Genomic DNA, 54,550 nt, shown 5'->3' with positions numbered 1-54,550 from the left:
CACCGCTACACGCCGGCCGGCGGCCTGCCCGAGCTGAAGGCCGCGATCGCCGCCAAGACGCTCCGCGACTCCGGCTACGAGGTCGACGCCTCCCAGGTGCTGGTGACCAACGGCGGCAAGCAGGCGATCTACGAGGCGTTCGCCGCGATCCTGGATCCGGGCGACGAGGTCATCGTCCCGGCCCCGTACTGGACGACGTACCCGGAGTCGATCCGCCTCGCGGGCGGCGTCCCGGTGGAGGTCGTGGCCGACGAGACCACCGGCTACCGGGTCTCGGTCGAGCAGCTGGAGGCGGCGCGCACGGAGCGGACCAAGGTCGTCCTCTTCGTCTCCCCCTCGAACCCGACCGGCGCGGTCTACAGCGAGGCCGACGCCGAGGCGATCGGCCGCTGGGCCGTCGAGCACGGCCTGTGGGTCCTCACCGACGAGATCTACGAGCACCTGGTCTACGGCGACGCGAAGTTCACCTCGCTGCCGGCGATCCTGCCCGAGCTGCGCGACAAGTGCATCGTGGTCAACGGCGTCGCCAAGACGTACGCGATGACCGGCTGGCGGGTCGGGTGGATCGTCGGCCCGAAGGACGTCGTGAAGGCCGCGACCAACCTGCAGTCGCACGCCACCTCCAACGTGAGCAACGTGGCCCAGGCCGCCGCGCTGGCCGCCGTCTCCGGGAACCTGGACGCGGTCGCCGAGATGCGCGCCGCCTTCGACCGCCGCCGCCAGACCATCGTGCGGATGCTCAACGAGATCGAGGGCGTCTACTGCCCGACCCCCGAGGGCGCGTTCTACGCGTACCCGTCGGTCAAGGAGCTGCTCGGCAAGGAGATCCGCGGCAAGCGTCCGCAGAGCTCGGTCGAGCTGGCGGCGCTGATCCTGGACGAGGCCGAGGTCGCGGTCGTGCCCGGCGAGGCGTTCGGCACCCCGGGCTACCTGCGCCTGTCGTACGCGCTCGGCGACGAGGACCTGGTGGAGGGCGTGTCCCGGCTCCAGAAGCTGCTGGCCGAGGCCACCGACTGAGCAGAGGCCCGGCATCGGGCGGCGGGCCCCCGGTTCTTCGGAACCGGGGGCCCGTTTTTGCGTTCTAGCAAGGTCCCGATCGGGGAAAGGGACTGTCCTCGTCCATTCGGGTGCGGCAAGATCAGTCGATGGAGCACGTTCACCGCGATCTCGCCACCCTGCCGAAGGCCCATCTGCACCTGCACTTCACGGGCTCGATGCGGCCCGCGACCCTGATCGAACTGGCCGACAAGTACGGGGTGCACCTCCCCGAGGCGCTCAAGAGCGGGACGCCGCCGAAGCTGCGGGCCACCGACGAGCGCGGCTGGTTCCGCTTCCAGCGGCTCTACGACCTCGCCCGCTCCTGCCTGCGCGAGCCCGAGGACATCCGGCGCCTGGTCCGCGAGGCGGCCCTGGAGGACGTCCGGGACGGCTCGGGCTGGCTGGAGATCCAGGTCGACCCCACCTCGTACGCCCCGCTGCTCGGCGGGCTGATCCCGGCCCTGGAGATCATCCTGGACGCGGTGGACGCAGCCGCGCGGGAGACCGGTCTCGGAATGCGGGTGCTGGTCGCCGCGAACCGCATGAAGCACCCCCTGGAGGCGCGCACGCTGGCCCGGCTGGCCGTGCGGTACGCGGACCGGGGCGTGGTCGGCTTCGGGCTCTCCAACGACGAGCGCCGGGGCATGGCCCGCGACTTCGACCGGGCCTTCGCCATCGCGCGCGAGGGCGGGCTGCTGGCGGCCCCGCACGGGGGCGAGCTGACCGGCCCCGCGTCCGTACGGGACTGCCTGGACGATCTGCGGGCGTCCCGGGTCGGGCACGGCGTCCGGGCGGCGGAGGACCCGCGGCTGCTGCGGAAGCTGGCCGAGCGCGGGGTGACCTGCGAGGTGTGCCCGGCGTCCAACGTGGCGCTCGGGGTGTACGAGAAGCCGGAGGACGTGCCGCTGCGGACGCTCTTCGACGCGGGGGTGCCGATGGCGCTCGGCGCCGACGACCCGCTGCTGTTCGGCTCGCGGCTGGCGGCGCAGTACGAGATCGCCCGCGTCCACCACGGCTTCACCGACGAGGAGCTGGCGGAGCTGGCCCGCCAGTCCGTCCGGGCCTCGGCGGCCCCGGAGCCGGAGCGGGGCCGCCTGCTCGCCGGCATCGACGCCTGGCTGGCGGCACCGGCCGCCCAGGGCCTCGCCTAGAGGGCCACGCCGACGGTCACGGGCTCGTTGACGAGGGTGATCCCGAAGGCGTCCCGGACCCCGGCGACGACCTCGCGGGCGAGGGCCAGCAGGTCCTCGGTGGTGGCCTCGCCGCGGTTGGTGAGGGCGAGGGTGTGCTTGGTGGAGATCCGGGCGGGCCCGGAGCCGTAGCCCTTCACGAAGCCGGCCTTGTCGATCAGCCAGGCGGCCGAGGTCTTCACGGCGCCGTCCGGGCCCGCGGGATAGGCGGGCGGGACGGTGTCGGGGCCGAGCCGGCCGGCGGCCCGGGTGACGAAGGTCTCGTACTGCTCCGCCGTCAGGATCGGGTTGGTGAAGAAGGAGCCCGCCGACCAGGTGTCGTGGTCGGCCGGGTCCAGCACCATGCCCTTGCCCGCGCGCAGCCGCAGCACGGTCTCGCGGGCCTTCGCGAGCGGCACCCGGTCGCCGGCCCCGACACCGAGGGCGCGGGCGGTCTCCGGGTAGGCGATCGGCGCGGACATCCCGTCGGCGTCCTCCAGCGCGAAGCGGACCCGGAGCACGACGTACCGGTCGGGCTGCTCCTTGAAGCGGCTGTGGCGGTACGAGAAGGCGCACTCGGCGTTGGTGAGGGTGACCGTCTCCCCGGCCCGCCGGTCGTACGCGACGACCTCGGTGACGGTGGCGGAGACGTCCTGGCCGTAGGCGCCGACGTTCTGGATGGGGGTGGCGCCCGCGGAGCCGGGGATCCCGGCGAGGCACTCGATCCCGGCGAGCCCGGCCTCCACGGTCCGCGCGACGGCGTCCGTCCACACCTCTCCGGCGGCGAGCTCCAGGCGGGTGCCGTCGAGGGCGAAGCCGGTGGTGGCGATGTGCAGGGCGGTGCCGTCGAAGCCCTTGTCGCCGATGACCAGGTTGGAGCCGCCGCCGATGACGAGGAGCGGGGTGCCCGAGTCGTCGGCCGCGCGGACCGCGGCGATCACCTCGTCGTCCGTGGTCGCGGTGACGAGCCGGGTGGCGGGCCCGCCGAGCCGGAAGGTGGTCAGGGGCGCGAGGGGGGCGTCGTTGAGCTGCTGCACGGGCTCAAGGGTACGAGAAAGCCCATAACCCATTGCGCGGACAATGGGTTATGGGCTTCGCGTCGTCAGGCGAGCCGGACCACGGCCCGGCTCATGCCCAGGACCTTCTGGCCGGCCGAGGTCGCGGTGAGGTCCACGCGGACCAGGCCGTCCTCCAGCTTGGCGGCCACCTTGGCGGAGACCTCGACGAGGGCGCCGTCGGCGTCGTTGGGGACGACGACGGGCTTGGTGAAGCGGACGCCGTACTCGACGACGGCGGCGGGGTCGCCGGCCCAGTCGGTGACGACGCGGATCGCCTCGGCCATGGTGAACATGCCGTGGGCGATGACGTCGGGGAGGCCGACCTCCTTGGCGAACTTCTCGTTCCAGTGGATCGGGTTGAAGTCGCCGGAGGCGCCCGCGTACCGGACGAGTGTGGCGCGGGTCACCGGGAAGCTCTGCGCGGGCAGCTCGGTGCCGGTCTCGACCTCGTCGTAAGCGATCTTCGCGGTCACGGCCGGGCCTCCTCGGGCGCGCGGGACACCAGCTTGGTCCAGGCGGTCACGACGTGCTCGCCGGTCTCGTCGTGGACCTCGCCGCGGATGTCCAGGATGTCGTTGCCGGCCAGCGACTTGATCGCCTCGATGGTCGAGGTGACCGAGAGGCGGTCGCCGGCGCGCACGGGGCGCGTGTAGGCGAACTTCTGGTCGCCGTGCACCACGCGGCTGTAGTCCAGGCCCAGCTGCGGATCCTCGATGACCTGGCCGGCGGCCTTGAAGGTGATCGCGAAGACGAAGGTCGGCGGGGCGATCACGTCCGGGTGGCCGAGCGCTTTGGCGGCCTCCTGGTCGGTGTACGCGGAATTCGCGTCGCCGATCGCCTCCGCGAACTCGCGGATCTTCTCGCGGCCGACTTCGTACGGCGCGGTGGGCGGATAGGTCCGGCCCACGAAGGACTGGTCGAGCGCCATGGGCTCGCTACCTCCTGGTGTGTTGCCTGTACAAACGACACGAGGCCGCCCCCAGAGGGGACGGCCTCGTGTACGAGCCTGATTAACGCGTCTCGCGGTGCGCGGTGTGCGAGTTGCAGCGAGGGCAGTGCTTCTTCATCTCAAGACGGTCCGGGTTGTTACGCCGGTTCTTCTTGGTGATGTAGTTCCGCTCCTTGCACTCCACGCAGGCCAGCGTGATCTTCGGGCGGACGTCGGTGGCAGCCACGTGAGTGCTCCTTGACGGACGGATAGACGGATTGAACGCAGAAAATAGTAGCCGATCGTAGGACCGACCCCACAATCGGCTACTGCGTGTAGCGGTGACCGGACTTGAACCGGTGACACAGCGATTATGAGCCGCTTGCTCTACCGACTGAGCTACACCGCTTTGATGATCTGGATCCCGCCCGAGGGCGGGATCCTTCTCACCAGAGCCCCAATACGGAATCGAACCGTAGACCTTCTCCTTACCATGGAGACGCTCTACCGACTGAGCTATTGGGGCGAGCGAGGAAGACATTACACGGTCCCCGGCCCATCACCCAAATCCGTTTCCCCGGCCCTCCGCGCGGCCTGTTCCCGGGCGCCTCCTAGGCCACACGTGCCCTCATCAGTACGACTATTGCGCTCCTCCTCGAAGGCTGCGGCGGGCGCCCCTAGGCTCGGGCCCACGCTGAGTGATCTTGATCTTGGCCAGCGGTGGCCGGAGCCCGGAGGAGCCCGATTGTCAGCCGACAGCAAGCAGCCCCAGCCGTCGCCCGAGGACCGGGCCGCGGCCACCGCCGACACCACGTCGCTGCTGCTCTGCAACGCGCGGCTGACCGACGGGCGCACGGTCGACGTACGGCTCGGCGGCGGCCGGATCGAGGCGGTCGGCACGGCGGGCAGCCTCCCCGTCGTCGGCGCCCGGGTCGACCTCGCCGGCTATCTGCTGCTGCCCGCCCCCGCCGAGCCCCACGCGCACGCCGACACCGCCCTCACCGCCGACTCCCCCGGCCCCGTCTCGTACGCCCCGGAGGAGGTCCAGCGCAGGGCCACCGAGGCGGCGCTGTTCCAGCTCGGGCACGGGGCCACCGCGCAGCGCGCCCAGGTGCGGATCGGGGACGTGCACGGCCTCGGGCCGCTGGAGGCCGTGCTCCAGGCCCGGCGCTCGCTGCGCGGCCTGGTCGACCTGACGGCCGTGGCGGTGCCCCGGCTGCTCACCGGGGCGGCCGGGGCGGACGGGCTCGCGATGCTGCGGGACGCGGTGAAGATGGGCGCCGGGGTGGTCGGCGGCTGCCCGGACCTGGACCCGGACCCGACCGGGTACGTGGAGGCGGTGCTGGAGGTGGCCGCCGAGCACGGCTGCCCGGTGGACCTGCACACGGACGGCGAGGACCCGGCGCGCCTCGCCCGGCTCGCCGCGATGGCCGGGGGGCTGCGGCCCGGGGTGACGATCGGGCCCTGCGCGGGGCTCGGCCGGCTGGCCCCGGAGGCGGCCCGGCGGGCGGCGGACCGGCTCGCGGCGGCCGGGGTGACGGTGGTCACGCTCCCCCAGGGCGGCTGCGGCGAGACCGAGCGGCGCGGCACCGCCCCGGTGCGGCTGCTGCGGGCGGCCGGGGTGCGGGTCGCGGCGGGCAGCGGGGCGCTGCGGGACGTCTCGAACCCGGTGGGGCGCGGGGACCCGCTGGAGGCCGCCTATCTGCTGGCCTCGCTGGGCGGGCTGCCGCCCGGGGTGGCGTACGCGGCGGTGAGCGCGGACGCGCGGGCGGCGATGGGGCTGCCGGAGGTGCGGGTGGAGGCGGGCTTCCCGGCGGAGCTGCTGGCGGTGCGGGGCGAGCGGCTGGCGGGCGTGCTGTCCCTCGCGTACAGCCGGATCGTGGTGCACCGGGGGCGGGTGGTGGCGCGGACCAGCGCGGTGCGCGAGTACTGCGACTCGGCGGCGGCGCTGGACCTGCCGAGGCAGACACGCCCTGAGCGGCCCGATCCGGGCGGCGGCGCGGCCCGCTGAGCCGTACGGTCGGGAGTATGCGCGTAGTCATCGCTGGTGGACACGGACAGATCGCCCTGCGGCTGGAGCGGCTGCTGGCCGCGGGCGGGCACGAACCGGTGGGCCTCATCCGCCGCCCGGAACAGGGCGAGGCCCTGCGGGAGGCGGGCGCCGAACCGGTGCTCATGGACCTGGAGTCGGCCTCCTCGGCCGAGCTCGCCGGGGTCCTGACGGGCGCGGACGCGGCCGTCTTCGCGGCGGGCGCGGGACCGGGCAGCGGGGCCGACCGCAAGGACACGGTGGACCGCGCGGCGGCGGTCCTCTTCGCGGACGCGGCCGAACGGGCGGGGGTGCGCCGCTTCGTCGTGGTGTCGTCGATGGGCGCGGACGCGGCCCACGAGGGCGAGGAGGTCTTCGACGCGTATCTGCGGGCGAAGGGCGCCGCCGACGACGCCGTGCGCTCCCGCGCGGGGCTCGACTGGACGGTCCTGCGGCCCGGGATGCTCACGAACGACGCCGGGACGGGCCTGGTCCGGCTGGAGGCCAGGACGGGCCGCGGGCCGGTCCCGCGCGACGACGTGGCCGCGGTGCTGGCCGAGCTCCTGGAGACCCCGGCGACGGCGGGCCTGACCCTGGAGCTGATCTCGGGCTCCGTGCCGGTGACGGTCGCGGTGAAGGACATCGCGGGCAACTGACCGGCGGCGGGCTTAAGTTGGACCCTCCACGCCGTACCGGGGGGTCCCGCCCATGCGCGTCCTGTTCTACTACCCGCTCGTCTCGCCGCCCTCGGAGGTGGTCCACGAGGCGCTGCTGTACTGGGACGGCCTCGCGTCCGTCGTCCCGCGCGACCGCGAGGTGGCGCGGGCGGCGACGGGCCCGGAGCTGCGCGAGCTGCGGGAGCGGGGGCTGTACCTGCCGATGAGCCCGTACGGCTCCTCCGCGCCCGACCTGTTCGATCCGGGGCTGCGGGAGCGGATCGCGGAGGAGCTGGACCGGCTGGCGGCCCGTCAGGCGGTCGCCCCTGAGCCGTTCGACGCCTACATCAACTCCACGAAGTGGTCGTGGCGCCTGGAGGAGCACGTGCTCTCCCTGGGGCTCGGCACCCGGCTGCCGGGGCGCTGGTCGCTCGCCGTGACGTCGGCGACCGCGCACACCGTCATCGGGGCGGCGGCGCGGATCATGGCGGCGCGCGAGAGCCGGGGCACCACGGCGTACATCCCGTACACCGACCGGCCGCTCGCGCACCGGGCCGCGCGGGAGCTGGCCGCCGGCGAGCCGGGGCGCGGCTACGAGGCCGAGCTGGGCCGCCTGCTGCCCCTCCCGGCCCCCGGCACCCCGCTCCCGGCGCTGCTGGCCTTCCGGGAGCGCCACGCGGACGAGCGGCACCGGCTGGTGCGCGCGGTCCACCGGCTGCTGGGCGAGCTGCGGCGCGACTACGCGCACCCGGCCGAGGTGCTGGCGGAGCTGGAGCGCGAGCTGACCGTGGCGGCGGCGGACTACCGGGCGGCGGGCACGGCGCTGCGGCTGGCCTGGCGGACCCGGCTGGTGACGGTGGCGGTGGCCCTGGCGGGCGCGGCGGGCGGCGCGGCGGCGCTCCCGGGCTGGGCGACGGTGGTGGCGGCGACGGCGGGCGCGTACGCGATCAACGTGGCCACGTCCCCGGTCCGCCCGCTGCGGGCCCGCCGCGACGAGCACGACTTCGCGTATCTGCACCGGGTCCGCGCGGAGCTGGGCTGAGCCGGGCCGCGCTGAACCGGGCCGGGCCGGGGCCTTTCGGGCGGTGGGGACGCGAAACGGCCCCGATCCGCGTTTCCGCTGATCGGGGCCGTCTCTTCCATGTGGCGGCGCCAGGATTCGAACCTGGGTAGGCTAAGCCGACGGATTTACAGTCCGCTCCCATTGGCCACTCGGGCACACCGCCATGGGATCGCTGCTTCGGATGGCCGCTTTTCGGCGGTGTTCCTTGGCAACGACGTAAACAATACCCGATCCCCAGGGGTGCTTCGCCACCGGATTGATCACGGCTTCACGGCGGTCCGGGTGGCTACGCTTTGCGCTGTACCCGAACGCATCCGAGCAAGGAGCCTCACGTCATGGCCGACTCCAGTTTCGACATCGTCTCCAAGGTCGATCGGCAGGAGGTCGACAACGCCCTCAACCAGGCTGCCAAGGAGATCCAGCAGCGCTACGACTTCAAGGGGACCAACGCCTCGATCAAGTGGTCGGGCGAGAAGATCCTCATGGAGGCGAACGGCGAGGAGCGGGTCAAGGCGATCCTCGACATCCTCCAGACCAAGCTGATCAAGCGCGGCATCTCGCTGAAGTCGCTGGACGTGGAGGGCGAGCCGCAGCTGTCCGGCAAGGAGTACAAGCTCTTCGCCTCGATCGTGGAGGGCATCTCCCAGGAGAACGCCAAGAAGGTCTCCAAGGTCATCCGCGACGAGGGCCCCAAGGGCGTCAAGGCGCAGGTCCAGGGCGAGGAGCTGCGCGTCAGCTCCAAGAGCCGGGACGACCTCCAGGAGATCATCGCGCTGCTCAAGGGCAAGGACTTCGACTTCGCCCTGCAGTTCGTGAACTACCGGTAAGCCGCGGACGCACCCGGTGGACGCGCACCCCGACGGCCCCCTGGGCGAATCGCCCCCGGGGGCCCCGGCGTGAGCGAGGGCCTGTTCCCGCGCGAGCGGGCCGAGCCGGCGCCCGGGGCGGTGCACGTGCCCGGGTGGCTGCCGTTCGCGCGGCAGCGGGAACTGGTGGCCGCCTGCCGGGAGTTCGGGCGGGCCGCCCCGTACCGGCACACCGTGCTGCCCGGCGGCGGCGTGATGTCGGTGCGCTCGCTGTGCCTGGGGCGGCGCTGGGAGCCGTACCGCTATCTGGACGGCGTCGCCGTCGAACTGCCCGGCTGGCTGGCCTCGCTGGGGCGGGCGGCGCTGGTCGAGGCGTACGGCGGGCACGGCGGGTTCGCGCCGGACACCGCGCTGGTCAACCACTACGCGCACGGGGCGCGCATGGGGATGCACCAGGACCGGGAGGAGCGCTCCGGCGCGCCGGTGGTGTCGCTGAGCCTCGGCGACACGTGCGTGTTCCGGCTGGGGAACGCCGAGGACCGCGGCCGGCCCTGGACCGACGTGGAGCTGGTCTCCGGGGACCTGTTCGTCTTCGGCGGGCCGTCCCGGCTCGCCTACCACGGGGTCCCCAAGGTGTACGCGGGGACGGCCGAGCCCGGTCTCGGGCTCACCGGGCGGCTGAACATCACCCTGCGCGAGACCGGGCTCTGACCCTGGTTCAGCGCTGCCGTGAGTGGCCGAAGAGGACCCGGTAGGCGATCAGCAGGACCAGCGAGCCGCCGATCGCCGAGAGCCAGGTCGCGCCGTCGTAGAAGTCCGCGTCGATCGGGCGGTCCAGGAAGCGGGCCGACAGCCAGCCGCCGAGGAACGCGCCCACGATGCCGATCAGCGTCGTGCCGATCAGGCCGCCCGGGTCGCGTCCGGGCAGCAGGATCTTGGCGATGACGCCGGCGAGCAGGCCGAGAACGATCCAACTGATGATGCTCATGCCACGAAAGACGCCCTGTCGGCCCCGGCGGTTGCCGCCCTGGCTAGGGTGCGGCCCATGACACAGGAACTGCGCCGCACCCTCGGGGTGTTCGACGCCGTCGTCATCGGGCTCGGCTCGATGCTCGGCGCCGGGATCTTCGCGGCGCTCGGCCCGGCGGCCCGCGCGGCCGGCACCGGGCTCCTGCCTGCCCTCGCGGCGGCGGCCCTCGTCGCGTACTGCAACGCCCTCTCCTCGGCCCGGCTCGCCGCCCGCCACCCCGAGTCCGGCGGCGCCTACGTCTACGGGCGGGAGCGGCTCGGCCCGTTCTGGGGCTATCTGGCGGGCTGGGCCTTCATCGCCGGGAAGACCGCCTCCTGCGCGGCGATGGCGCTCACCGCGGGCGCCTACCTGTGGCCGGAGCGGGCGCACGCGGTCGCCGTCGCCGCCGTCGTCGCGCTCACCGCCGTGAACTACCGGGGCGTGCGCACGTCCGCGCTGCTCACCCGGGTGATCGTCGCCGCCGTCCTCGCCGTCCTCGCCGCCGTCGTGACCGTGTCCTTCGGCGCCGGGCGCGCCGAGCTGCTCGGGCTCGACCAGGACGTGCGCAGCGGCGGGGTGCTCCAGGCCGCCGGGCTGCTCTTCTTCGCCTTCGCCGGGTACGCGCGGATCGCGACGCTCGGCGAGGAGGTCCGCGACCCGGCCCGGACCATCCCGCGCGCGGTGCCGGTCGCGCTGGGCATCGCCCTCGCCGTCTACGCGGCCGTCGCCGTCGGCGCCCTCGCCGTCCTCGGCTCCCCCGGGCTCGCCGACTCCGCCGCCCCGCTCGCCGACGTCGCCCGCGCGGCGGGCGCTCCTGCGCTGGTGCCGTTCGTGGCCGTCGGCGCGGCGCTCGCCGCCCTGGGCGCGCTGCTCTCGCTGATCCTCGGGGTCTCCCGGACGACCCTCGCCATGGCCAGGGACGGCTATCTGCCGGCCCCGCTCGCCGCCGTGCACCCCCGCTTCGGGGTGCCGCACCACGCGGAGCTCGCGGTGGGCGCCGTGGTGGCCGCGGTGGCGGCGACGGGTGACGTGCGGGCCGCGATCGGCTTCTCGTCGTTCGCGGTCCTCGCGTACTACGGCGTCGCCAACGCCGCCGCCTGGACGCTGGGCCCGCGCGAGCGCCCGCTGGCCGCCCTCGGGCTGCTCGGCTGCGGGGTGCTGGCCTTCGCGCTGCCCATGGGCGCGGTGCTGGCCGGGGTCGGCCTGCTGGCGGCGGGGACGGTCGCGTACGCCGTGGTGGGCGCCGTCAGGCGAACTCGACCGTGACACCGGAGCAGGCCAGCGCGACGACGATCTCCTCGAAGGTCGGCGGCCGGTCCCGCGCGCGCGGGACGACGCCGAGGCAGGTGCGGGCGACCTCGGCGTCGTGCCAGACCAGGGTGGTGCCCGGCTCGAACGGCGGGTGCAGCTGGTCCAGGTCCTCCGCGAGATAGCCGCCGGGGCCCAGGAACGCCTCGCCCAGCGCGCACCAGAAGGAGTCCGCGTCCACGACGTGGGCGCCGTCGAGGTGGTACGTGTCGGCCGGCGGGTCCGGCACCTCGGAGCGGCGCCTGGCCTGCTCCAGCCACGCGCCGCGGGTCCCGGAGGGGAAGCGGGCCCAGGTGCCGGGCTCCTCGGGCCGGTCCCGCCACCACAGCTCCCAGATGTCGGCGACGGCCGGCGGGCGCAGGTCGCGGCGGTCGACGAGGACGGTCACGTCGAGCAGCCCGGCGTCGGCGTCCCCTGCCGCCGTGGCCCCGGCGTCCGTCTCCCGCGCGGAGGGGGCCCAGCCGGTGATCCGGGCGCCCCGGGCGCCGAAGGCGGCCGTGCCGGCCTGGGCGAGGCGCTGGAAGGTGACGGGGGCGGTGAGGGTCCGGTCCCGCGCCACGGCCTCGCGCAGCGCCCCGCGCGGGGCGCAGCCGAGGAAGGTGACCTCGGTGTGCGTGGCCTCCTCCGGCTGCTCGGGGGAGATCCGTATCAGGTGGGCGCAGTCCACCGCGTCCCGCCGGTCGCGCTCGCGCGCGGGCGGGGTGCGGGCCTCGACGGTGACGACGTCGCCGCGGATGCCGAGGACGCGGACGTCCTGGAGGCCGAGGACACCGTCGGAGGTGCGCACGTAGAGCTCGCCCTGGGGTGCGGTGCCCTCGACGACGGCCTGGGTGACGGCCCGCCCGAGGGGGCCGCGCGGCTCGCAGCCGCGCAGCTCGTAGCGGGCGCGGGCGGGCGGCGCGGGCTCGGCGAAGAGGCCCTCCACGTCGGCGCAGAGGGCGAGCAGGTCGGCGCCGGCGAGCAGCGCGTACTTCGGGTTCGGCGGTCTGCGCACTAGCGGGCCGGGTAGCCGTAGCCGGCCTGGTCCGTGGGGACGATCTCCTTGCCGAGCGGCAGCAGCGAGACCGGCACCATCTTGAAGTTCGCGATGCCGAGCGGGATGCCGATGATCGTGAGGCAGAGGGCGATGCCGGTGGTGATGTGGCCGAGGGCCAGCCACCAGCCGGCGAGGACCAGCCAGAGCACGTTGCCCACGCAGGAGGGGGCGCCGGCGTCGCGGCGGTCGACGACCGTCTGGCCGAAGGGCCACAGGGCGTAGAGGCCGATCCGGAAGGCGGCGAGGCCGAAGGGGATGCCGATGATCGTGATGCAGAGCAGGACGCCGGCCAGCATGTAGCCGAGGAACATCCAGAATCCGCAGAGGACCAGCCAGATGACGTTCAGGATTGTCTTCACGGGCGGGGACCTGCCATCTGTTCGAGCCGGGCGATGCGCTCGGCCATCGGCGGGTGGGTGGAGAACATCTTCGAGAGTCCCTGCCCCGGGCGGAAGGGGTTCGCGATCATCATGTGGCTCGCGGTCTCGATCTTCGGCTCGGGGGGCAGCGGGAGCTGTTTGGTGCCCGCCTCCAGCTTGCGCAGGGCGCTGGCGAGGGCGAGCGGGTCGCCGGTGAGCTGGGCGCCGGAGGCGTCGGCCTCGTACTCGCGGGAGCGGGAGATGGCGAGCTGGATCACGGAGGCGGCGATCGGGCCCAGGATCATGATCAGCAACATGCCGAGCAGGCCGGGGCCGTCGTCGTCGTTGGAGCGGCCGATGGGGATCAGCCAGGCGAAGTTCACCAGGAACATGATCACGGAGGCGAGCGCCCCGGCGACCGAGGAGATCAGGATGTCCCGGTTGTAGACGTGGCTGAGCTCGTGGCCGATGACCCCGCGCAGCTCGCGCTCGTCGAGGATGGCGAGGATGCCCTCGGTGCAGCACACGGCCGCGTTGCGCGGGTTGCGGCCGGTGGCGAAGGCGTTCGGCGCCTGGGTGGGCGAGATGTAGAGCCGTGGCATGGGCTGGCGCGCCTGGGTGGAGAGCTCCCGGACCATCTTGTAGAGGGCCGGGGCCTCGAACTCGCTCACGGGGCGGGCGCGCATGGCCCGCAGCGCCAGCTTGTCGCTGTTCCAGTACGCGTACGCGTTGGTGCCGATCGCCACGAAGAGCGCGACGATCAGGCCCGTACGCCCGAAGAAGCTGCCGATGACGATGATGAGGGCCGAGAGCCCTCCGAGGAGTACGGCGGTCCTCAGCCCGTTGTGCCGGCGGTGCACGGTACGCCCTCCAAATGGTGCGGCAGGGGAACCCTTTGCTCTATGGGGATCCACCGTCCAGTGGACCCTCCCCTCCTGGTCAACGCCAGGCGGGAGGCTCGGGTTCCCCGGGCCGCACGGGGGGCCGTGTGGGCCGTACGGGTGACTGGGCCCTGTCGTCTAGCGGGGCAGCGGGACGCCGAGCTTCTCCAGCGAGCCTGCGATCGGCTCGACCTCGCTGGTGCAGTGGGCGCAGCGGGAGGCGACGGCCGGGATCTCGGTGAAGCAGCGGGGGCAGTCGCGCTTGGCGGACTTCGGGTCGGCGGCCTCCGCCTTGGCGAACCTCTCCTGGATCTTCGCCATGGGGACGACGATCAGGAAGTAGAGGACGGCGGCGGTGATCACGAACGCTATGGCGGCGGCGATCGCCAGGCCGTACGGGAAGACGGTCTTGCCGACGGTGAAGCTGGCCTCGCTGAAGTCGCCGACCGAGCCGGTGGCGAGGCCGATGAGCGGGGTGATGAACGCCTTGCTGAAGCCGGTGACGACGGCGGTGAACGCGGAGCCGACGGCGAGACCGATGGCCATCGAGACGACGTTCCCGCGAAGTATGAAGTCCTTGAAACCGTTCAGCACGGGGTACTGCTCCTTGGGTTTGTTCCGTGGGGGGATCAGAAGAGGCTGTTCGCCGCGTAGCGGAGGGCGAGCTGCGGGTAGCCCGACAGCACGACACCCGCGGCGGCGGTCAGCGCGATCGCCAGGGTGACGGGGGTGGGGGCCCCGAGCCGCGTGACGGCTCCCCTGGGCGCGCGGAAGACCAGCGCGGTCCACCGCAGGTAGTAGTAGAGCGCGATCACGACGTTCACGGCCATGATCACGGCGAGCCAGCCGAGACCGGCGTCGACGGCTGCCGAGAACACGGTCACCTTGGCGAAGAGGCCGATGATACCGGGGGGCAGTCCGGCCAGATTCAGCAGGAAGAACCCGAGCGCGAGGGCGGCGCCGGGGCGCTCGGCGTACAGCCCGCGGAAGTCGGAGATCCGGGCCTTGGGGCGGCTGCGGGCGACGAGCACGACGACGGCGAAGGCGCCGAGGTTCACGGCGGCGTACATGAGGGCGTACGCGACGGTGGCGCCGATCTGGTCGTCGGTGGAGTACGCGGCGGCGGCGATCGGCACCAGGAGGTAGCCGGCCTGGGCGACGGAGGACCAGGCCAGCAGCCGTACCGCGCTCCACGCGCGGGTGGACGCCTGGCGCAGCGCGGCCACGTTCCCGACGGTCATGGTGAGGGCGGCGAGCACGGCGAGCGCCGGGCCCCAGACGTCCGCGTAGGAGGGGAAGGCGACGACGGTCACCAGGATGAGCCCGGTGAAGCCGACGGCCTTGCCGACCACGGAGAGGTAGGCGGCGACGGGGAGCGGGGCGCCGACGTAGGTGTCGGGGACCCAGAAGTGGAAGGGCACCACGGCGGTCTTGAACGCGAAGCCGACCAGGGTGAGGATCACGCCCGCCTGGGCGAGCGTGTGGAGCTGGCCCGGGACCGCGCCGAGCCGCGCGGCGATCTCGGTGAGGTGGAGGGTGCCGGTCGCCGCGTAGACGAAGCTCACGCCGAGCAGGGTGACGGCGGTCGCGGTCACCGAGGAGAGGAAGAACTTGAGTGACGCCTCGCTGGACATCCGGTCGCCGCGGCGCATCCCGACGAGCGCGAAGGCGGGCAGCGAGGCCACTTCGAGGGCGACGACGAGGGTGGCGAGGTCCCGGGAGGCGGGCAGCAGGGCGGCGCCGGCGGCGGAGGCCAGCAGCAGGAACCAGTACTCGCCCGCGGGCAGCCTGTCGTCGCGGGTGTCGGCGACCGAGAGGAGCGCGGTGACGAGGGCGCCCGCGAGCACCAGGAGCTGGATGACGACGGTGAAGTCGTCGGCGCTGTAGCTGCACGCCCGCAGGCCGGTGTCCGGGACGAGGCAGAACGTGGAGCGGTCGCCGGCGCGCAGCGGGACGAGCAGCGCGAGGGCGGCGGCCAGGCCGCCGATCGCGGTCCAGCCGAGCAGCGCCTTGCGCGCGGGCGGGACGAAGAGGTCGGCGACGAGGATCCCGACGCCGACCACGGCGGTGAGGGTGGGCGGCGCGATCGTGAGCCAGTCGACGGACTGGACGAGGGACATCACGGCTTTCCTCCGGCGAGCAGCTGCTGGACGGCCGGGTCGGTGAGGCCGAGGAGGACCGCGGGCCACAGTCCGGCGAGGACGGTGAGGGCGACGAGCGGGCTCCAGGCGGCGAGCTCGTATCCCCGGACGTCGGCGATGGGGGTCTCGCCGGCCGGGCGGGGGCCGCCCATGCAGACGCGGCGGACGACGAGGAGCAGGTAGGCGGCGGTGAGGAGGGTGCCGAAGCCGCCGATCGCCATGTAGGTGAGGAAGGCGGGGCGGCTGAGGCCCTCGGCCGGGTCGAAGGCGCCGAAGAGGGCGAGCATCTCGCCCCAGAAGCCGGCGAGCCCGGGCAGGCCGAGCGAGGCGACGGCGGCGAAGGCGAGCAGGGCGCCGAGGCGGGGGGCGCGGCCGTAGAGGGCGGCGCCGGTGGCCCCGGCGAGGGTGTCGAGGTCGGCGGTGCCGTAGCGGTCCTTGAGGGCGCCGACCAGGAAGAAGAGGAGGCCGGTGATGAGGCCGTGGGCGATGTTGGCGAAGAGGGCGCCGTTGACCCCGGTGGGGGTCATGGTGGCGATGCCGAGCAGGACGAAGCCCATGTGGCCGACGGAGGAGTACGCGATCAGGCGCTTGAGGTCGCCCTTGTTGCCGGGTCGGACCAGGGCCAGGCAGGCGAGCGAGCCGTAGACGATCCCGGCGACGGCGAAGCCGCCGAGGTACGGGGCGAGGGCGTGCATCCCGTCGGGGGCGACGGGCAGCGCGATCCGGACGAAGCCGTACGTGCCCATCTTCAGCATGACGCCGGCGAGGAGCACCGAGCCGACGGTCGGGGCGGCGGTGTGGGCGTCCGGGAGCCAGCTGTGCAGCGGCCACATCGGGGTCTTCACGGCGAGCCCGACGCCGATCGCCAGAACGGCGATGACCTGCACGAACGTGGTGAGGCCGCGGCCGTTGTCAGTGGCCAGTGCCACCATGTCGAACGTGCCCGCCTTGATGCCGACGAGGAGGAGGCCGAGCAGCATCACGACCGAGCCGAGCAGCGTGTAGAGGACGAACTTCCAGGAGGCGGCCCGCCTGCCCTCGCCGCCCCAGCGGGCGATGAGGAAGTACATCGGGACCAGGACCGTCTCGAAGGCCAGGAAGAACAGGATCAGGTCGAGGACGGCGAAGCTCGCGAGGGTGCCGGTCTCGAGGACGAGCAGCAGCGCGACGAACGCCTTGGGTGACGGGCCCGCGGGCGGCTTGAAGTAGCTGTACAGCGCGCAGAGGAAGGTCAGCAGCGCGGTCAGGAGCAGGAGGGGGAGCGAGATGCCGTCGACACCGAGGTGGATCCGCACGTCCAGCGCGTGGATCCAGCTGATGTCCGTGGTGGCCTGCATCGTCGAGGGGCTGTCGTGGTCGAAGCCGAGCGCGAGGACGACCGCGGCCAGCAGGATCACGCCGGTGACGGTGACGCCGTGGCGGAGCACGGCCTGGTCGGGGGACTTCCCCTTCAGTCCGGGCGGGGCCGGCAGGAGGGCGGCGGCGGCGCCGAGGAGCGGGCCGAGGACGATGAACGCCAGAAGGAACCGCATCACGGATTCGCTGATATCGAGCACGGCTCACGCTCCGGCGACGTTGGCGAGGACGACGGCGACGACCGCCAGGACGACGGAGCCGGCGAGCAGCGCGCTGAGGTAGCTCTGCACGTTGCCGGTCTGGGCGCGGCGGACGAGCCAGCCGAGGCCCTTGGCGCCGCCGGCCGCGCCGCGCACGTAGGTGTCGACGACCTCGCGGTCCAGGAAGCGGACCAGGGAGGCGGCGGCGAGTACGGGGCGGACGAAGGCGGCCCGGTAGACCGCGTCCAGGTGGAAGCCGTCCGCGGCGGCGGCGTGCAGCGGGCCCAGCAGGGCGCGGCCGGGGTCGCCCGGGTCCCGCGCGGGGTGCGGCAGGTCCAGGGCCTCCGCCTCGACCTCGCCGCCCTCGGCGCCGGGGTGGGCGACGGTGGCCGCGGCGACGGCGGCGCGCTTCGGGGCGAGCGAGCGCCACACCGCGTACAGCACCGCGCCGCCGACGACGGCGAGGCCGGTGCCGAGGACGGCGGTGGTGACGGTCGGGGTCAGCGGGTGCCCGTCGAACCAGTCGTCGAGGTAGCCGGCGGTGAGTCCGAAGCCGAGGGAGGGGACGGCGAGCACCCACAGGACGGTGGTCATGGCGATCGGCTGCCTGCCGTGGTCCGGGGCCTCGGCGCCGCGGCCCCGGAAGGCGAGCAGCCACAGGCGGGCCGCGTACGCGGCGGTGAGCAGCGCGGTCAGCAGGCCGGCGACGAGGACGGTCCAGCCCGCCCCGGCGGGGGCGAGGGCCGACTCGCCGGTGGCGGTGTGCTCGGCGGCGACGAGGACGGCCTCCTTGGAGAAGAAGCCGGCGAAGGGCGGGATCGCGGCGAGCGCGAGGAGGGCGATCGTCATCGTCCAGTAGGCGTCCGGGACGCGCTTGGCGAGGCCGCTCATCCGGGACATCGCCGAGAGCGAGTTGGTGCCCGCGGCGTGGATGACGGTGCCCGCGGCGAGGAAGAGCAGCGCCTTGAAGGCGCCGTGCGCGAGGAGGTGGAAGACGGCGGCGCCTCGGTCGCCGACGGCGAGGGCGCCCGCCATGTAGCCGAGCTGGCCGATCGTCGAGTAGGCGAGGACCCGCTTGATGTCGTCCTGGGCGAGCGCGGCGAGCGCCGAGCCGACCATGGTGACGGCGGCCATCACGGCGAGCACGGTCATCGCGGCGGCGGAGGCGGCGAAGACGGGCAGCAGCCGGGCGACGAAGTAGATGCCGGCGGCGACCATCGTCGCCGCGTGGATCAGCGCGGAGACGGGGGTGGGGCCGGCCATCGCGTCGGGCAGCCAGGTGTGCAGCGGGAACTGCGCGGACTTGCCGGCCACGCCGGCGAGGAGCAGCAGCGCGATGAGGGTGGGGTGGTCGAGGCCGCCGCTCGCGACGGTGCCGAGGATGCCGGTGACGCGGAAGGTGCCCGCGTCGGCGGCCAGGGCGAAGAGCCCGATGAGGAAGGGGACGTCGCCGAGCTTGGTGACGAGGAACGCCTTCAGGGAGGCCGCGCGGGCCTCGGGGGTCTCCCAGTAGTGCCCGACCAGGAAGTACGAGCAGATGCCCATGATCTCCCAGCCGACCAGCAGCACCATCAGGTCGCCGGAGTAGACGACGAGCAGCATCGCGGAGGTGAAGAGGGAGACCAGGGCCGCGTACGAGGGGTAGCGCGGGTCGTGCCGGAGGTAGCCGGTCGAGTAGACCTGCACGCAGGTGGCGACGGTGCCGACGAGGATCGCGACGAGGGCGGCGAAGCCGTCGATGTGCAGCGCCAGGTCGATGGGGACCGAGCCGGTGGGGGTCAGCTGGGTGGCCGCGTCGATCGTCTTCCCGCCGCCCTGCCGGACGGCGACGAGGACGGCCAGGACGGCCGCGGCGAGCGTCGGCAGCACGGCGAGCGGGCGCGTGAAGCCGGGGGCGGCGCGGCCGAGGAAGAGGCCGGCGACCGCGCCGAGGAAGGGGAGCAGGGGGACGAGGACGGCGAGGGTCGTGGTGGTCACGCGGTGGCCTCGGCCTTCTCGTCTTTGTGGTCGTCGTCGCCGTCGCCGTCATCGGACGGGTCGTCCTCGGACGGCTTCTCCTTGGTGTCACGGAGCCGGTCGACGTCCGAGGTGCCGCGGTTGCGGTAGACCATCAGGACGATCGCGAGACCGATGCCGATCTCCGCGGCGGCGATGGCGATGGTGAAGAGGGTCAGGGCCTGGCCCGCGTGCAGGGTGTCGCGGAGCCAGACGTCGAAGGCGACGAGGTTGAGGTTGACGGCGTTGAGCATGAGCTCGACGCCCATCAGGACCAGGATCGCGTTGCGCCGGGCAAGCACGCCGTACAGGCCGACGCAGAAGAGGAGGGCGGCCAGGACGGCCGGGTAGACGAGGTGCATCAGCTCCGGTCCCCCGCGTTCTCGGTCTCGGACCCGGACTCGTTCCCGCCGGTTCGCTTCGACAGGACGATCGCGCCGACCAGGGCCGCGAGCAGCAGCACCGACAGCGCCTCGAAGGGCAGCACCCAGTGCCGGAACAGGATCTCGCCGGTCACGGCCGTGGAGCCCTGGACGGCCGCGCCGTCGAGCTCGACCCAGGTGGTGCGGAAGGCGTCCACGACCACCCAGACCAGGGCCGCGGCGGCGGCCACCGCGACCCCGAGGGCGACCCAGCGGTTGCCGGAGTCGGCGTCCGGGGAGCGGCCGATGGGGGCCTTGGTGAGCATGAGCCCGAAGAGGAGGAGGACGACGACCGAGCCGACGTAGATCAGCACCTGCACCCAGGCGATGAACTCGGCGGTCAGCAGCAGGTACTCGACGGCGATCCCGCCGAGCGCCACGACCAGCCACAGGGCGGCGTGCACGAGCTGCTTGGTGGTGACGGTGACGACGGCCGCGCCGAGGGTGACGAGGCCGACGAGGAGGAAGGCGATCTCCACGCCGGTGGGCGACAGGAAGCCGTGGGCGGCGGGCTGGGCCGCGGACTGGGCCGCTGACTGGGCTGCGGTGAGGATCACTGCTGCTCCCCCTCCGTCTCGGCCGTCTCGGCGGCCTCGGCGGCGGCCTGGGCCGCCGCCTTCTCCGCCGCCTTGCGGGCCGCGGCGATCTCCTTCGGCTCCTCCGCGCGCGGGTCGAGCGCGGGCGGCTCCGGGACGGTCCACATCCACTCGCGGAGCTTGTCGCGCTCGTGGGTCAGCTCGTGGATGTCGGTCTCCGCGTACTCGAACTCGGGCGACCAGAACAGCGCGTCGAAGGGGCAGACCTCGATGCAGATGCCGCAGTACATGCAGAGCGAGAAGTCGATCGCGAAGCGGTCGAGGACGTTGCGGCTGCGCTCGCGCCCGCCGGGGGCGGCGGCGGGCACCGTCTCCTTGTGGGAGTCGATGTAGATGCACCAGTCGGGGCACTCGCGGGCGCACAGCATGCAGACCGTGCAGTTCTCCTCGAACAGCCCGATCACCCCGCGGGTGCGGGGCGGCAGCTCGGGCTGCACGTCCGGGTACTGCGCGGTGACACTCCTGCGGGTCATCGTGCGGAGGGTGACGGCGAGGCCCTTGGCGAGGCCGGAGCCGGGGATCGGGGGGGCCATGGTTACTGGATCGCCACCTTCACGATGCCGGTCAGCGCGATCTGCGCGAGGGCGAGCGGGACGAGGGTCGTCCAGGCGAGCTTCTGGAGCTGGTCCTCGCGGAGCCGGGGGTAGGAGACGCGCAGCCAGATCACGACGAACGCCAGGACGGCGGTCTTCAGCAGGGTCCAGACCCAGCCGAGTCCGTCGGCGCCGAGCGGGCCGTGCCAGCCGCCGAGGAAGAGGACGGTGGTCAGGCCGCACAGGACGACGATGCCCGCGTACTCGGCGAGCAGGAACAGCGCGAAGCGCAGGCCGGTGTACTCCGTGTACGCGCCGAAGATGATCTCCGAGTCGGCGACGGGCATGTCGAACGGCGGGCGCTGGAGCTCGGCCAGGCCCGCCGTGAAGAACACGAGCGCGCCGACGATCTGCCAGGGCACCCACCACCACTCGAAGGCGTTGAGGATGCCGGGGAGGGAGACGGTGCCGGCGGCCATCGCCACGGACGCGGCGGCGAGCAGCATCGGCAGCTCGTACGCGAGCAGCTGGGCGGCCGTGCGGAGGCCGCCGAGCAGCGAGAACTTGTTGGCCGAGGCCCAGCCCGCCATCAGGCTGCCGAGGACACCGACGCCCATCACCGCGAGCACGAAGAAGATGCCCGCGTCGATCACCTGCCCGACGGCGCCCTCGCTCGGGCCGATCGGGATCGCCACGAGCACGAGCAGGTACGGGAGGAGGGCGACGGCCGGCGCGAGCTGGAAGATCCGCCGGTCGGCGGCGGCCGGGACGACGTCCTCCTTCTGCGCGAACTTCACGCCGTCGGCGACGAGCTGCGCCCAGCCGTGGAAGCCGCCCGCGTACATGGGGCCGAGGCGGCCCTGCATGTGGGCCATGACCTTGTGCTCGGTCTGGCCGACGACGAGCGGCAGCACGAGGAAGACGGCGAAGACGATGAGCAGCCGGAGGGCGACGTCGAGTACGTCGGTCACGCGGGATCGCCTCCGGCGGGGTCGGTGTCGTCGGTCCCGGCGGGCTTGTCGGCGGGCTCGGGCGCGGCGGGCTTGTCGGGGTCCTCGGGCGCCTCGGGCGCCTGGTCCTCGTCGAAGGCCGGGCGGGCGTGGTGCCAGGGGGCGTCGGCGCTACGGGTCCGGGGCGCGGGCTTCTGGGGCGCCTCGGCGCCGTCCGGCTGCCCGGCCGCCGCGTCGGTCGCCGCCTCGGCCGCCCGCTGACTCGCCGAACCGGCGGAGGCGCTGCGGGAGCGGCGTACCGGAGCGGACGGGTCCGCAGCAGGAGCCGGAGCCGGGGTCGGGGCCGACTGGCTCGCGGAGCCGTCCGAAGCCGAGCGGGAACGGCGTACCGGAGCCGACGGGTCCGCCGCCGGAGCCGGCGTCGGCGCCGACTGGCTCGCCGAGCCGTCCGAAGCCGAGCGCGAGCGCCGTACCGGAGCCGACGGGTCCGCCGCCGGAGCCGGAGCCGGCGCCGACTGGCTCGCCGAGCCGTCCGAAGCCGAGCGGGAGCGGCGTACCGGAGCCGACGGGTCCGCCGCCGGAGCCGGAGCCGGGGTCGCCTGGCTCGCCGAGCCGTCCGAGGCCGAGCGCGAGCGGCGGGGCGGGGTCGGCGGGTCGGGGGTCGTCGCCGGGGTCGGCTGGGTCGCCGAGCCCTCGGTGGTCGTGCGGGCGCGGCGGGCCGGGCGGTCGCCCGCGGCGGCGCGCGAGGGGCGGGCCGGGGCCGGCGGGAGCTGGCCCTTGAGGGGGCCCCACTCGTTGGGGTCGGGCACGCCGGGCGGCAGCATCTGGCGCCGCTTGGGGGCGTTCGGGTCGTGGGCCTCGCCCGGTTCCTTCGCGCCGGGCCACGCCTTGGCGACGCGGGCGGCCAGCACGAAGTCCTTGCGGAGCGGGTGGCCCTCGAAGTTCTCGGGGAGCAGCAGGTGCACCAGGTGCGGGTGGTCCGTGAAGGTCACGCCGAACATCTCGTACGTCTCGCGCTCGTGCCAGCCCGCCCCCGCGTACACCGCCACGGCGGTCGGCAGCGAGGGGGCGGCGTGCGGGACCGTCGTGCGCAGCAGGAGGCGGCGGACGTGGCCGGGGCCGACCGAGGCGACGTGCGCGCAGACGCGGAAGCCGGTGCCCGGCTCGTCGACGGCGCTGAGCCAGTCGAAGTAGGTGCAGCCCAGCTTGTCGCGGGCGATCTCCAGCGCCGCGATCCAGGAGGCCGTCGGGACGTCGACCGTGAGCAGGTCGTACGCCCGCTCGGCCGTCGCCTCCGCGCCGAAGAGGTCGGTGACCGCGTCCGGGAGGGTGTCGAAGGCGTTCTGGTTCAGCGTCATGCCGTGGCTCCCGGCTGCGGGGGCCGCACCAGGCCGCTGGTGAGCTGGGCGACGGACGGCTCGGGCGCGCCGTAGCGCTCGCCGAGGCTCTCGCGGGCGATCTTCTCCTGGAGCTTGAGGATGCCCTGGAGGAGCGCCTCGGGGCGGGGCGGGCAGCCCGGCACGTAGACGTCGACCGGGATGATCTGGTCGACGCCCTTGGTGACGGAGTACGAGTCCCAGTACGGGCCGCCGCAGTTGGAGCAGGCGCCGAAGGAGATGACGTACTTGGGCTCCGGCATCTGCTCGTACAGGCGCTTGACGGCGGGGGCCATCTTGTCCGTGACGGTGCCGGAGACGATCATCAGGTCGGCCTGGCGGGGGCCGGGCGCGAAGGGGATCACGCCGAGCCGGATGAAGTCGTGACGGGCCATCGACGCGGCGATGAACTCGATCGCGCAGCAGGCGAGGCCGAAGTTGAAGACCCACAGGCTGTAGCGGCGGCCCCAGTTGAGGACCACCTTCATCGGCTCCGGGGCCAGCCGGGCGAGCGGGCCCAGCTTGGGGGCCGGAAGCGGTGTCACAGCCATGCCAGGACGCCCTTCTTGTACGCGTAGAGCAGTCCCACGGCCAGGAAGCCGAGGAAGACGAACATCTCGACCAGGGTGGTCGCCCCGTAGCCGGGGGCGGCGAAGACCGTGGCCCAGGGGAAGAGGAAGATCGAGTCGACCGCGAAGATCACGTAGAGGAAGGCGTAGACGTAGTAGCGGACCTGGGTGTGGGCCCAGCCCTCGCCGACGGGGTCGACGCCGCACTCGTACGTCAGCAGCTTCTCGGGCGTCGGCACGACGGGCCGCAGCAGCCGCCCGGCGCCGAACGCGACGGCGACGAAGAGCACTCCGAGGACGGCCAGCAGGCCGACGACGGAGTACGTCTGAAAGTAGTCCGCCGCGACAACGGTCGGTTCCCGCACGTCCGCCCCTCGGTCTCGGTGTCCCACCGGTGTCTCACCGGTTTCTTTGAGCACGTTCTTTTACCCACGCGAGTCTAGGCCCTGCTAAAGGGGCGGTAAGCAGACGAGCGGGGCGCACCGGGGCGGGGCCGGGCCCGGGTCGGGCCCGGGTCGGGCCGGGGCCGGGCCGGGGTCGGTGGGGTTATCCCCCCTCTTCCTCACCGACCTCCCCCATGGCGTGTCCGGGGCCTCTACCGGCAGCCTTGTCCCATGAATGACCTCACCGCCCCCGACGCCGACGCCCCTTCCGCCCCGCCGCCAGCGCGCTTCGCCTACGGCCGGCACACCTGGAAGGAGATCGCGCACCTCCTCGCCGATCTGCCGTGCGCGCTGCTCGGTTTCGTGTACGCGGTCGTGACGATCGCGCTCGGGGTGGGGCTCGCCGTCACCGTCGTCGGCCTGCCGCTGCTCGCGCTCGGCCTCGCCGGGGCGCGCGGGACGGCACGGGCGGAGCGGGCGCGGGCGCGCGCGCTGCTGGGCGTCCAGGTGGACGAGCCGAGCCGGCTGCCCCGGCGGGACGGCTTCTTCCCCTGGCTGTGGGCGCAGCTGAAGGACCCGGTGGCGTGGCGGAGCCAGCTGTACGGGTTCATCCGGCTGCCGTGGGGCATCGTGACGTTCACGGTGACCCTGGTGTCCCTGATCGTGCTGTGGCCGGTGCTGCCGTTCGTGGCGCGCGGGCTGTCCAACGCGGACCGGGGCATGGTCCGGGGCCTGCTCTCGCCCTCCGACGAGCTGGAGCGCCGGATCGCGGAGCTGGAGTCGGACCGGGGCGTGGTCGTGGACACCGCCGCCGCCGACCTGCGCCGGATCGAGCGGGACCTGCACGACGGGGCGCAGGCGCGGCTGGTGGCGCTGGCGATGGGGCTCGGGCTCGCGAAGGAGAAGCTGCTCGACGACCCGGACGCGGCGGCGGCGATGGTCGACGAGGCGCACGGCGAGGTCAAGCTGGCCCTCCAGGAACTGCGCGACCTGGCCCGGGGCATCCACCCGGCCGTCCTCACCGACCGGGGGCTCGACGCCGCCCTGTCGGCGATCGCGGCGCGCTGCACCGTCCCGGTGCGGGTCGGGGTCGAGCTGCCGGCCCGGCCCGCCGAGGCCATCGAGGGCATCGCGTACTTCACGGTCTCCGAGCTGCTCCAGAACGTCTCCAAGCACTCCCGCGCCCGCTCGGCTGCGGTGGAGGTGTGGCGGTCGGGGGACCGCCTGATGCTCCAGGTCCGCGACGACGGCGTGGGCGGCGCCCGCCTGGACGGCCCCGGCACGGGCATGGCGGGCCTCGCGGAGCGGCTGGGCGCGGTGGACGGCGTGTTCGTCGTCGACTCCCCGGAGGGCGGCCCGACGGTGGTCACGGCGGAGCTGCCGTGGCGCGACCGGGCGGCGGGGCGGGGGTAGGCCGGGGGTAGGCCGGGGGTAGGCCGGACCGGGCGGCGGGCCGGGGGCGTGAGCCGTTCCCGCTGCTCCCCCGCCGTCCGTCCCCGTCCCCGTCCCCGTCCCCGCCCCCGTCCCCTCTCCTCTCCTCTCTTTCCTGACTCCCCTCCCCTCCCCGGTAGGGAAAACCCCCCTCCACAGACGCCGACCCTCCTCATGGTTCCGGGGCGCCGTTCCCGGGAGGGTGGGAGTGACCGAGACACCCACCCGCGTGAGAAACGGACCCCCCGATGGCCTCCCCGCGTCTTCCCGCCGCCGTGCGCGCCCCGTTCGAAGGGCGTACCTGGCGCGAGTTCGGCTACGTCCTGCTCGGGATGCCGCTCGGTGTCCTCTACTTCTGCCTCGCCATTTCCTTCTTCTCCGCCGGTGCCGGGCTCCTCGTCACCTTCCTGGGCGTCCCGCTGCTGGCCGGCACGCTCGCGATGTGCCGGGGCTTCGGCGCGGTGGAGCGGGCGCGGGCGCGCGGGCTGCTGCGGCTGGACGTGCGGGCGCCGGAGCCGGTGCGGGGCCGGAAGGCCGGGGCGTTCTCGTGGATGGGCGCGATGCTGAAGAGCGGCGCCTCCTGGCGGCACCTGCTGTACGCGCTGCTCCACTTCCCCTGGGCGGTCTTCTCCTTCTCCCTGGTGATCGCGCTCTGGTGCTGGGGCTGGGGCCTCTTCACGTATCCGCTGTGGCAGTGGGTCTTCCCCATGTACCTGGGCCAGGACGGGCTCCAGCTGTACGGGGACGGCACCCACGGCATCTATCTGGACTCGGGCTTCGAGGTCACCGTCACCTGCCTGGTCGGCCTGCTCTTCGTCCTGCTGGGGCCCTGGGTCCTGCGGGGTCTGGTGAACGTGGACCGGCTGATGGTCTCGGGGCTCCTCGGGCCGTCCCGGCTGGCCTCGCGCGTGACCGAGCTGGAGTCGGACCGGGGCGTGGTCGTGGACACCGCAGCCGCCGACCTGCGCCGGATCGAGCGGGACCTGCACGACGGGGCGCAGGCGCGCCTGGTGTCCCTGGCCATGGACCTGGGCCTCGCGAAGGAGAAGCTGGCGCACGATCCGCTGGCGGCGGCGGCGATGGTCGACGAGGCGCACGGCGAGGTCAAGCTGGCCCTCCAGGAGCTGCGGGACCTGGCCCGGGGCATCCACCCGGCCGTCCTCACCGACCGGGGGCTCGACGCCGCCCTGTCCGCGATCGCCGCGCGGTGCGCCGTCCCGGTGACGGTGGACGTGGAGCTGCCGGGCCGCCCGGCGGCGGCGATCGAGGGCATCGCGTACTTCACGGTCTCCGAGCTCCTCCAGAACGTCTCCAAGCACGCCCGCGCCCGCCACGCCTGGGTGGACGTGTGGCGGTCGGGCGACCGGCTGATGCTCCAGGTCCGCGACGACGGCGCCGGCGGCGCGGCCCCGGCGGCCGGGCACGGGCTCGCGGGGCTCGCGGAGCGGCTGGGCGCGGTCGACGGCGTGCTGGCCGTGGACTCGCCGGCGGGCGGGCCCACGACGGTGACCGCGGAGCTGCCCTGGCGGGCGTGACCCCGCCCCGTCGCGGACGGGGGCGGCCGGGTTTGAACCCCCGCCCCCTCCCGCGCGTCCTTTCTGCTGCGATGCTGGGGAACTCTCAGCGCTGGGGATCACTCAGCTCAGGCAGCAGAAAGGCAGGGCCGTGACGGACAAGGGCACGGAGTGCGTGCGGGTGGTCATCGCCGAGGATTCGGTGCTGCTCCGTGAGGGTCTGACCCGTCTCCTCACCGACCTCGGGCACGAGGTCGTCGCCGGGGTCGGCGACGGTGAGGCGCTGGTGAAGACCGTGTCCGACCTGGCGGCCGAGGGCGCGCTGCCCGACGTGGTCGTGGCGGACGTGCGGATGCCCCCGACCCACACCGACGAGGGCGTACGGGCGGCGGTGCGGCTGCGCAAGGAGTACCCGGGGATCGGGGTGCTGGTGCTCTCGCAGTACGTGGAGGAGCAGTACGCGACCGAACTGCTGGCCGGTTCGAGCACCGGGGTCGGCTATCTGCTGAAGGACCGGGTGGCCGAGGTCCGCGAGTTCGTGGACGCGGTGGTGCGGGTGGCCCGGGGCGGCACGGCGCTCGACCCCGAGGTGGTGGCGCAGCTGCTGGGCCGGAGCCGCAAGCAGGACGTGCTGGCGGCGCTGACCCCGCGCGAGCGGGAGGTGCTGGGGCTGATGGCGGAGGGGCGTACGAATTCGGCCATCGCGCGGCAGCTCGTGGTGAGCGACGGGGCGGTGGAGAAGCACATCAGCAACATCTTCATGAAGCTCGGCCTGTCGCCGAGCGACGGGGACCACCGGCGGGTCCTCGCGGTCCTGACCTATCTGAATTCCTAGGGAGACCGATATCCCCAGGGAGACCGATCGGGACTCCTGGCCGGACTCCTGGAGGGATGCCTAGAGGGATTCCTCACTATCTGACACTCTGTCAGATAGTGAGGACCCGACGGACCCCGGCGGTTCCGCGCCACCCGGTCCACGGAATGGACGCGAAAACGCCGGTCCGTGATCGACAATGGACGGAACGTGACCCTTGGTCGACCCGAGGGCTCACGGAGCGCGACAATTGATGAGAAAAGGGTGTCCAGGGCGTCTCAAAAAGAGGTCCACCATCCGAGAAGTGCCGGGAAGGGTCCCGGCACGGACGTAGGGTGGGCCCCGGGACGACCGGTCGGCCGGTCGTCTTCCGAGCCTGTCTCCCGCCCCGGCGGAGAGAGAACCCTTGCCGCGAGGGAGGTCCAGTTCAGTGACCAGCCAGGTCAGCAGCGAGGCCGGTGAGGCCCTGGTCGGGGAGCAGCGAAGCGCCCCGGCGACGGCCGGCCACGGCGCCGCGAAGGAAGTCCGCCGGCTCGACCGGGTGATCATCCGCTTCGCGGGTGACTCCGGCGACGGCATGCAGCTCACGGGTGACCGCTTCACCTCGGAGACCGCGTCGTTCGGCAACGACCTCTCCACGCTGCCGAACTTCCCCGCCGAGATCCGCGCCCCCGCCGGCACCCTGCCGGGTGTCTCCTCGTTCCAGCTGCACTTCGCCGACCACGACATCCTGACCCCGGGCGACGCTCCGAACGTCCTGGTCGCGATGAACCCGGCCGCGCTGAAGGCCAACATCGGGGACGTCCCGCGCGGCGGCGAGATCATCGTCAACACCGACGAGTTCGCCAAGCGCGCGATGGCCAAGGTGGGATACGCCACCTCCCCGCTGGAGGACGGCTCGCTGGACGGCTTCCGCGTCCACCCGGTGCCGCTGACGACCCTCACGGTCGAGGCGCTGAAGGAGTTCGGCCTCTCCCGGAAGGAGGCCGAGCGCTCCAAGAACATGTTCGCGCTCGGGCTGCTCTCCTGGATGTACCACCGGCCCACCGAGGGCACCGAGACCTTCCTGCGCCAGAAGTTCGCGAAGAAGCCGCAGATCGCCGAGGCGAACGTGGCCGCGTTCCGGGCCGGCTGGAACTTCGGCGAGACCACCGAGGACTTCGCCGTCTCCTACGAGGTCGCCCCCGCGACCCGCGCCTTCCCCACCGGCACGTACCGCAACATCTCGGGGAACCTGGCCCTCTCGTACGGCCTGATCGCCGCCGCCCGCCAGGCGGACCTGCCGCTCTACCTCGGCTCGTACCCGATCACACCCGCCTCGGACATCCTCCACGAGCTGTCCAAGCACAAGAACTTCGGCGTGCGCACCTTCCAGGCCGAGGACGAGATCGCCGGCATCGGCGCGGCGCTCGGCGCGGCCTTCGGCGGCGCGCTCGCCGTCACCACCACCTCCGGCCCCGGCGTCGCCCTCAAGTCCGAGACCATCGGCCTCGCCGTCTCCCTCGAACTGCCGCTGCTCATCGTCGACATCCAGCGCGGCGGCCCCTCCACCGGGCTGCCCACCAAGACCGAGCAGGCCGACCTCCTCCAGGCCATGTACGGGCGCAACGGCGAGGCCCCGGTGCCGATCGTCGCCCCGAAGACCCCCGCCGACTGCTTCGACGCGGCGGTCGACGCGGCCCGGATCGCGCTCACCTACCGCACCCCGGTCTTCCTGCTCTCCGACGGCTACCTGGCCAACGGCTCCGAGCCCTGGCGGATCCCGGACGTCGCCGAACTCCCGGACCTCACCACGGCGTTCGCCACCGGCCCGAACCACACCCTGGCCGACGGTACCGAGGTCTTCTGGCCCTACAAGCGCGACCCCGAGACCCTGGCCCGCCCCTGGGCCGTGCCCGGCACCCCCGGCCTCGAACACCGCATCGGCGGCATCGAGAAGCAGGACGGCACCGGCAACATCAGCTACGACCCGGCCAACCACGAGTTCATGGTGCGCACCCGCCAGGCCAAGGTCGACTGTGTCGAGGTGCCCGACGTCGAGGTCGACGACCCGGACGGCGCCCGCACCCTGGTGCTCGGCTGGGGCTCCACGTACGGCCCGATCACGGCCGCCGTGCGGCGCCTGCGGGCGGCGGGGCAGCCGATCGCGCAGGCCCACCTGCGGCACCTCAACCCCTTCCCGAAGAACCTGGGCGAGGTGCTGAAGAGCTACGACAAGGTGGTGGTGCCCGAGATGAACCTGGGCCAGCTCGCCACCCTCGTCCGGGCCCGCTACCTCGTGGACGCCCGCAGCCACACCCAGGTCAACGGGATGCCGTTCAAGGCCGAGCAGCTCGCCGCCGCTCTCAAGGAGGCCATCGATGAGTGAGTCGCTGCTGCACCTGGTGCCGAAGGCCGAGGCCGCCCAGTCGATGAAGGACTTCAAGTCGGACCAGGAGGTCCGCTGGTGTCCCGGCTGCGGCGACTACGCCGTGCTCGCCGCCGTCCAGGGCTTCATGCCCGAGCTCGGACTGGCCCGCGAGAACATCGTCTTCGTCTCCGGCATCGGCTGCTCGTCCCGCTTCCCGTACTACATGAACACGTACGGGATGCACTCGATCCACGGCCGCGCCCCGGCCATCGCCACCGGCCTCGCGACCTCGCGCCGCGACCTGTCGGTGTGGGTCGTCACGGGCGACGGCGACGCGCTGTCCATCGGCGGCAACCACCTGATCCACGCCCTGCGCCGCAACGTCAACCTCAAGATCCTGCTCTTCAACAACCGGATCTACGGCCTGACCAAGGGCCAGTACAGCCCCACCTCCGAGGTCGGCAAGATCACCAAGTCGACGCCGATGGGCTCCCTCGACGCGCCCTTCAACCCGGTGTCGCTGGCGATCGGCGCCGAGGCCGGCTTCGTGGCGCGCACGGTGGACTCCGACCGCAAGCACCTCACCGAGGTGCTGCGGCAGGCCGCCGACCACAACGGCACGGCGCTGGTGGAGATCTACCAGAACTGCAACATCTTCAACGACGGCGCCTTCGAGGTCCTCAAGGACAACGAGCAGGCCAAGGAGGCCGTGATCCGCCTGGAGCACGGGCAGCCGATCCGCTTCGGCGCCGAGCTCGACAAGGGCGTGGTCCGCGACGAGGCCACCGGCGACCTGAAGGTCGTCCCCGTCACCCCGGAGAACGAGTCGCGGATCCTCGTCCACGACGCCCACTCCGCCTCCCCCACCACCGCCTTCGCCCTCTCCCGGCTGGCCGACCCGGACACGCTGCACCGGACGCCCATCGGGGTGTTCCGGTCGGTGGAGCGGCCGGTGTACGACACGCTGATGGCCGAGCAGCTGGACAAGGCCGTGGAGCGGCAGGGCAAGGGGGACCTGGGGCAGCTGCTGGCGGGCAACGACACGTGGACGGTCGTCGGCTGACACCGCGTCACCGGAGCCGGAGCGGGCCGCGGACCTTTCGGTCCGCGGCCCGCCGCGTTCAGCCGCGTTTCGCCGCCTCCGCGTAGGGGCCCAGGCAGCGGGGGCGGCCGGAGCCGATCCGCCAGAGGGTCAGGGCGGCGAGGGTGGCCTTCGAGTCGTCGCCCGTCCGCGCGTCGTAGGACCGGGCCACGCCCCGGTACACCCGGTCGTCCGTCATGAAGGCGTTCGACACCGCCGCGCCCGGGTTCTTCACGTTCCGCCGCCCGGCCGTGCGCAGCGCGCTCACCGTCCAGTTGAGGGCGTCGTACGACTCCACGGCGAAGCGGTCCACCGGCTCGCCCGCCGCGATCCCCCACCGCGCGCGGTACGCGGCGGCGAACGCCTTAGCGCCCGGCACCGTGTCCGGATCGACGTAGCCCGCGCCGAAGTACCAGCCCTCGGCGGCCGGCCCCGCCACGGTCAGGAACTCGGGCCGGAGCACCGCCTCGACGCTGCCGCACGGCCCCCGGTACCCCTGCTCCCGCAGCGCCTTGGCGCACAGCGCGGCCCGGCGCGGGGACCGGCCCGCGTACAGGACACCCGTCGGGTTCCCGGCGAGCGCGGCGCGGACCGTCGCCGCGTACTCCTCGCCGTCCGCCGCGAGCGGATGGGCGGTGACCGTGCCTCCGGCCGGCGGCGTGTTCTTCATGTGCCGGACGAGGAGCCAGCTGTACGAGGCGTCCGCGCGGTCCTCGATGACGGCGGTGCGGCCGAGCCCGCGTTCCTGGAGGTAGCGGGCGAAGGGCACGATCATCACCTCGGGGTAGGGCCGCGCCTCGAAGTACGTGCGCAGGGTGGGCGTCTGGCCCCGGATCACCCCGTCGGGGACGGTGGCCACCACGCTCATGACGGGCACCTTGCTGTCGACGAGCGCGGTCGCCGCCGCGATGGCCGTCTCGGTGGTCGTCGGGCCGACCACCGCGACCAGGGACGGGACCGTGAGCAGGGCGCGGGCCCCGGCGGCGGTCCTGGCGGGGTCGCCGCCGTCGTCCGTCACCTTGAGGACGAGGTCGAAGGGCCGTTCGGGGCGGGCGTTGAACGCCTCGGCGGCGAGCCGCAGCCCGCGCTCCTGGGCCCGGCCGTCGTCCTTGGCCGGGCCGCTGAGGTCGGTGAGCACGCCGAGCGTGTGGGCGGCGCGCGCGGTGCCGGGGCCGGAGCCCGGGTCCGTACCGGCCGGGGCGCGGCCGAGCAGCCAGGCGGTGAGCCCGCCCGCGGTGGCGACGGCGGCGGCCGAGCCCGCGGCCAGGAGGCGGCGCCGGGAGGGGCCCGCGGGGGCGCCGTCCGCCGCCGGGAGGGTCGGGTCGGCGACCGGGAGGTCCAGGATCCGGGCGGAGCTCCGGGCGATCAGCGCGGGCAGCCCGTCCGGGAGCCAGTCGCGGGCGGGCCCCTCGGCGGGGCCGAGCCGGTCGCGCACTCCGGCGGCGGCGGGCCGGGCCGCCGGGTCCTTGGCGAGGCAGGCGGTGACGAGCGGCAGCAGGGCCGGGGGCAGGCCGTCGAGGTCGGGTTCCTCGTGGACCGTGCGGTAGACGACGGCGGCCACCGGGCCCGTACCGAAGGGGCGGCGGCCGGTCAGGGCGTACGCGAGGACGCAGCCGAGCGAGAAGACGTCGCTGGCCGGGCCGACCTCGCCCGCCCCGGGGGCGCGGGCCTGCTCGGGGGCGAGGAAGCCCGGCGTGCCGATCATCGCGTCGGTGGCGGTGAGCGCGGTGGCGCCGCTGATCCGGGCGATGCCGAAGTCGATGAGCCGGGGTCCGTCGAGGGCGAGCAGCACGTTGCCGGGCTTGACGTCCCGGTGGACGAGCCCGGCGGTGTGCAGGGTGCCGAGGGCGTCGGCGAGCCGGGCGCCGAGGGCCCGGACGGTCGGCTCGGGCAGCGGGCCGTGCCCGGCGACGGCCTCGGCGAGCGAGGGGCCGGGCACGAACTCGGTGGCCAGCCACGGCTCGTGGGCCTCCGGGTCGGCGCCGAGGACCCGGACGGCCCAGCGCCCGGTGATCCGTTCGGCGGCCTCCGCCTCGCGCCGGAAGCGGGCCCGGAAGCCGGGGTCGGCGGCGTGCTCGGCGCGGATCACCTTGAGCGCGGCGAGCCCGCCGCCCGCCGACCGGGCGAGGTAGACGACGCCCATGCCGCCGGTGCCGAGCCGCCCGAGGAGCCGGTAGCCGGCGAGCGCGGAGGGGTCGGAGCGCCGGAGCGGCCTCATGCTCCGCCCGTCCCGGTGTTCTTCGCCTTGACGGGCTCGGAGGGGGCGGCGCCGAGGAACGTGTACGCCCCGCCCTGCACGCCGAACAGGAAGGTGCCGACACCCTTGAGCTCGCCGTTGTCCCCGAAGGCGTAGCCGCCCATGGCGCCGTCGTACTGCCGGTCGCGCAGGGCCTGCCACAGGCCCTCGCGGCTGAGCGGGGCCTTGACGGCCCGGGAGGAGAGCCAGCCGAGGGCCAGGTTGACCACGTCGAAGGACTCGCCGCTGTAGTAGGCCGGGTCGGTGCCGAAGCGCTTGCGGTAGGCGGTCAGGAAGTCCTGGGCGGGCTTGCGGTCGGCGGGCTTCCGCTTGGGGTCGGCGGCGCGCTGTACGGGGTCGACGACGGGCGCGCCGAGGAACCAGCCCTCGGCGGCGTCCCCGGCCTGCTTGAGGAAGCCGTCCCCGAAGACGCGCTGGCCGGTGAACCGGGGCCCGGTGAAGCCGAGTTCCTTCAGGGCGCGGGCGGCGAGCACGGCCGTGCCGCGCACCCCGCAGTGGACGTACGCGTCGATGCCCGCGTCGATCATCTCGCCGAGCACCGTGCGGTAGTCGGTGACCCGGCCCGGGATCACGCGGTAGTGCGGGGTGATCCCGGCCTGCTTGAAGCCGAAGCCGACGCCCTTCACGTACTGCCAGCTGTACTGGTCGTCGGTGCGCTCCTGGAGCACTCCGGGGCGGCGGACCTGGGGCAGCAGGGTGACGGCCCAGGCGAGGTAGGTGCCGGCCATGAGGTGGTTCGGGACGGCGCGCAGGACGGTGGTGTTGGGCGGGCCCGCTGCGCCGCGCAGGGTGAGCAGGTTGTATCCGGCCGAGGTGGTGAGGAGCGGCACGCCCGACTCCTCGAAGGCGGGGAGCGCGGCCTCGCCGGTGTCGTCGGAGGTGGGGCCGAGGGTGACGATGAGGGAGGGGTCGGAGGTGAGCTTCCGGGCGGTGGCGAGGGCGGTGGCCCGGTCCCCCCGGTCGTCGGCGACCTTGAGCGCGAGGGTGAACGGCTCGCCCTTGGCGCGGGCGTTGAACGCCTCGACGGCGAGCCGGGCGCCGCGTTCCTGGGCGCGGCCGATCTCCTGGGCGGGGCCGGAGAGGTCGGCGAGGACGCCGACGGTCCAGGTGGGGGAGGCGGGCGCGGCGGGCCTGCCGCCGCGCCGGGAGTCCCACAGGGCGTACCCGCCGCCGCCCGCCGCGAGCACGGCGGCGCCCGCGCCGAGCGCCAGGAAGGCGCGGCGGCTGCGCTTGGGGGCGGGGCCGGTGCCGGGGGCGGGGAGGGTCGCGTCGATGTCGGGCAGCGCGAGCATGGCGGCGGAGCGTTCGGCGATGGTGGCGATGACGGGCGCGGGGAGCCAGTCGGCGGGGGGCTGGAACGCGGTGTCGCCGTCGCCGGAGGGCTGCCGGTCCTTGGCGGTGCCGGTGCCCTCGGCGAGCCGGGTCGCGAGCTCGGCTGCGGTGGGGCGGGCGGGCGGGGCGCCGGAGGGCTGCCGGGCCTTGGCGGTGCCGGTGCCCTCGGCGAGCCGGTTCGCGAGTTCGGCGGCGGTCGGGCGGGCGGCCGGGGCGCCGGAGGGCTGCCGGGCCTCGGCGGTGCCGGTGCCCTCGGCGAGCCGGGTCGCGAGTTCGGCGGCGGTCGGGCGGGCGGCCGGGGCCTTGGCGAGGCAGGCGGTCAGGAGCGGGAGCAGGTCCTCCGGTACGCCCGCGAGGTCGGGCCGGTCGTGGACGGTCCGGTACAGCAGGGCGTCCGCCGTGCCGCCGCCGAAGGGCGGGCGCCCGGTCGCCGCGTACGCCAGGAGGCAGCCGAGCGCGAAGACGTCGGCGGGCGGGCCGACGAGGTCGGTGCGGGCCGCGGCCTGTTCGGGGGCGAGGAAGCCGGGGGTGCCGACGACGACGTCGGCCGAGGTGAGCCCGGTCTCCCCGGCCGCGCGGGCGATGCCGAAGTCGATGAGGCGGGGCCCGTCGACGGCGAGCAGCACGTTGCCGGGCTTCACGTCGCGGTGGACGATCCCGGCCGCGTGCACGGCGGCGAGGGCCCGCGCGACGCCGGCGCCGAGGATCCGGACGCTCCGCCCGGGCAGCGGCCCGTGCGCGCGGACGGCCTCGCCGAGGGAGGGTCCGGGGACGAAGGCGGTCGCCATCCAGGGCTCGGGGGCGTCGGGGTCGGCGCCGGTCACGGGCACGGCCCAGGGGCTGTCGACGCGCCGGGCGGCCTCGACCTCGCGGCGGAACCGGGACCGGAAGTCGGCCTGGTCGGCCCGGTCGGCGTGGGTGACCTTGACGGCGGCGAGCTCGCCGGTGCCGGTGCGGCCGAGGTAGACCACGCCCATGCCGCCCGCGCCGAGCCGCCCGAGCAGCCGGTAGCCGGCGAGCGCGGAGGGGTCGGCGGACAGCAGGGGCTGGAGGGCGCCGGGGGGCGGCTGGGTGGGGAGGGGCTCGGCGGGGAGGGGCGGGGTTGCGGGTGGGACGGCGGGCGGGGTGGCCGGGGCTGCGGGCGGGGGTGGGGTGGCCGGGGCGGCGGGCCGGGGCGCGGGGGTCGGCCACGCGCCGAGGCGGGGGTCGGGGATCGGCCGGGCGTCGGACGGGGAATCCTGCCCGGAGTCCGACGGCGAGGCGGGCCGGGGGGCGGGCCCCGGGCCCGACCGCTCGCCAGACTCAGGCCGGGGCTCAAGCTGGGGCTCAGACTGGGACTCAGGCCGGGGCTCAGGATCCGGCTGCGGGCCGGGCCCGGGGGTCGGGCTCATCGCTGGGCTCCCAACTGCTTCTTGACGCGGTCCTGCATGATGACGTTCGCCCGGACCTGGGCGGTGTTGGTCTCCGCTTCCGTGTAACCGGGCGCGCCCTTGACCACGACGGCGACGGTGACCTGACCGGCGCGGTTCTGCAGCCAGGTGTAGAACTGGGGCTTCTTCCCGAAGGCGTCGTTCACGTACGCGCCGCGCTCCAGGAGCGAGTCGCTGGAGGTGGCGTTGCCGCCGACGCCGTAGGGGACGCCGAGGGAGTTGAGGCCGGTGATCCGCTCCCCCTCGCGCAGCCGCTGGTCCGGGCAGCGCAGCGCCTCCTCCAGGGTCTCGGCCATCTCCCAGTCGGCCTCGGACTCGGTGCGGTGGACCGTGACCGTGGCGGCGACCCGGAGCGGGCCCTTGCCGCCGGCGGCCGGGATCTCGCTGTAGGCGGTGACGCTGGCGAGGACGGTACGGGGCGGGGCGCCCGCCTCCCAGGTGCACCCCGCGTCGAGGACCGGCCAGGCGTCGGGCTCGCTGAGGTACGGGGTGCGCCTGACGTACTCGGGGCCCCAGTCGTCGGGCCCGGCCACCGTCGCGAGGGCGAGCCGCCGGGCCTCGGCGGCGGTGCGCGGGGCCTTCGCGGGGTCGGGGGTGAAGGGCGGCCCGGTGGGAGTGGGGCTGGCGGGGCTGGTGGTCGGGGCCGCCGAGGCGGTGTCGGTGCCGGAGGCGCTCACACCAGGGGTACGGCCGGCACCGCCTCCCCCGCCACCCGACGAGCAGCCCGCGAGCAGCGCCGCGCCCGCCGCCGCCACGGCCCCCGCGCGCAGCAGTCGTCCGTACCCGGATCCATCCCTCACGCGTTCCCCCACGGTCGCTCGCACGATCCCCCGGTCGGTGGGAGATCGTACGGCTCGGGTGGTCAACTCGCCCGGGTTACAACGTCATTGGGACGAGGCGCGCACCTCGTCGTAACGCTCCCGGGCCTCCTGCACGGCGGGCAGCCGCCGCTCGGTCCAGCGGGCCAGCGCGTCGACCTGTTCGGCGGCCTCGCGGCCGAGCGCGGTGAGGCTGTAGTCGACGCGGGGCGGGATCACGGGCCGGGCGGCGCGGTGCACCAGGCCGTCGCGCTCCAGGGTCTGGAGGGTCTGGGTGAGCATCTTCTCGCTGACCCCGCCGACCGCCCGGCGCAGCTCGCCGAAGCGGTACGAGCGCTCCAGCAGCACGATGAGGATCAGCACGCCCCAGCGGCTGGTGACGTGCTCCAGGACGCGCCGCTCGGGGCACATCGCGTCGACCACGACGGGGTGCCGGAGCCCGTCGGCACCGCTCGGCTCACTTACTCCCATACCAGTACCTTACTTCAAGGTGGGTACTTACGAATCGATAGCGCCGGTCGTACGGTGAGTGGAGCCCCTCCCTCCGAGGCCCCGCCCCCGCCCACTCTCAAGGAGCGCACCATGAGCATCGTCGTCACCGGAGCCACCGGCCAGCTCGGCCGCCTCGTCATCGACGCCCTCCTCGCCACCCCCGGCGTCCCCGCGGGTTCCGTCGCCGCCGCCGTCCGCGACAAGGAGAAGGCCGCGGACCTGGCCGAGCGCGGGGTGGAGCTGCGGATCGCGGACTACGACCGCCCGGAGACCCTGGCCGGCGCCTTCGCGGCGGGCGACCGGGTGCTGCTGATCTCGGGCAGCGAGGTCGGGCGCCGCGTCCCGCAGCACACCGCCGTCCTGGCCGCCGCCAAGGCCGCGGGTGTCGCCCAGCTCGCGTACACCGGCATCCTCGGCGGGCCCGAGGCCGACTTCCTGCTCGCCGAGGAGCACACCGCGACCGAGCGGGCGATTCTCGACTCCGGGGTGCCGTACACGTTCCTCCGCAACGGCTGGTACACCGAGAACTACACGGCGAACCTCGCCCCGGTGCTGGCCCACGGCGCCGTCGTCGCCAACGCGGGCGAGGGCCGGATCGCGTCCGCCGCCCGCGCGGACTACGCCGCCGCCGCTGCCGCCGTCCTGACCGGCCCGGCCGAGGAGCACCTGAACCGCGCGTACGAGCTGAACGGCGACGTCTCGTGGTCGCTCGCCGAGTACGCGGCGGAGGTCGCCCGCCGGACCGGCCGGGAGATCGCGTACACGAACGTGCCCGCCGCCGCGCACCTGGAGATCCTCACCGGCGCCGGGGTGCCCGCCCCCTTCGCCGAGATCCTGGTCGACGTGGACCGGGCCGTCGCCCTGGGGGCGCTCGCGAGCCGCGGCGACGACCTGGCGCGGCTGATCGGGCGCCCGACCACGCCGCTGGCCGACACGGTCGCGGCGGCCCTGGCCACCACCGCCTGAACGAACAGCACCATCACGGCCGTCAGGACCGTCAGGACCGCCAGGACCGTCAGGACCGTATATCGATACGGACATGACAGCCCGCCCCGCCCGGCGCTACCTTCGACAGGACAGCGCGGCGCAGGGGCGGGGAGGTCCGGTGGACAACGGGAACAACGGCGGAACGAACGACGGCGAGGCCCGCAAGGGCCTCCTCTACGGGATCGGCGCCTACGGGATGTGGGGGCTGGTCCCGCTCTTCTGGCCGCTGCTCAAGCCCTCGGGCGCGGTCGAGATCCTGGCCCACCGGATGGTCTGGTCGCTCGCCGTCGTCGGCCTGGCCCTGCTGGCGCTGCGCCGCTGGAGCTGGCTGCCGGAGCTGATACGCAGCCCGCGCAAGCTGGGCCTCATCACCGTCGCGGCGGCGGTCATCAGCGTCAACTGGGGCCTGTACATCTGGTCCGTCAACAACGGGCAGGTCGTCGAAGCCTCGCTCGGCTACTTCATCAACCCGCTCGTCACCATCGCGCTCGGCGTCCTGCTCCTGAAGGAGCGGCTGCGCCCGGCCCAGTGGGCGGCGGTCGGCATCGGCTTCGCCGCCGTGGTCGTGCTGTCCGTCGGCTACGGCAGGCTGCCGTGGATCTCGCTCACGCTGGCGTTCTCCTTCGCGATCTACGGCCTGGTGAAGAAGAAGGTCAACCTCGGCGGGCTGGAGTCGCTGGCCGCCGAGACGGCCGTGCAGTTCCTGCCCGCGCTCGGCTACCTGCTCTGGCTCGGCACCCAGGGCACGCTCAGCTTCGGCGCGCACGGCACGGGCCACGCTGCGCTGCTCGCCGCGACCGGCGTGGTCACCGCGATCCCGCTGATCTGCTTCGGCGCCGCCGCGATCCGCGTCCCGCTCTCGACGCTGGGCCTGCTCCAGTACCTGGCGCCGGTCTTCCAGTTCACACTCGGCGTCGTCTACTTCCACGAGGCGATGCCGCCGGAGCGCTGGGCGGGCTTCTCCCTGGTCTGGCTGGCCCTGACGGTCCTCACCTGGGACGCCCTCCGCACGGCCCGCCGCAGCCGGCTGGCCGTGGAGACGGCGACGGCGACGGCTACGGCACCGGCGACGGCTCCCGCTCCGGCCGCCACTTCGGCGACCCCTCCGTCCGCTCCGACCGCCGCCCGGGAGCCCGCGTAACGGGCCGGACCGGGCGGGGCGGGCGGGCGAGCAGGCGGCCGGGTCAGCCGCGCTGTCGGCGGGACCGTCGGCGACCGAGCAGGAACAGCGCCGCGCCGAGCGGCGCCGCGAGCAGGGCCAGCGGCAGCGCCCCCGGAAGCCCGGTGGCGGCGAGCGCGCCGCCCGGGGTGCCGGGGCGGCCGGGCGGCACGCCCGGGGCGGACGCGCCCGGCGTCGGGCGTGACGTCCCCGAGGGCTTCGTGGGCGTGGGCGTGGGCGTGGCGGACGGCCGGCCCGGCGTCGCCGTCACCGTGGGCGGGTTGCCGCCGGGCGCGGACACCGGGACGACCTCGGCCCGGACCGTGTCCGCGTCGTTCACCGGGTTGTGGTCGGGCTGCCGGGCGCCGACCGTCGCGGTGACGGGCAGCGTGGTTCCGGCCGGGGTGCCGAGGCGGGCCGCGCCGGTCACCGTCAGGGCGGCGGTCTGCCCGGTGGCGAGGGTGCCCACGGGGCAGCGCGCCCGGCCCTTGTCGACGGGACAGCGGCTGCCGTCGGGCGCCGTGACCACGGGGGATTCGAGGCCCGGCGGCAGGTCGATCGTGACGACCGTGTCGGTCGCGGTGATCGGCCCCTTGTTGACGACGGTGAAGTCGTAGCCGACCGTCCCGCCCGCGACGACCTCCGGCCGCCGGACGGTCCCGCTGACGCCGAGGTCCAGGGTGGGGGCGATCGGCGTGTCGACGGTGTCCCGGGCGGACAGCCGCGCCCCGCCGACCGGATCGCCGTAGCCGACGGCGGCCGTGTTGTGGGCGGTGGTGCTGCGGCCCCGGGCCAGGACGGTCGCGCGGAACGTCAGCGTGGTGAGCGAGGCGGGCATCAGGGTGCCGCCGGCCGTGGCGTCGGCACCCGTGCCCAGGTTGACCCGGAGCCGCCCACCGGACAGGACCTCGCCGGCGTCGTCACCCCCGGCGTCGGTCAGCGGCCCGGTGCCGCCGGGCCCGGCGACCACCTCAAGGCTGCCCGGCTGATAGGCGAGGGCATCGGGCAGACGGTCGTCGAGCACGACCCCGACCGCCTGGTCGCCGCCGTCGTTGCGGACGGTCACCGTGTATTCGAGGACGTCGCCGACCTCCGCCACCTGGCGCCCGGAGAGGTTCACGACGTTCTTGTCCACGGTCAGGCACGGCGGGGTGCCGAAGGTGATCCCGTCCAGGAAGTTGCCGATGCTCAGGCCCCCTTCGGCGGTGAGCGCGTGGAAGGAGAACCGGGTGCGCCGCTGCCCCTTCGGCACGGTGTACGTCCCGGTGTGCGTCCCCCACGCCTGGTTGCCGTCGCTCAGCACGCCCTGGCTCGCCGTCGCCCCGCCGGGCGCGCCGATCAGCACCTCCATGGTGTCGGTGCCCTCACGTCCCCGGTGCGACAGGCGCCAGCGCAGCCGGGACCCGGGGACGGTGTCGATGTCCTGGTAGAGGGAGGAGGGCTCGTTGGCGTTCAGCTCGGCGAACTGCCGTCCCTCCGCCGCGGGCACCCCCCGGAAGCCGCTGGACCACAGCTCGATCACCCGGTCCGAGGCGGTGGTGTCCCAGCCGGGCACCTTGTCCTCGTCCAGCAGATCCCAGCTCGCGTCCGGGATGACCGGCTCCTCGAAGCCGCCGTTGGCGAGGCGCTGCGGCTTCGCGCAGACGGTGCTCGCGGGGGCGGGGGCCACGCGCTCCGCCCGCCGCGACGGACCCGGCGGCGCGGGCGGGGCGAGAGCCGCCGCGCTCGCCGCCGGCACCAGCGCCGTCACCACCAGGGCCACCGCCCACCCCCGCCAGGGAGTCCTCGTCACCACGCGTGCGCACATGAGCGCAGAGCCTAGGGAGGAAAGCCCTGAAAGTCTTCAAATCAGCTAAAAGAGGGCATGTCAGGCGCCGCGCCGGACACGCCCCTCGCCTACAGCCGGGCGTCCAGCAGGTCGTGGTCCCGGATCAGGCGGCAGACCGCGGTGAGCCGGAGGCTGGCGAAGTCGTGGCCCCCGACCGGTTCGACCCAGGCAGCCTCGGTCAGCCAGTCGGTGAAGCCGAGCACGTAGTCCCCCAGCTCCTCCCGCCCCACCGTCCGGCCCCGCGCCCCGCGCTGGGCCGGGACGAGGGCGTCGCACACGGCCGCCGCGTGCTGGTCCAGCGCGGCCAGCAGCCCCGGCTCGGCGGAGCACTCCGCGAGCCGGGGCGCGTACGCGGCGGCGACACCGACCAGAGGGCAGTCGGGCGAGCCGGGCGGGCCGGACGAATCGTTCATTTCTCCACATTAGGCGCGGCCGAGGCCGTCGCGGAGGCCCCTCAGACCGTGACCTTGCTCGCAGCGGGAAGGCCCTCGGCGCTCCCGCCGACCTCCTGGCCCGGGGCCCGGCGGTCTCCCCGCACCCCCGTGGCGGAGATCACCGCCCCGAGCGCCACCATCGCGAGCGGGACCAGCAGCCCCGCCCGGATGCCGTCGAAGCCGCCGCCCGCGATCCCGTAGACCGCGGTCACCGCGGCCACGCCGACCGCCGAACCGAACTGGGTGGCCGTGGTCAGCAGCCCGCTCGCGAGCCCCTGCTCCTCCTCCGCGACCCCGTCGGTCCCGACGATGGTCAGCGGGCCGTACGCCAGGCTGAACGCGAGCCCGGTGAGCAGCAGCGCCGGGAACATCGCCGCGTACGAGCGGTCCGGCCCGACGGGCAGGAAGAGGGCGTACGAGAGGACGGCGAGGACGAAGCCGCCGAGGATCACCTTGGCGTTGCCGTACCGGGCGACCAGCCGCGGGGTCAGGGTCGGCGCGAGGATCGCGTCGACGCCCATCACCAGTAGGGCGAAGGCCGTCTGGAGCGAGGACCAGCCGCGCAGCTCCTGGAGGTAGAGGGTGGCGAGGAACTGGAAGCCGAAGAAGGAGCCGACGAAGAGCAGCGCGCCGAGGTCGGCCCGGACGAGCGGGGCGCGGCGCAGCAGTCCGAGGCGGACGAGCGGGGCGGCGGCCCGGCGTTCGACGGCGACGAAGATGCCGACGAGGGCGAGTCCGGCGGCGAGGACGGCGGCGGTGAGCTGCCAGCCGTCGAGCCCGTGCTCCAGGCGGACGATGCCGTAGGCGAGCAGCAGCATGGCACCGGCGGCGGCGAGCGCGCCGCCCACGTCGAAGCCGGCGGAGCCGCGGGCGGGCCGGGTCTCGGCGGGGATCAGGCGGATCGCGGCGACGAGGATGACGGCGGCGAGCAGGACGGGCGCGAAGAACACCCAGCGCCAGCCGCCCAGCGTCGTGAGGACGCCGCCGATGACGAGGCCGAGCGAGAAGCCGCCGGCGGCGGTGCCCGCGAAGACGAGCAGCGCCTTGTCGCGCTGGGGGCCCTCGGGGTACGAGGTGGTGATGATCGACATCGCGGCGGGGGTCATGAACGCGGCGGCGACACCGGTCACGAAGCGGGCCAGGATCAGCGTCCAGCCGTCCTGGGCGAAGCCGCCGAGCCCGGAGAAGACGAGGAAGACGGCGAGCCAGCCGAGGAACATCCGGCGGCGGCCGAGGAGGTCGGCGGCCCGGCCGCCGAGCAGGGTGAAGCCGGCGTAACCGAGGACGTAGGCCGACATGACCCAGGCGGTGGTGCCGGTGCCGAGGCCCAGATCGGCGCGGACGGCGGGGACGGCGACGGCGAGCATGGCGACGTCGATGCCTTCTAGGAAGATCGTCCCGCAGAGGACGAGCAGCAGGCTCCAGGCGCGTACGGACACAACTGTCTCCAGGTCGGGGAGGGTTGGGGAAGGTGGGAGGAGAAGACGGGAGAACACGGCGGTTACGAAAGAGACGGCCGGTTCCCTCTTGTAACCACCTGCATCCTGCGGCAGCATCAGGTCCCATGGAAGAAGGCACTTTGAAGTCACCGAGTCACTGCGCGGATACCGGCTACGAGTCCGGCGCCGCCGCCACCGGCGGCGACACCGACCCCTTCCAGTGGGACACCCGCGAGGACTGCGAGGTGCGGCAGATCCTGGACCGGGTCGCCGACAAGTGGTCGCTGCTGGTCATCGCCCTGCTCGACCGCCGCACGCTGCGCTTCACGGAGCTGCGCCGGGAGATCGACGGGGTCAGCCAGCGGATGCTGACCGTGACGCTGCGGCAGTTGGAGCGCGACGGCCTGGTGAAGCGGACCGTGTACCCGGTGGTCCCGCCGCGCGTGGAGTACGAACTGACGCCGCTGGGCCGCACGTTGCACACGACGATCCGCGCGCTGGTGACGTGGACGGAGCAGCACCAGAACGAGATCGCGGCGGCGCGCGAGGAGTACGACGCCCGGGAGGCGGCGGCGGCCTGAGCGGGCCGCGCCACCTCATCCGGGTCACGGAGTCTCGGGCTCGCCCTCGCAACGGGGGTCGGCCCGGGGCGGGTTCTGATGCGCGACGGCGTCCGCCCAGCGGGCCTTCTCCGCGTCGAGCCGGTCGGCGTCGGCGGGGTAGGCGAACCAGACGGTGCGGGCCGTGACCGTGCCGGCCGCGCCACGCCAGTCGTTCAGGCCGACGACGTAACGGTGCCCGGGCAGAAGAGGATGACGGTCGGGGGCCCCGGCCGCGAGCAGGCCGGCCGGGGTGCGCTCGACGGTCTGCTCGACGGCGAAGGACGCGGGCAGCGCCCCTTTGAGCGTCTGGTCGACGCGGACCTGCGCGGTCGCCTGGCGCAGGTCGTCGACGGCCGTCTCGCCGAGGGCCTTGTCGACGCCGATCACGGCGACGTGATCGGCCAGACCGGCCTTGTCCCGGTCGGTCTCGTTCACCCGCGCGCACACCGGCGCGGCGGCGCCGGGGCCGGGGCCGGGGCCGTCGCCCCGGCCGGAGAGGACGAGGGTGGTCGCGGATCCGGCGAGAACGACGAACGCCGCCGACCCGAGCAGCAGTGCCGAGGATCGATTCATCAGCCCCAGATCTTCCTGTAATTCGCCCGGTCGACGGCGGTGGGCACGGTCGTCAGGCTGATTTCGGTCTGCATCACGGAGTTCACGGTGTCGGCCTTGTGGCACAGCCCGAGCGCGTGCCCGAGCTCGTGCACGACGACGTTGCGGCGGAACCGGGCGTCCTTGTAATCGCCGTCCAGGTAGTACGTGTTCAGGTAGATGTAGTCGGTCGCGGCGACCCCGCCCCGGCGCTGCCAGTACCCGGGATGCCCGTCGGCCTTGCGGTACTCGCGGAACTCCAGGTCGTTCACCGTGTTCGCCGCGTCGGGCGCGATGCTGACCGTGCGGAGCTTGTTCCACTCGCCGGTGGCGTACTTGCGCGCGTCGTCGTACTTCGTGGCCTCAGTCCACCGGATCTCGCCCTCGTCCACCGAGGAGTCCGCCCGCGACTCCGACTCACCCCTGATGCACGGCGCGGCGCCCACAGCGGCGGCGTACGGGGCGTTCGCCATCGCCACGGCGAGCACCACAGCGGCGACGACCGGCGCCGCCGCCACCTGAGAGAGCACCGGATTCCCCCTTCCGCCCACGGATCGGGAACGACCGTAGCGAGCGGCGGGCGCGGCGCGCCCGGGAGCGCGCGACGGATCACCCGAACGGACGGGCAGCGGCGGCGGCTTCATTGTCAGTCCCCTCCCGTATAACGAGCCCATGACCACACCCACGCCCGCACCCGTGCACTGGAAGCTCGTAGTCGACTGCGCCGACCCGCACGCGCAGGCCGCGTTCTGGGCGGCGGCGCTGCACTACCGGGAGGAGGACCACAGCGGCCTGATCGCCACGCTCCTCACCGCCGAGGCCGTCCCGCCCGCCGCCACGCTCACCGTCCGGGGCCGGGCCGCCTGGCACGACCTGGCCGCCGTCCGGCACCCGGACGACCCGCACGACCCGGTCTCCGACACCGGCCTCGGCCGCCGCATCCTCTTCCAGCGGGTCCCGGAGCCGAAGACCGCGAAGAACCGCCTCCACATCGACCTGCACCCCCACACCGGCAGCCGGGCGTCGGAGGTCGCCCGGCTGACGGCGCTCGGCGCCTCGGTGCTGCGAGAGGTGGAGCAACCCGCCGGGAGCTGGGTCGTCATGTCCGACCCGGAAGGCAACGAGTTCTGCGTACATTGACCCGCATGATCCGAGTCTGCTTCGCCGGCGTCACCGGCTGGACCGCCCCGCCGATCCTCGCGGGCATCGCGCACGCCGACGACCTGGAGCTCGTCGCGGGCGTCTCCCGTTCCGCGGCGGGACGCCCGCTGGCCGAGGTGACGGGGGTCCGCGCCGACGGCACGGTGCACGCCTCCGTCGCCGAGGCCCTCGCCGCGACCCGGGCGGACGTGCTGGTCGACTACACGAGCGCGGCGGCCGTACGGGACAACGTGTGGGCGGCCGTCGAGGCGGGCGTCCACGTGGTCGTCGGCTCCAGCGGCCTCACCGCCGAGGACTACGCCGAGCTCGACACCTTCGCCCGCGCGCGGGGTGTCGGGGTGATCGCGGCGGGCAACTTCTCGGTGATGGCGGCCGTCCTGGCCCGCGCCGCCGAGCTCGCGGCGGAGCACCTGGACCACTGGGAGATCATCGACTACGCGAGCGCCGCCAAGCCGGACGTGCCGAGCGGCACGGCCCGCGAGCTCGCCGAGACCCTGGGCTCCATCCGGGCACCCGAACAGGGCGTGCCGCTCTCGGAGTTGCACGGCCCGGCGGAGGCGCGCGGCGCGGACGTGGCGGGCAGCCGCGTGCACTCCGTACGCCTGCCGAGCTTCCTGCTCAGCACGGAGATCATCTTCGGCGGCGACGGCGAGCGCCTCACCCTCCGCCACGACGCGGGCGCGACCCCCGACCCGTACACGGCGGGCACGCTGCTCGCGGTGCGGCGGGTGGGCGAGTCGGTGGGGGTACGGCGGGGGCTGGGGACGGTGCTGTTCGGCTCCGCGTAACGGCCTTGACCTCAAGCGCGCTTGAGGTACGAGGCTGGGGGCATGGACAACGAAGAGATGCGCCGACAGGTGCGTACCCTGACCGACCGCGCCGAGATCACCGACCTGATGGCCCGCTACCTCCGCTCCCTGGACGAGGGGATCTTCGACGAGTCGTGGGCCCGCGCGTTCCACACCGAGGACGTGACCGCCGAGATGCCGATCGGCACGGTGCGGGGGCGCGAGGCCGTGAGGGCCCGTATCGAGCGGGGAATGGCCCTGTTCGACCGGACCGTGCACATGGGGACCGCCCCCGTCATCGAGCTCGACGGCGACCGGGCCACTGCACGGGGCGCCCAACTAAGCACCCACGTACTGGCGAAGGGACCGGACGGCCCGGACGGACCGGGAGCCGGGGACAGTCTGTTCATCTCCGCCGGTCACACCGAGTCCGAGCTGGTCAGGACGCCCGAGGGCTGGCGGATCTCCGCCTCGGCGCTGCGGATCGTGTGGACCCAGGGGACTCCCCCGCGCCTCCCGGCCGACGCGTAGGGGGCCTGCCCGCAGGCCGCCCGCGGGCACGGCCCGCAGACGCCGTCCGGCCCCCCTTCTTCCCGGGCCGGGGCGCTGCGGGGCGGGACCGGCTCTCCACGTTCGTGGATCTAACGGCGTGCCGTGGTGCCGTCAGCCCCGTCGGCGGGCTGCAGGTTCGCGGTCCACTTCTCCTCGATGCGGCCGAATCGCCATACGGCGAAGGCGGCGATCCAGGTGACGATGAAGAGGCCGACGATGAGGTAGCCGATGATGTTGAGGTCGAGGCCGCCTATCCAGTCCCAGAACGGGCCGTGCAGGTCGAGTTTCTCGCCGATCAGGCCGAGGAGTTCGACGGTGCCGATGATGAGGGCGACGGCGACGGACAGACCGGTGATGGTGAGGTTGTAGTAGACCTTGCGGACGGGCTTGGAGAAGGCCCAGCCGTAGGCGAAGTTCATGAACGAGCCGTCGATGGTGTCCAGCAGGGACATGCCCGCCGCGAAGAGGACCGGCAGGCACAGGATCGCGTACCAGGGCAGTCCGGAGGCGGCGCCGGTGCCGGCGAGGACCAGGAGGGCGATCTCGGTGGCGGTGTCGAAGCCGAGGCCGAAGAGCAGGCCGAGCGGGTACATCTGCCAGGGCTTGGTGATGGACTTCATCAGCCGTCCCAGGATCCGGTTCATGAAGCCGCGGTTGTTGAGCTGCTCCTCCAGGGCGGCTTCGTCGAAGCGGCCGGAGCGCATCTCGCGGAAGACCTTCCAGATCCCGGCCAGGATGACCAGGTTGATGATCGCGATGGCGTAGAGGAAGACGCCGGAGACCGTGGTGCCGATCCAGCCGGTGATGTTGTGCAGCTGGGAGTCGTCGTTCTCCACGGGGCCGGCGAGGGCCTTGATGCCGAAGGAGAGCAGGAGGGCGAGGGCGAAGACGATGCTGGAGTGGCCCAGGGAGAACCAGAAGCCGACGGACAGCGGGCGCTGGCCCTCGTGCATGAGCTTGCGGGTGGTGTTGTCGATGGCGGCGATGTGGTCGGCGTCGAAGGCGTGCCTCATGCCCAGGGTGTAGGCGGTGACGCCGATCCCGATGCCGAAGGTCTTCTCGCCCAGGCTGTAGTGCTCCGGGGCGACGATCACGACCAGGGTGAACCAGCCGATCACGTGCAGGGCGGCGATGAACGCGGCCATGCCCGCAACGCGCCGCCACTCGGCCCGGGTCATGGAGCCGGCCACGCGCCTCCACCGGGAGGGGGCGTCTGCGGATGAGGCGGGGACGGGGGCTGTCATGGCGTCTTCTCTCGGTTCGCGATTCCACACTTAACGCGAGAAGACTGCTCCTGCAGGCTATGTGCAATAGGCGTTTCGGGTGGATATCGCCGGAACGCCTACTGGTAGCTGATCGAAGTTTTGCCTGGTCGTGGGGTGGCCGTGGCATTCGGCCACGCCCACCCCACGCGCCGGGGATCAGCGGCCGGCGATGAGGCCGGGCAGCGCGGCCAGGGTGCCGTCGACGGGTCGGCGGCCAGCCCACCGCCCTGGGCCAGTTCGGGGGAGCCTCCGCCCCGGCCGCCGAGGAGCTGCCGTCAGCTTGTGCGTTGAGGAAGCCGCCCGCGTCAGCGGCGCCCTGCCAGGGCGGCCCCGCGAACACCTTCCTCGTAGAGGCGGCCCACGCCCGCGCGCGGCCCGAGCAGGTCCGGCCCCGACACGCCAGTCACGGTCAGGGCGTTCACGACGCCCTCGCCGCAGTGCGGGCGACGGGGTGCAGGGCCGCGTACTCCAGCGGCGCGGACGGGTCGATGGACATGTCGAGCTGCGCCGGCGCGGAGCCGGCCCGGACCAGGAGGTCACCGACGGCGGCGATCATCGCTCCGTTGTCGGTGCACAAGGTCATCGCCGGTACCCGCAGCTCGACGCCGGCCGCCGCGCAGCGCTCCTCGGCCAGGGCCCGGACCCTTGAGTTCGCGGCGACTCCGCCCACCACGACCAGGGTCTTGACGTCGTACTCCTTGCAGGCGGCCAGCGCCTTGCGGGTCAAGACGTCGGCAACGGCCTCCTGGAGGGAGGCGGCGCCGTCGGCGAGGGGGATCTCCTCGCCTCGGAGGCGGTGCCGCTCGGCCCAGCGGGCCGCGGCGGTCTTCAGCCCGGAGAAGGAGAACGCGTACGGGGCGTCGCCAGGGCGGGTGAGAGGGCGGGGGAAGGCGACCGCGCGGCCGTCGCCGCCGCGGGCGGCGCGGTCGATGGCGGGCCCGCCCGGGTAGGGCAGGCCGAAGACCCGGGCCACCTTGTCGAAGCACTCGCCTGCGGCGTCGTCGACGGTGTCGCCGAGGTGGAGGATCGGATCGCGCACGAGGTCCCGGACGAAGAGCAGCGAGGTGTGGCCGCCCGAGACGATCAGCACCATGCACGGGTTGGGCAGCGGACCGTGCTCCAGGGTGTCGGCGGCGACGTGCCCGGCGAGGTGGTGCACCCCGTACAACGGCACTCCGGCCGCGTAGGCGAGCGTCTTCGCCCCTGCCAGTCCGACCTGGAGCGCGCCCGACAGACCCGGCCCGGTGGTGACGGCGACGGCGTCGAGATCGGAGAGCCGCAGCCCCGCCTGGTCCAGGGCCTCCCGTACCACCGGGTTGAAGGCGTGAAGGTGCGCGCGGGCGGCGATCTCCGGCACCACCCCGCCGAACCGGGCGTGCTCGTCCATGCTCGACGCCACCACGTGCGCCAGCAGCCGCCCCCCGGACACGATCCCGGCCCCGGTCTCGTCACAGGACGACTCGATGCCCAGCACCACAGGAGACCCCACGGCAACCCCATTCGCACATCATCAGCAGTTGCAAGCTATGTGCAATAAGGTACGCCGTGGGCGGGCCGGGAGGCGTGCTCGGCAAGACGGGCCAGGTCTTCGGCGGGGTTGACACCTCGGCGTCGGTAGCCGCTGGGCGGGTGCGGCTTCAGAGGCGCTCCTTCCGGGCGGTGCCAGGCCGGCGCGATACCGCTGCTGGATGTCGCCGCCGTCGCCTCGTAGGCAGGCCGGCCGTAGCGGGTCCGGTCGGCGAGGATCCACAGTGGGAAGAACCCGCGGGCCCGCAGCACTCCGTCGGCACCGGGCCGGGTCAGGGAATCGGCGACCGGCGGACAGCGGTCGGCCTGCGCCCGGAGCGTGAGGTCGGCGATGTCGCCGCCGAGGTCAGGTGTACGAGCATCGCCATGCCGGGGATGCTAGGGCCTGTCGTCGCGCCGCACCTCGAACAGATAACAGCCGTACTCGACGGCCCGGACGTGCACGAAGGCGACCTCGGGATCGGCGAACGCCTCGTCGAAGGCGCGCTCGAACGCGGCGCCGGCCGCCTCGGGCACCTCCAGGAGCCGCCCGCCGGCGATCCGCCCCCGTGCGTCGTACCGCCGCACCGTCCGCAGCACCCCGGCCCGCCCGAAGGGGTACGCGTCGGGCCCGGCCACGGGCCCCCCGCACTCCTCGGCGTGTACGAACACGGGCCCCTGCTCGTCGTACGCCCCGGGCTCGACCCCGGCCCCGGCCGCCCACCGCCGCAGCGGCGCGTACGAGACGAGCGCGATCCGCTCCCCCGCCTCGGCCCGGCGCAGACAGCACCGCAGCGGGCTGCCGACGCCCTCGTCCTCGGTGACGTCGTACGGGACGCAGGGCCGCCCGGCGTCATCGACGCGGCGCAGCTCGGCGAGGGCGGTGGGCGGGATGGGGCGGGCGGTGTACGCGGTGGTGACCGTCGTCGCGGTAGTAGCCATACCCCCAGCGTCACGCGCCGCCGCCCGCGAGGCTGGCGCTATTCGGACACGGAGGTCGCGGGCCCGCGCCCGTCAGACCGGCAGGTCCCAGCCGGGCCCGTCCTCGGCGCCGAGCCACACCCGCTGCCCTGCGGCCGAGACCGTCAGCCCGAACTGTTCCTGGTGAGGCTCACCGGCGGCCTGCCACAGCCGTACGGCACGCTCCACGCGGTCCCACAGGCGTACGGGCCCCCGCTGGACGACGGTCCAGCCGCCGTCCGGATCGGGGCTCGTCCGCGCCTGCGAGCCCGTGGCCACGTCCCAGAGGATCTGTTCCGCCCCCGCTCCCAGCCGCTCGGCCGAGGGCGCGGCGAGCTGGGCGATCCAGCCGCCGGTCCAGCCGTCGAGCGTCGCGGGGTCGATCCGGCTCGCGCGGGCTTCCCCGGGCAGCAGGGCCAGCACCGGGCGGGGCGGACGGTCGTGCGGCCGGGCGATCATGAAGCTGGTGTAGCCGGACAGGAACCGTCCCGTGGCCTCTCCGGGGCCGGTCACGTCGAGCAGGACGAGGGCGTTGGCGTAGCTCCACCCGGACAGGGTGACCAGGATCTTCCCGCCGGGCCGCACCTGATGCAGCCACGGGAACGGGACGTACCGCACCGAGCAGGTGGCGATCAGCCGGTCGTACCCCCCGCCCTCCGGATCGCCGCGCAGCCCGTCCCCGATGACGAGCCGGGGCGAGAACCCCGCCGCCTTGAGCGCGGCGGCGGCAGCCGCGCCGACCACCGGGTCGTACTCGACGCTGGTCAGGCCGGCGTCCCCGAGGCGGTGCGCGCCGAGGGCGGTCGAATACCCGGTCCCGGTGCCGATCTCCAGCACCCGGTGCCCGGCCTCCGCACCGAGCTGCCGCCACATGCGCAGCACCAGCGAGGGCAGCGTCGACGACGAGGACGGGGAGCCGGTCACGACACCGTCGACCACGTCGTCGGGGCGGATCCGGCCGTCCAGTTGGGTGATCAGCGTCTCGTCGGAGTAGACCCCCTCCAGCCACCCGGGCTCGCCCTCCCGGAGGGACCGGTACGCGGTGGGGGAACTGCCCGCCACCGGCCGGAAGTACGACCCCGTGAACAGCTCGCGGGGCACTTCCTCGGCGGCCCTGCGCCACTCGGAGTCGGTGATCGCGCAGCTCTCGGTGAGTTCACGCACCAGGGCGCTGCGGTACTGAGCCGATGTGCTCACGTGTCAGGGCCTTTCTCCAATTGTTCGGCGAGGGCCCGGGCAATCGCCGCAGTGGTCTGCTCCGGCTGCCACGCCCACTGACCGTTGGGGTTGCACTCAAGGAAGTACCAGTCACCTGCCGCCGTCACGGCGAAGTCGAACGCGCCGTAGACGAGCCGGAATGCGGCACGGTAGGCGGCGATGGCGTCGGCGACCGGCGCGGGCACGTCGATCGGGGTGCACGTCATCGCGTCCTGACGGCGGCGCCAGTCGAGATCGGGGCTGTCGATCCGGACCCCGAAGAGCCGGTCACCCACGACGGTGACCCGCGCGTCGAACGCCTTGTCCACCTTGGCTTGGAACAGGTGCGGGCATATGGACACGGCATCCGTGATGTCGGCCGCGCGTACTTCCCGGACCCACACGCTGTGCGGCCGGCCGTCGACGCGGTACGGGGTGTTCCACACGGGCTTGTAAACGACTCCGCCTGATTGGCGGGTGACGAACGCGCGCGCTTCGCGGGGGTCATCGGTGATCACGGTGCTGGGCACCAGAAACCCGCAGCGCTGGGCGGTCGAAAGCTGCGCAGGCTTGAATTCCGCCGCCCGGTTGTCCCACGGGTGATTGACGTAATGCGCGCCCGGAAGCGAAGCGAGGATGCCTCCGGCGCCCCATGCCGCCTGCTCCGCGGCGAACCGCCGATCTTGGCCACGCAGGCCGGGCGGCCAGGATCGCCCCGTCGCTAGTGCCGCTCGGACGCAGAGCCCACGAACCCGGCCCACGCATCCCGCCCGAACCCGAGCCGGGCGCCGTCCGCGTCCTTGGAGTCGCGGACGTGGACGGTGCCGGGAGTGGCGGCGACCTCGACGCAGTCGTTGCCGTTGCTACTGCTGCTGTAGCTGCTCTTGAACCAGACCAGCTCGAACACGTCAGCCATGCCGCTCCCCTACTCGCCGCAGGCGTGCGCCACGAACCCGACCCACGCCGACCGCCCAAACCCGAGCCGGGCGCCGCCTTCCGCGTCCTTGGAGTCACGGACATGGACGGTGCCGGGGGTGGCAGCGATCTCGACGCAGTCGGTGCCTTCACTGTTGCTGCTGTAGCTGCTCTTGAACCAGACCAGCTCGGACTTGTGGATCATGTCTCTCCAAGGACTTGCTCGATGAAAGCCCGCGACTCCCCGGGAGTGAGAGCCTGAGCCCGGATGATGCCATGGCGCAGCTCCAAGATCCGAAGCCGTTTGGGGTCGTGTACCGGGCGTCCGTTGAAGATGCCGTCGGACCGCCCCACCGCCGTGCCGTCCCCGAACTTCAGCAGTTCGATCAACCCTCCCGACCCCGGGTGGTCGGCCCGCTCCGTCGGCATCACCTGGATCTCGACGTTGGGCAGCTCACTCACCTCCAGGAGACGTTCGAGCTGACGACGGAGCACCATTCTCCCTCCGATGGGCCGCCGCAGAGTCGCCTCCTCCTGGACGAAACTGAACTCGGGTCCCGGGTCCTTCTCCAGCACAGCCCGTCGCCTCGCCCGCGCTGTGACAAGTCGTTCCAGCTCCTCCGGCCCGTACGCCGGGCGTCGCGTCCTGAGCAGCGACCATGTGAACTCCTCGGTCTGGAGCAGTCCGTGGATGCTGTAGTTGAAGTACATCGAGAACTCGACCGCCCGTGCCTCCAGCTTCGCCAGGTTTCGAACCTCCTTGGGGTACCTGACCTCCTCCACGTCCTTCTTCATCGCCGCGATGAGGCCACCCGCACCCAACACCTCGTCCGACCTGTCCAGGAACTCGGGGCGCGGAATGCGGACCCCGCGCTCCACCTTGCGGACCAGGTCCTCGCCGTATCCGATGCGCTCCCCCAGATCGGCCGGCCGCAGCCCCTTCGCCTCGCGCCACAACCGGACCTGCCGACCGACCGTGGCGATGACCGCCGCGCCGGACTCGTCACCCGGCTCGACCTCCCAGCCGGCGTCCTCGGTCTCCGCACCGTCCACACCGTTCACGCTCATGCGCGCCCACCTCCTTCGGCCCCGCCCTACCCCCGGGGTGGTCCTGGACAGTCGGGACAAGGCCGGACAGTCGCGGGACAGTAACCGTACGTAAGGGCATGTTCGATGGGCAGCGTAAGCAGCCGCCGCCACTCTGGGTGACATGAACGATGAACCCACCCAACTCTTGGCGCCTGTACGCCAATTCGGAATCCAGCTCTCCGCCACTCACCGGGGCGCCCGGCTGGCCCGGCTGCTCGCCGCCGAGCAGGTGCGTTCGTGGGAGCTGGGGCACCTGTCGGACGCGGCGACGCAGATCGTGGCCGAGCTCGCGGCGAACGCCGTCACGCACGGGCGCGTCGCGGGGCGGGACTTCCGGCTCGGCCTCCTCGTCCAGGGTGACGCCCTGCGGATCGAGGTCGCGGACACGCGGGGTGACCGGATGCCCCTGCTCGGGCGGCCCGGCGGCGGGGCGGAGTCAGGGCGGGGGCTGCTGATCGTGGAGGGGCTGGCGACGCGCGGCTGGGGCGTGCGGCTCGGGCCCGTGCCCGGGAAGACCGTATGGGCGGAACTGGCCCTGACATAGGGGCCGCCCGCGTCGCGCACGTCCGCGATGCGGCGGCCCGCGCCGTAAAGGCTTTAAAGGCTTGGGGGAATCACCCCACCAACCCCTCCAACCTCCCCGCGCCAGCCCCACACCCGCCCCGCGTCAGCCTCGCGGCGACTCTCACCCTCACGG

The 54,550-nt window shown here is 73.6% G+C and carries 56 protein-coding genes and 3 tRNA genes (1 of these 59 only partly in view); 20 read left to right on the top strand and 39 right to left on the bottom strand.

Annotation, left to right across the window (positions count from 1 at the left end; translation table 11 throughout):
- Positions 1 to 1,017 carry the 3' portion of a pyridoxal phosphate-dependent aminotransferase gene (locus tag AB0C99_RS02670; protein ID WP_362468478.1) on the top strand. The gene continues 210 nt to the left of window position 1, outside the view, so only the last 1,017 of its 1,227 coding nucleotides appear in the window; the start codon falls outside the window, past its left edge; its stop codon occupies positions 1,015 to 1,017.
- Positions 1,018 to 1,145: 128 nt separating this feature from the next.
- A complete protein-coding gene (locus tag AB0C99_RS02665) occupies positions 1,146 to 2,189 on the top strand; it encodes an adenosine deaminase (protein ID WP_362468476.1) in 1,044 nt (347 codons plus the stop codon).
- On the opposite strand, the gene AB0C99_RS02660 is transcribed toward AB0C99_RS02665, so the two are convergent.
- From AB0C99_RS02660 to AB0C99_RS02635, 6 genes are all read right to left on the bottom strand, one after another.
- Complete coding sequence (locus AB0C99_RS02660) at positions 2,186 to 3,277, bottom strand: UDP-N-acetylmuramate dehydrogenase (protein ID WP_362468474.1); 1,092 nt, start codon at positions 3,275 to 3,277, stop codon at positions 2,186 to 2,188. The two genes, AB0C99_RS02665 and AB0C99_RS02660, sit on opposite strands and share 4 nt — an antisense overlap.
- A gap of 32 nt (positions 3,278 to 3,309) precedes the next feature.
- Positions 3,310 to 3,738, bottom strand: a complete 429-nt coding sequence (locus AB0C99_RS02655; RefSeq protein WP_362468472.1) for a MaoC family dehydratase — start codon at positions 3,736 to 3,738, stop codon at positions 3,310 to 3,312.
- Positions 3,735 to 4,193, bottom strand: coding sequence for a MaoC family dehydratase N-terminal domain-containing protein (locus tag AB0C99_RS02650; protein WP_362468470.1), 459 nt, complete (start codon positions 4,191 to 4,193; stop codon positions 3,735 to 3,737). Before AB0C99_RS02650 ends, AB0C99_RS02655 begins: the two co-directional genes overlap by 4 nt.
- A gap of 82 nt (positions 4,194 to 4,275) precedes the next feature.
- Entirely contained in the window at positions 4,276 to 4,440 is a 165-nt protein-coding gene (rpmG, locus tag AB0C99_RS02645; protein WP_003956487.1) for a 50S ribosomal protein L33, read from the bottom strand.
- An 89-nt stretch (positions 4,441 to 4,529) separates the two neighbouring features.
- Positions 4,530 to 4,602, bottom strand: a tRNA-Met gene (locus AB0C99_RS02640).
- A gap of 44 nt (positions 4,603 to 4,646) precedes the next feature.
- Positions 4,647 to 4,719, bottom strand: a tRNA-Thr gene (locus AB0C99_RS02635).
- 219 nt (positions 4,720 to 4,938) lie between these two features.
- Between AB0C99_RS02635 and AB0C99_RS02630 the strand changes: the two genes are divergently transcribed.
- From AB0C99_RS02630 to AB0C99_RS02620, 3 genes are read left to right on the top strand one after another with little or no spacing between them, the layout of a single operon-like run.
- Entirely contained in the window at positions 4,939 to 6,204 is a 1,266-nt protein-coding gene (locus AB0C99_RS02630) for an amidohydrolase family protein (protein ID WP_362468469.1), read from the top strand.
- A 17-nt stretch (positions 6,205 to 6,221) separates the two neighbouring features.
- Positions 6,222 to 6,878 carry an NAD(P)H-binding protein gene (locus AB0C99_RS02625; RefSeq protein ID WP_362468467.1) on the top strand — a complete coding sequence of 219 codons (657 nt, stop codon included), beginning with the start codon at positions 6,222 to 6,224 and terminating at the stop codon, positions 6,876 to 6,878.
- 52 nt (positions 6,879 to 6,930) lie between these two features.
- Positions 6,931 to 7,920: a hypothetical protein gene (locus tag AB0C99_RS02620; RefSeq protein WP_362468465.1), complete on the top strand. Its 990-nt coding sequence runs from the start codon at positions 6,931 to 6,933 to the stop codon at positions 7,918 to 7,920.
- Positions 7,921 to 8,022: 102 nt separating this feature from the next.
- Here the strand turns inward: AB0C99_RS02620 and AB0C99_RS02615 are convergent.
- Positions 8,023 to 8,104 (bottom strand) — tRNA-Tyr (locus AB0C99_RS02615).
- A gap of 172 nt (positions 8,105 to 8,276) precedes the next feature.
- Between AB0C99_RS02615 and AB0C99_RS02610 the strand changes: the two genes are divergently transcribed.
- Positions 8,277 to 8,768, top strand: coding sequence for a YajQ family cyclic di-GMP-binding protein (locus tag AB0C99_RS02610; RefSeq protein WP_362468463.1), 492 nt, complete (start codon positions 8,277 to 8,279; stop codon positions 8,766 to 8,768).
- Between the two features lie 69 nt (positions 8,769 to 8,837).
- A complete protein-coding gene (locus AB0C99_RS02605; protein WP_362468461.1) occupies positions 8,838 to 9,458 on the top strand; it encodes an alpha-ketoglutarate-dependent dioxygenase AlkB in 621 nt (206 codons plus the stop codon).
- Positions 9,459 to 9,465: 7 nt separating this feature from the next.
- Here AB0C99_RS02605 and AB0C99_RS02600 read toward each other — a convergent pair whose 3' ends face one another.
- Positions 9,466 to 9,735 (bottom strand): GlsB/YeaQ/YmgE family stress response membrane protein, encoded by a 270-nt coding sequence (locus tag AB0C99_RS02600; protein ID WP_362468460.1) that lies wholly within the window; start codon positions 9,733 to 9,735, stop codon positions 9,466 to 9,468.
- Positions 9,736 to 9,792: 57 nt separating this feature from the next.
- On the opposite strand from AB0C99_RS02600, the gene AB0C99_RS02595 reads away from it, so the two are divergent.
- A complete protein-coding gene (locus tag AB0C99_RS02595; protein ID WP_362468458.1) occupies positions 9,793 to 11,022 on the top strand; it encodes an amino acid permease in 1,230 nt (409 codons plus the stop codon).
- Here the strand turns inward: AB0C99_RS02595 and AB0C99_RS02590 are convergent.
- The 14 genes from AB0C99_RS02590 to AB0C99_RS02525 form a co-directional block, all read right to left on the bottom strand.
- Entirely contained in the window at positions 11,003 to 12,058 is a 1,056-nt protein-coding gene (locus tag AB0C99_RS02590) for a hypothetical protein (protein ID WP_362468456.1), read from the bottom strand. The two genes, AB0C99_RS02595 and AB0C99_RS02590, sit on opposite strands and share 20 nt — an antisense overlap.
- On the bottom strand, positions 12,058 to 12,459 hold the full coding sequence (locus tag AB0C99_RS02585; RefSeq protein ID WP_362468454.1) for a YccF domain-containing protein: 402 nt from the start codon (positions 12,457 to 12,459) through the stop codon (positions 12,058 to 12,060). Before AB0C99_RS02585 ends, AB0C99_RS02590 begins: the two co-directional genes overlap by 1 nt.
- Positions 12,456 to 13,319: a zinc metalloprotease HtpX gene (htpX, locus tag AB0C99_RS02580; protein WP_362468453.1), complete on the bottom strand. Its 864-nt coding sequence runs from the start codon at positions 13,317 to 13,319 to the stop codon at positions 12,456 to 12,458. Before htpX ends, AB0C99_RS02585 begins: the two co-directional genes overlap by 4 nt.
- 159 nt (positions 13,320 to 13,478) lie before the next feature.
- Complete coding sequence (gene mscL / locus AB0C99_RS02575; RefSeq protein WP_362468451.1) at positions 13,479 to 13,934, bottom strand: large conductance mechanosensitive channel protein MscL; 456 nt, start codon at positions 13,932 to 13,934, stop codon at positions 13,479 to 13,481.
- Between the two features lie 35 nt (positions 13,935 to 13,969).
- Positions 13,970 to 15,460 carry an NADH-quinone oxidoreductase subunit N gene (locus AB0C99_RS02570; protein ID WP_362468449.1) on the bottom strand — a complete coding sequence of 497 codons (1,491 nt, stop codon included), beginning with the start codon at positions 15,458 to 15,460 and terminating at the stop codon, positions 13,970 to 13,972.
- On the bottom strand, positions 15,460 to 17,037 hold the full coding sequence (locus AB0C99_RS02565) for an NADH-quinone oxidoreductase subunit M (protein ID WP_362468447.1): 1,578 nt from the start codon (positions 17,035 to 17,037) through the stop codon (positions 15,460 to 15,462). The genes AB0C99_RS02570 and AB0C99_RS02565 overlap by 1 nt, the downstream gene beginning before the upstream one ends.
- Positions 17,038 to 17,040: 3 nt before the next feature.
- The gene (locus AB0C99_RS02560) at positions 17,041 to 19,014 is read right to left on the bottom strand and encodes an NADH-quinone oxidoreductase subunit L (protein ID WP_362468446.1); all 1,974 of its coding nucleotides are present in this window, start codon (positions 19,012 to 19,014) and stop codon (positions 17,041 to 17,043) included.
- Entirely contained in the window at positions 19,011 to 19,394 is a 384-nt protein-coding gene (nuoK, locus tag AB0C99_RS02555) for an NADH-quinone oxidoreductase subunit NuoK (RefSeq protein WP_362468444.1), read from the bottom strand. The genes AB0C99_RS02560 and nuoK overlap by 4 nt, the downstream gene beginning before the upstream one ends.
- Entirely contained in the window at positions 19,394 to 20,011 is a 618-nt protein-coding gene (locus tag AB0C99_RS02550; protein ID WP_362468442.1) for an NADH-quinone oxidoreductase subunit J, read from the bottom strand. The genes nuoK and AB0C99_RS02550 overlap by 1 nt, the downstream gene beginning before the upstream one ends.
- On the bottom strand, positions 20,008 to 20,583 hold the full coding sequence (locus AB0C99_RS02545) for an NADH-quinone oxidoreductase subunit I (protein WP_362468440.1): 576 nt from the start codon (positions 20,581 to 20,583) through the stop codon (positions 20,008 to 20,010). Before AB0C99_RS02545 ends, AB0C99_RS02550 begins: the two co-directional genes overlap by 4 nt.
- 2 nt (positions 20,584 to 20,585) lie before the next feature.
- Positions 20,586 to 21,554 (bottom strand): complex I subunit 1 family protein, encoded by a 969-nt coding sequence (locus tag AB0C99_RS02540; RefSeq protein ID WP_362468438.1) that lies wholly within the window; start codon positions 21,552 to 21,554, stop codon positions 20,586 to 20,588.
- Entirely contained in the window at positions 21,551 to 22,891 is a 1,341-nt protein-coding gene (locus AB0C99_RS02535) for an NADH-quinone oxidoreductase subunit C (RefSeq protein ID WP_362468436.1), read from the bottom strand. Before AB0C99_RS02535 ends, AB0C99_RS02540 begins: the two co-directional genes overlap by 4 nt.
- Positions 22,888 to 23,460: an NADH-quinone oxidoreductase subunit B family protein gene (locus AB0C99_RS02530; RefSeq protein WP_362468434.1), complete on the bottom strand. Its 573-nt coding sequence runs from the start codon at positions 23,458 to 23,460 to the stop codon at positions 22,888 to 22,890. Before AB0C99_RS02530 ends, AB0C99_RS02535 begins: the two co-directional genes overlap by 4 nt.
- The gene (locus tag AB0C99_RS02525) at positions 23,451 to 23,843 is read right to left on the bottom strand and encodes an NADH-quinone oxidoreductase subunit A (protein ID WP_362468432.1); all 393 of its coding nucleotides are present in this window, start codon (positions 23,841 to 23,843) and stop codon (positions 23,451 to 23,453) included. The genes AB0C99_RS02530 and AB0C99_RS02525 overlap by 10 nt, the downstream gene beginning before the upstream one ends.
- A gap of 249 nt (positions 23,844 to 24,092) precedes the next feature.
- Between AB0C99_RS02525 and AB0C99_RS02520 the strand changes: the two genes are divergently transcribed.
- The 5 genes from AB0C99_RS02520 to AB0C99_RS02500 all read left to right on the top strand — a co-directional run bounded on the left by AB0C99_RS02520 (position 24,093) and on the right by AB0C99_RS02500 (position 31,033).
- Positions 24,093 to 25,274 (top strand): sensor domain-containing protein, encoded by a 1,182-nt coding sequence (locus tag AB0C99_RS02520; RefSeq protein ID WP_362468430.1) that lies wholly within the window; start codon positions 24,093 to 24,095, stop codon positions 25,272 to 25,274.
- A gap of 266 nt (positions 25,275 to 25,540) precedes the next feature.
- Entirely contained in the window at positions 25,541 to 26,827 is a 1,287-nt protein-coding gene (locus AB0C99_RS02515) for a sensor domain-containing protein (protein WP_362468429.1), read from the top strand.
- Positions 26,828 to 26,981: 154 nt separating this feature from the next.
- Entirely contained in the window at positions 26,982 to 27,641 is a 660-nt protein-coding gene (locus AB0C99_RS02510; RefSeq protein ID WP_362468647.1) for a response regulator transcription factor, read from the top strand.
- A 409-nt stretch (positions 27,642 to 28,050) separates the two neighbouring features.
- Positions 28,051 to 29,988, top strand: coding sequence for a 2-oxoacid:acceptor oxidoreductase subunit alpha (locus tag AB0C99_RS02505; protein WP_362468427.1), 1,938 nt, complete (start codon positions 28,051 to 28,053; stop codon positions 29,986 to 29,988).
- Positions 29,981 to 31,033, top strand: a complete 1,053-nt coding sequence (locus AB0C99_RS02500; RefSeq protein WP_362468425.1) for a 2-oxoacid:ferredoxin oxidoreductase subunit beta — start codon at positions 29,981 to 29,983, stop codon at positions 31,031 to 31,033. Before AB0C99_RS02505 ends, AB0C99_RS02500 begins: the two co-directional genes overlap by 8 nt.
- Before the next feature lie 58 nt (positions 31,034 to 31,091).
- Here the strand turns inward: AB0C99_RS02500 and AB0C99_RS02495 are convergent, their stop codons facing one another.
- The 4 genes from AB0C99_RS02495 to AB0C99_RS02480 all read right to left on the bottom strand — a co-directional run bounded on the left by AB0C99_RS02495 (position 31,092) and on the right by AB0C99_RS02480 (position 37,359).
- A complete protein-coding gene (locus tag AB0C99_RS02495) occupies positions 31,092 to 33,269 on the bottom strand; it encodes a bifunctional serine/threonine-protein kinase/ABC transporter substrate-binding protein (RefSeq protein WP_362468423.1) in 2,178 nt (725 codons plus the stop codon).
- The gene (locus tag AB0C99_RS02490; protein WP_362468421.1) at positions 33,266 to 36,031 is read right to left on the bottom strand and encodes an ABC transporter substrate-binding protein; all 2,766 of its coding nucleotides are present in this window, start codon (positions 36,029 to 36,031) and stop codon (positions 33,266 to 33,268) included. Before AB0C99_RS02490 ends, AB0C99_RS02495 begins: the two co-directional genes overlap by 4 nt.
- Positions 36,028 to 36,870 (bottom strand): hypothetical protein, encoded by an 843-nt coding sequence (locus AB0C99_RS02485; protein ID WP_362468419.1) that lies wholly within the window; start codon positions 36,868 to 36,870, stop codon positions 36,028 to 36,030. The genes AB0C99_RS02490 and AB0C99_RS02485 overlap by 4 nt, the downstream gene beginning before the upstream one ends.
- A gap of 84 nt (positions 36,871 to 36,954) precedes the next feature.
- Positions 36,955 to 37,359 carry a helix-turn-helix domain-containing protein gene (locus tag AB0C99_RS02480; RefSeq protein WP_362468417.1) on the bottom strand — a complete coding sequence of 135 codons (405 nt, stop codon included), beginning with the start codon at positions 37,357 to 37,359 and terminating at the stop codon, positions 36,955 to 36,957.
- A gap of 111 nt (positions 37,360 to 37,470) precedes the next feature.
- On the opposite strand from AB0C99_RS02480, the gene AB0C99_RS02475 reads away from it, so the two are divergent.
- Both AB0C99_RS02475 and rarD read left to right on the top strand, forming a co-directional pair.
- Positions 37,471 to 38,346, top strand: coding sequence for an NmrA family NAD(P)-binding protein (locus tag AB0C99_RS02475; protein WP_362468415.1), 876 nt, complete (start codon positions 37,471 to 37,473; stop codon positions 38,344 to 38,346).
- Between the two features lie 73 nt (positions 38,347 to 38,419).
- Complete coding sequence (gene rarD, locus AB0C99_RS02470) at positions 38,420 to 39,508, top strand: EamA family transporter RarD (RefSeq protein ID WP_362468414.1); 1,089 nt, start codon at positions 38,420 to 38,422, stop codon at positions 39,506 to 39,508.
- Between the two features lie 43 nt (positions 39,509 to 39,551).
- Here the strand turns inward: rarD and AB0C99_RS02465 are convergent, their stop codons facing one another.
- From AB0C99_RS02465 to AB0C99_RS02455, 3 genes are all read right to left on the bottom strand, one after another.
- Entirely contained in the window at positions 39,552 to 41,333 is a 1,782-nt protein-coding gene (locus AB0C99_RS02465) for a hypothetical protein (protein ID WP_362468412.1), read from the bottom strand.
- Positions 41,334 to 41,422: 89 nt separating this feature from the next.
- Positions 41,423 to 41,767 (bottom strand): DUF6401 family natural product biosynthesis protein, encoded by a 345-nt coding sequence (locus tag AB0C99_RS02460; RefSeq protein ID WP_362468410.1) that lies wholly within the window; start codon positions 41,765 to 41,767, stop codon positions 41,423 to 41,425.
- Between the two features lie 41 nt (positions 41,768 to 41,808).
- The gene (locus tag AB0C99_RS02455; protein WP_362468408.1) at positions 41,809 to 43,227 is read right to left on the bottom strand and encodes an MFS transporter; all 1,419 of its coding nucleotides are present in this window, start codon (positions 43,225 to 43,227) and stop codon (positions 41,809 to 41,811) included.
- Positions 43,228 to 43,352: 125 nt separating this feature from the next.
- Between AB0C99_RS02455 and AB0C99_RS02450 the strand changes: the two genes are divergently transcribed.
- Complete coding sequence (locus tag AB0C99_RS02450) at positions 43,353 to 43,808, top strand: helix-turn-helix domain-containing protein (RefSeq protein WP_362468406.1); 456 nt, start codon at positions 43,353 to 43,355, stop codon at positions 43,806 to 43,808.
- Between the two features lie 24 nt (positions 43,809 to 43,832).
- Here the strand turns inward: AB0C99_RS02450 and AB0C99_RS02445 are convergent, their stop codons facing one another.
- Both AB0C99_RS02445 and AB0C99_RS02440 read right to left on the bottom strand, forming a co-directional pair.
- Positions 43,833 to 44,402, bottom strand: coding sequence for a hypothetical protein (locus AB0C99_RS02445; RefSeq protein WP_362468404.1), 570 nt, complete (start codon positions 44,400 to 44,402; stop codon positions 43,833 to 43,835).
- A complete protein-coding gene (locus AB0C99_RS02440) occupies positions 44,402 to 44,950 on the bottom strand; it encodes a matrixin family metalloprotease (RefSeq protein WP_362468402.1) in 549 nt (182 codons plus the stop codon). Before AB0C99_RS02440 ends, AB0C99_RS02445 begins: the two co-directional genes overlap by 1 nt.
- Positions 44,951 to 45,092: 142 nt before the next feature.
- On the opposite strand from AB0C99_RS02440, the gene AB0C99_RS02435 reads away from it, so the two are divergent.
- The 3 genes from AB0C99_RS02435 to AB0C99_RS02425 are packed head-to-tail and all read left to right on the top strand — an operon-like array spanning position 45,093 to position 46,900.
- A complete protein-coding gene (locus AB0C99_RS02435; RefSeq protein WP_362468400.1) occupies positions 45,093 to 45,560 on the top strand; it encodes a VOC family protein in 468 nt (155 codons plus the stop codon).
- A 5-nt stretch (positions 45,561 to 45,565) separates the two neighbouring features.
- Positions 45,566 to 46,369 (top strand): 4-hydroxy-tetrahydrodipicolinate reductase, encoded by an 804-nt coding sequence (gene dapB, locus AB0C99_RS02430; RefSeq protein WP_362468398.1) that lies wholly within the window; start codon positions 45,566 to 45,568, stop codon positions 46,367 to 46,369.
- A 42-nt stretch (positions 46,370 to 46,411) separates the two neighbouring features.
- Positions 46,412 to 46,900 (top strand): nuclear transport factor 2 family protein, encoded by a 489-nt coding sequence (locus AB0C99_RS02425; protein WP_362468397.1) that lies wholly within the window; start codon positions 46,412 to 46,414, stop codon positions 46,898 to 46,900.
- Positions 46,901 to 47,010: 110 nt separating this feature from the next.
- Here AB0C99_RS02425 and AB0C99_RS02420 read toward each other — a convergent pair whose 3' ends face one another.
- The 8 genes from AB0C99_RS02420 to AB0C99_RS02385 form a co-directional block, all read right to left on the bottom strand.
- Entirely contained in the window at positions 47,011 to 48,099 is a 1,089-nt protein-coding gene (locus AB0C99_RS02420; protein WP_362468645.1) for a HoxN/HupN/NixA family nickel/cobalt transporter, read from the bottom strand.
- 505 nt (positions 48,100 to 48,604) lie between these two features.
- Entirely contained in the window at positions 48,605 to 49,663 is a 1,059-nt protein-coding gene (gene tsaD / locus AB0C99_RS02415; protein WP_362468643.1) for a tRNA (adenosine(37)-N6)-threonylcarbamoyltransferase complex transferase subunit TsaD, read from the bottom strand.
- A 428-nt stretch (positions 49,664 to 50,091) separates the two neighbouring features.
- A complete protein-coding gene (locus AB0C99_RS02410; RefSeq protein ID WP_362468395.1) occupies positions 50,092 to 50,634 on the bottom strand; it encodes a DUF1203 domain-containing protein in 543 nt (180 codons plus the stop codon).
- Positions 50,635 to 50,706: 72 nt separating this feature from the next.
- Complete coding sequence (gene tgmC / locus AB0C99_RS02405; protein ID WP_362468393.1) at positions 50,707 to 51,849, bottom strand: ATP-grasp peptide maturase system methyltransferase; 1,143 nt, start codon at positions 51,847 to 51,849, stop codon at positions 50,707 to 50,709.
- Positions 51,846 to 52,367 (bottom strand): hypothetical protein, encoded by a 522-nt coding sequence (locus AB0C99_RS02400; RefSeq protein WP_362468391.1) that lies wholly within the window; start codon positions 52,365 to 52,367, stop codon positions 51,846 to 51,848. The genes tgmC and AB0C99_RS02400 overlap by 4 nt, the downstream gene beginning before the upstream one ends.
- Positions 52,368 to 52,570: 203 nt before the next feature.
- Positions 52,571 to 52,765 (bottom strand): DUF397 domain-containing protein, encoded by a 195-nt coding sequence (locus AB0C99_RS02395; RefSeq protein ID WP_362468389.1) that lies wholly within the window; start codon positions 52,763 to 52,765, stop codon positions 52,571 to 52,573.
- A gap of 9 nt (positions 52,766 to 52,774) precedes the next feature.
- The gene (locus AB0C99_RS02390) at positions 52,775 to 52,969 is read right to left on the bottom strand and encodes a DUF397 domain-containing protein (protein ID WP_362468387.1); all 195 of its coding nucleotides are present in this window, start codon (positions 52,967 to 52,969) and stop codon (positions 52,775 to 52,777) included.
- On the bottom strand, positions 52,966 to 53,832 hold the full coding sequence (locus AB0C99_RS02385) for a helix-turn-helix transcriptional regulator (RefSeq protein WP_362468386.1): 867 nt from the start codon (positions 53,830 to 53,832) through the stop codon (positions 52,966 to 52,968). The genes AB0C99_RS02390 and AB0C99_RS02385 overlap by 4 nt, the downstream gene beginning before the upstream one ends.
- Positions 53,833 to 53,974: 142 nt before the next feature.
- Between AB0C99_RS02385 and AB0C99_RS02380 the strand changes: the two genes are divergently transcribed.
- A complete protein-coding gene (locus tag AB0C99_RS02380) occupies positions 53,975 to 54,397 on the top strand; it encodes an ATP-binding protein (RefSeq protein WP_362468384.1) in 423 nt (140 codons plus the stop codon).
- Positions 54,398 to 54,550: the final 153 nt, after the last annotated feature.

Origin of the sequence: Streptomyces sp. NPDC048659, assembly GCF_040650575.1 — a bacterium.
GTDB lineage: Bacteria > Actinomycetota > Actinomycetes > Streptomycetales > Streptomycetaceae > Streptomyces.
Note: the sequence above shows the minus strand (reverse complement) of the source record. Positions and strands in the feature narration are given on the sequence as shown.

What these genes read in the sequence shown, in the direction of transcription:
- AB0C99_RS02665 (WP_362468476.1), top strand. Translation starts at nt 1,146, where the DNA reads ATGGAGCACGTTCACCGCGATCTCGCCACCCTGCCGAAGGCCCATCTG.
- AB0C99_RS02660 (WP_362468474.1), bottom strand. Translation starts at nt 3,277, where the DNA reads ATGGGTTATGGGCTTTCTCGTACCCTTGAGCCCGTGCAGCAGCTCAAC.
- AB0C99_RS02650 (WP_362468470.1), bottom strand. Translation starts at nt 4,193, where the DNA reads ATGGCGCTCGACCAGTCCTTCGTGGGCCGGACCTATCCGCCCACCGCG.
- AB0C99_RS02625 (WP_362468467.1), top strand. Translation starts at nt 6,222, where the DNA reads ATGCGCGTAGTCATCGCTGGTGGACACGGACAGATCGCCCTGCGGCTG.
- AB0C99_RS02620 (WP_362468465.1), top strand. Translation starts at nt 6,931, where the DNA reads ATGCGCGTCCTGTTCTACTACCCGCTCGTCTCGCCGCCCTCGGAGGTG.
- AB0C99_RS02610 (WP_362468463.1), top strand. Translation starts at nt 8,277, where the DNA reads ATGGCCGACTCCAGTTTCGACATCGTCTCCAAGGTCGATCGGCAGGAG.
- AB0C99_RS02600 (WP_362468460.1), bottom strand. Translation starts at nt 9,735, where the DNA reads ATGAGCATCATCAGTTGGATCGTTCTCGGCCTGCTCGCCGGCGTCATC.
- AB0C99_RS02595 (WP_362468458.1), top strand. Translation starts at nt 9,793, where the DNA reads ATGACACAGGAACTGCGCCGCACCCTCGGGGTGTTCGACGCCGTCGTC.
- AB0C99_RS02570 (WP_362468449.1), bottom strand. Translation starts at nt 15,460, where the DNA reads ATGTCCCTCGTCCAGTCCGTCGACTGGCTCACGATCGCGCCGCCCACC.
- nuoK (WP_362468444.1), bottom strand. Translation starts at nt 19,394, where the DNA reads ATGCACCTCGTCTACCCGGCCGTCCTGGCCGCCCTCCTCTTCTGCGTC.
- AB0C99_RS02545 (WP_362468440.1), bottom strand. Translation starts at nt 20,583, where the DNA reads ATGGCCCCCCCGATCCCCGGCTCCGGCCTCGCCAAGGGCCTCGCCGTC.
- AB0C99_RS02535 (WP_362468436.1), bottom strand. Translation starts at nt 22,891, where the DNA reads ATGACGCTGAACCAGAACGCCTTCGACACCCTCCCGGACGCGGTCACC.
- AB0C99_RS02530 (WP_362468434.1), bottom strand. Translation starts at nt 23,460, where the DNA reads ATGGCTGTGACACCGCTTCCGGCCCCCAAGCTGGGCCCGCTCGCCCGG.
- AB0C99_RS02520 (WP_362468430.1), top strand. Translation starts at nt 24,093, where the DNA reads ATGAATGACCTCACCGCCCCCGACGCCGACGCCCCTTCCGCCCCGCCG.
- AB0C99_RS02515 (WP_362468429.1), top strand. Translation starts at nt 25,541, where the DNA reads ATGGCCTCCCCGCGTCTTCCCGCCGCCGTGCGCGCCCCGTTCGAAGGG.
- AB0C99_RS02500 (WP_362468425.1), top strand. Translation starts at nt 29,981, where the DNA reads ATGAGTGAGTCGCTGCTGCACCTGGTGCCGAAGGCCGAGGCCGCCCAG.
- AB0C99_RS02495 (WP_362468423.1), bottom strand. Translation starts at nt 33,269, where the DNA reads ATGAGGCCGCTCCGGCGCTCCGACCCCTCCGCGCTCGCCGGCTACCGG.
- AB0C99_RS02490 (WP_362468421.1), bottom strand. Translation starts at nt 36,031, where the DNA reads ATGAGCCCGACCCCCGGGCCCGGCCCGCAGCCGGATCCTGAGCCCCGG.
- AB0C99_RS02480 (WP_362468417.1), bottom strand. Translation starts at nt 37,359, where the DNA reads ATGGGAGTAAGTGAGCCGAGCGGTGCCGACGGGCTCCGGCACCCCGTC.
- AB0C99_RS02475 (WP_362468415.1), top strand. Translation starts at nt 37,471, where the DNA reads ATGAGCATCGTCGTCACCGGAGCCACCGGCCAGCTCGGCCGCCTCGTC.
- rarD (WP_362468414.1), top strand. Translation starts at nt 38,420, where the DNA reads ATGACAGCCCGCCCCGCCCGGCGCTACCTTCGACAGGACAGCGCGGCG.
- AB0C99_RS02465 (WP_362468412.1), bottom strand. Translation starts at nt 41,333, where the DNA reads ATGTGCGCACGCGTGGTGACGAGGACTCCCTGGCGGGGGTGGGCGGTG.
- AB0C99_RS02460 (WP_362468410.1), bottom strand. Translation starts at nt 41,767, where the DNA reads ATGAACGATTCGTCCGGCCCGCCCGGCTCGCCCGACTGCCCTCTGGTC.
- AB0C99_RS02450 (WP_362468406.1), top strand. Translation starts at nt 43,353, where the DNA reads ATGGAAGAAGGCACTTTGAAGTCACCGAGTCACTGCGCGGATACCGGC.
- AB0C99_RS02445 (WP_362468404.1), bottom strand. Translation starts at nt 44,402, where the DNA reads ATGAATCGATCCTCGGCACTGCTGCTCGGGTCGGCGGCGTTCGTCGTT.
- AB0C99_RS02435 (WP_362468400.1), top strand. Translation starts at nt 45,093, where the DNA reads ATGACCACACCCACGCCCGCACCCGTGCACTGGAAGCTCGTAGTCGAC.
- dapB (WP_362468398.1), top strand. Translation starts at nt 45,566, where the DNA reads ATGATCCGAGTCTGCTTCGCCGGCGTCACCGGCTGGACCGCCCCGCCG.
- AB0C99_RS02425 (WP_362468397.1), top strand. Translation starts at nt 46,412, where the DNA reads ATGGACAACGAAGAGATGCGCCGACAGGTGCGTACCCTGACCGACCGC.
- AB0C99_RS02420 (WP_362468645.1), bottom strand. Translation starts at nt 48,099, where the DNA reads ATGACCCGGGCCGAGTGGCGGCGCGTTGCGGGCATGGCCGCGTTCATC.
- AB0C99_RS02410 (WP_362468395.1), bottom strand. Translation starts at nt 50,634, where the DNA reads ATGGCTACTACCGCGACGACGGTCACCACCGCGTACACCGCCCGCCCC.
- AB0C99_RS02395 (WP_362468389.1), bottom strand. Translation starts at nt 52,765, where the DNA reads ATGGCTGACGTGTTCGAGCTGGTCTGGTTCAAGAGCAGCTACAGCAGC.
- AB0C99_RS02390 (WP_362468387.1), bottom strand. Translation starts at nt 52,969, where the DNA reads ATGATCCACAAGTCCGAGCTGGTCTGGTTCAAGAGCAGCTACAGCAGC.
- AB0C99_RS02385 (WP_362468386.1), bottom strand. Translation starts at nt 53,832, where the DNA reads ATGAGCGTGAACGGTGTGGACGGTGCGGAGACCGAGGACGCCGGCTGG.
- AB0C99_RS02380 (WP_362468384.1), top strand. Translation starts at nt 53,975, where the DNA reads ATGAACGATGAACCCACCCAACTCTTGGCGCCTGTACGCCAATTCGGA.